The organism is Sandaracinobacteroides hominis, assembly GCF_016464365.1.
GTDB lineage: Bacteria > Pseudomonadota > Alphaproteobacteria > Sphingomonadales > Sphingomonadaceae > Sandaracinobacteroides > Sandaracinobacteroides hominis.
This window is the reverse complement of sequence record NZ_JADCUC010000002.1, coordinates 1-57671: the sequence shown is the minus strand read 5'-3', so window position 1 is coordinate 57671 and position 57671 is coordinate 1. Positions and strand designations below refer to the sequence as shown.

General features: G+C 66.2%; 48 protein-coding genes and 1 pseudogene (1 of these 49 running past the window's edge). 16 read left to right on the top strand and 33 right to left on the bottom strand.

What is annotated here, in order from left to right; all coding sequences use genetic code 11:
* Nucleotides 1-680, bottom strand: the start of a protein-coding gene (locus tag IM784_RS04975; RefSeq protein ID WP_235976579.1) for a TonB-dependent receptor. 1762 nt of this gene lie to the left of the window's left edge; 680 of the gene's 2442 nt are visible here — the first part of the coding sequence; the start codon lies at nt 678-680; its stop codon lies beyond the left edge, outside the window.
* A gap of 110 nt (nt 681-790) precedes the next feature.
* Nucleotides 791-2392 (bottom strand): GMC family oxidoreductase, encoded by a 1602-nt coding sequence (locus tag IM784_RS04970; protein ID WP_199554214.1) that lies wholly within the window; start codon nt 2390-2392, stop codon nt 791-793.
* Between the two features lie 206 nt (nt 2393-2598).
* Between IM784_RS04970 and IM784_RS04965 the strand changes: the two genes are divergently transcribed.
* The 4 genes from IM784_RS04965 to IM784_RS04950 are packed head-to-tail and all read left to right on the top strand — an operon-like array spanning nt 2599 to nt 6871.
* Entirely contained in the window at nt 2599-4098 is a 1500-nt protein-coding gene (locus IM784_RS04965) for a class I adenylate-forming enzyme family protein (protein ID WP_235976578.1), read from the top strand.
* A 12-nt stretch (nt 4099-4110) separates the two neighbouring features.
* Complete coding sequence (locus IM784_RS04960; protein ID WP_199554213.1) at nt 4111-5310, top strand: cytochrome P450; 1200 nt, start codon at nt 4111-4113, stop codon at nt 5308-5310.
* On the top strand, nt 5307-5705 hold the full coding sequence (locus IM784_RS04955) for a Zn-ribbon domain-containing OB-fold protein (RefSeq protein WP_199554212.1): 399 nt from the start codon (nt 5307-5309) through the stop codon (nt 5703-5705). The genes IM784_RS04960 and IM784_RS04955 overlap by 4 nt, the downstream gene beginning before the upstream one ends.
* Complete coding sequence (locus IM784_RS04950; protein WP_199554211.1) at nt 5702-6871, top strand: thiolase C-terminal domain-containing protein; 1170 nt, start codon at nt 5702-5704, stop codon at nt 6869-6871. Before IM784_RS04955 ends, IM784_RS04950 begins: the two co-directional genes overlap by 4 nt.
* On the opposite strand, the gene IM784_RS04945 is transcribed toward IM784_RS04950, so the two are convergent.
* From IM784_RS04945 to IM784_RS04915, 7 genes are all read right to left on the bottom strand, one after another.
* On the bottom strand, nt 6868-7938 hold the full coding sequence (locus IM784_RS04945; protein WP_199554210.1) for an NADH:flavin oxidoreductase: 1071 nt from the start codon (nt 7936-7938) through the stop codon (nt 6868-6870). The genes IM784_RS04950 and IM784_RS04945 overlap by 4 nt on opposite strands.
* 162 nt (nt 7939-8100) lie before the next feature.
* On the bottom strand, nt 8101-9582 hold the full coding sequence (locus tag IM784_RS04940; RefSeq protein WP_199554209.1) for a PepSY-associated TM helix domain-containing protein: 1482 nt from the start codon (nt 9580-9582) through the stop codon (nt 8101-8103).
* A complete protein-coding gene (locus IM784_RS04935; protein WP_199554208.1) occupies nt 9579-10157 on the bottom strand; it encodes a hypothetical protein in 579 nt (192 codons plus the stop codon). The genes IM784_RS04940 and IM784_RS04935 overlap by 4 nt, the downstream gene beginning before the upstream one ends.
* Nucleotides 10154-12421 (bottom strand): TonB-dependent receptor, encoded by a 2268-nt coding sequence (locus IM784_RS04930; RefSeq protein WP_199554207.1) that lies wholly within the window; start codon nt 12419-12421, stop codon nt 10154-10156. Before IM784_RS04930 ends, IM784_RS04935 begins: the two co-directional genes overlap by 4 nt.
* 211 nt (nt 12422-12632) lie before the next feature.
* Nucleotides 12633-15131, bottom strand: coding sequence for an ABC transporter permease (locus tag IM784_RS04925; RefSeq protein ID WP_199554206.1), 2499 nt, complete (start codon nt 15129-15131; stop codon nt 12633-12635).
* Nucleotides 15132-15148: 17 nt separating this feature from the next.
* Nucleotides 15149-15835 (bottom strand): ABC transporter ATP-binding protein, encoded by a 687-nt coding sequence (locus IM784_RS04920; RefSeq protein ID WP_408015279.1) that lies wholly within the window; start codon nt 15833-15835, stop codon nt 15149-15151.
* Nucleotides 15835-17163 (bottom strand): efflux RND transporter periplasmic adaptor subunit, encoded by a 1329-nt coding sequence (locus IM784_RS04915; RefSeq protein WP_235976577.1) that lies wholly within the window; start codon nt 17161-17163, stop codon nt 15835-15837. The genes IM784_RS04920 and IM784_RS04915 overlap by 1 nt, the downstream gene beginning before the upstream one ends.
* A 184-nt stretch (nt 17164-17347) precedes the next feature.
* Here IM784_RS04915 and IM784_RS04910 point away from each other — a divergent pair, with 184 nt between their 5' ends.
* Both IM784_RS04910 and IM784_RS04905 read left to right on the top strand, forming a co-directional pair.
* Entirely contained in the window at nt 17348-18730 is a 1383-nt protein-coding gene (locus tag IM784_RS04910) for a sigma-54-dependent transcriptional regulator (protein ID WP_199554205.1), read from the top strand.
* Nucleotides 18720-20066 (top strand): sensor histidine kinase, encoded by a 1347-nt coding sequence (locus IM784_RS04905; RefSeq protein ID WP_199554204.1) that lies wholly within the window; start codon nt 18720-18722, stop codon nt 20064-20066. The genes IM784_RS04910 and IM784_RS04905 overlap by 11 nt, the downstream gene beginning before the upstream one ends.
* A gap of 104 nt (nt 20067-20170) precedes the next feature.
* Here IM784_RS04905 and IM784_RS04900 read toward each other — a convergent pair whose 3' ends face one another.
* Nucleotides 20171-22462: a TonB-dependent hemoglobin/transferrin/lactoferrin family receptor gene (locus tag IM784_RS04900; RefSeq protein ID WP_199554203.1), complete on the bottom strand. Its 2292-nt coding sequence runs from the start codon at nt 22460-22462 to the stop codon at nt 20171-20173.
* A gap of 94 nt (nt 22463-22556) precedes the next feature.
* Between IM784_RS04900 and IM784_RS04895 the strand changes: the two genes are divergently transcribed.
* The 5 genes from IM784_RS04895 to IM784_RS04875 are packed head-to-tail and all read left to right on the top strand — an operon-like array spanning nt 22557 to nt 27125.
* Nucleotides 22557-23603, top strand: coding sequence for a hemin-degrading factor (locus IM784_RS04895; RefSeq protein WP_199554202.1), 1047 nt, complete (start codon nt 22557-22559; stop codon nt 23601-23603).
* On the top strand, nt 23600-24418 hold the full coding sequence (locus IM784_RS04890; protein WP_199554201.1) for a heme/hemin ABC transporter substrate-binding protein: 819 nt from the start codon (nt 23600-23602) through the stop codon (nt 24416-24418). Before IM784_RS04895 ends, IM784_RS04890 begins: the two co-directional genes overlap by 4 nt.
* A gap of 2 nt (nt 24419-24420) precedes the next feature.
* Nucleotides 24421-25485, top strand: coding sequence for a FecCD family ABC transporter permease (locus IM784_RS04885; protein ID WP_199554200.1), 1065 nt, complete (start codon nt 24421-24423; stop codon nt 25483-25485).
* Nucleotides 25482-26267 carry a heme ABC transporter ATP-binding protein gene (locus IM784_RS04880; protein ID WP_199554199.1) on the top strand — a complete coding sequence of 262 codons (786 nt, stop codon included), beginning with the start codon at nt 25482-25484 and terminating at the stop codon, nt 26265-26267. The genes IM784_RS04885 and IM784_RS04880 overlap by 4 nt, the downstream gene beginning before the upstream one ends.
* Before the next feature lie 9 nt (nt 26268-26276).
* Nucleotides 26277-27125 carry a ChaN family lipoprotein gene (locus tag IM784_RS04875; protein WP_199554198.1) on the top strand — a complete coding sequence of 283 codons (849 nt, stop codon included), beginning with the start codon at nt 26277-26279 and terminating at the stop codon, nt 27123-27125.
* A gap of 29 nt (nt 27126-27154) precedes the next feature.
* On the opposite strand, the gene IM784_RS04870 is transcribed toward IM784_RS04875, so the two are convergent.
* The 5 genes from IM784_RS04870 to IM784_RS04850 are packed head-to-tail and all read right to left on the bottom strand — an operon-like array spanning nt 27155 to nt 31260.
* Complete coding sequence (locus IM784_RS04870; RefSeq protein WP_199554197.1) at nt 27155-27319, bottom strand: hypothetical protein; 165 nt, start codon at nt 27317-27319, stop codon at nt 27155-27157.
* Between the two features lie 60 nt (nt 27320-27379).
* Entirely contained in the window at nt 27380-28195 is an 816-nt protein-coding gene (locus IM784_RS04865; protein ID WP_199554196.1) for an alcohol dehydrogenase catalytic domain-containing protein, read from the bottom strand.
* Nucleotides 28196-28216: 21 nt separating this feature from the next.
* Nucleotides 28217-29443, bottom strand: coding sequence for an acyl-CoA dehydrogenase family protein (locus IM784_RS04860; protein WP_199554195.1), 1227 nt, complete (start codon nt 29441-29443; stop codon nt 28217-28219).
* Between the two features lie 15 nt (nt 29444-29458).
* Complete coding sequence (locus tag IM784_RS04855; RefSeq protein WP_199554194.1) at nt 29459-30196, bottom strand: SDR family NAD(P)-dependent oxidoreductase; 738 nt, start codon at nt 30194-30196, stop codon at nt 29459-29461.
* An 11-nt stretch (nt 30197-30207) separates the two neighbouring features.
* Complete coding sequence (locus IM784_RS04850) at nt 30208-31260, bottom strand: phosphotransferase family protein (protein WP_235976576.1); 1053 nt, start codon at nt 31258-31260, stop codon at nt 30208-30210.
* Between the two features lie 50 nt (nt 31261-31310).
* On the opposite strand from IM784_RS04850, the gene IM784_RS04845 reads away from it, so the two are divergent.
* The 3 genes from IM784_RS04845 to IM784_RS04835 all read left to right on the top strand — a co-directional run bounded on the left by IM784_RS04845 (nt 31311) and on the right by IM784_RS04835 (nt 35152).
* Nucleotides 31311-31946: a TetR/AcrR family transcriptional regulator gene (locus IM784_RS04845; RefSeq protein WP_199554193.1), complete on the top strand. Its 636-nt coding sequence runs from the start codon at nt 31311-31313 to the stop codon at nt 31944-31946.
* A gap of 135 nt (nt 31947-32081) precedes the next feature.
* Entirely contained in the window at nt 32082-34154 is a 2073-nt protein-coding gene (locus tag IM784_RS04840) for a catalase (protein WP_199554192.1), read from the top strand.
* Nucleotides 34151-35152, top strand: coding sequence for a YihY/virulence factor BrkB family protein (locus IM784_RS04835; RefSeq protein ID WP_328799450.1), 1002 nt, complete (start codon nt 34151-34153; stop codon nt 35150-35152). Before IM784_RS04840 ends, IM784_RS04835 begins: the two co-directional genes overlap by 4 nt.
* A gap of 11 nt (nt 35153-35163) precedes the next feature.
* Here the strand turns inward: IM784_RS04835 and IM784_RS04830 are convergent, their stop codons facing one another.
* The 3 genes from IM784_RS04830 to IM784_RS17395 form a co-directional block, all read right to left on the bottom strand.
* Nucleotides 35164-36405, bottom strand: coding sequence for a multidrug effflux MFS transporter (locus IM784_RS04830; protein ID WP_199554191.1), 1242 nt, complete (start codon nt 36403-36405; stop codon nt 35164-35166).
* A 34-nt stretch (nt 36406-36439) separates the two neighbouring features.
* Nucleotides 36440-36940 carry a winged helix-turn-helix transcriptional regulator gene (locus IM784_RS04825; protein WP_199554190.1) on the bottom strand — a complete coding sequence of 167 codons (501 nt, stop codon included), beginning with the start codon at nt 36938-36940 and terminating at the stop codon, nt 36440-36442.
* 263 nt (nt 36941-37203) lie between these two features.
* On the bottom strand, nt 37204-43209 hold the full coding sequence (locus IM784_RS17395; RefSeq protein ID WP_199554189.1) for an autotransporter outer membrane beta-barrel domain-containing protein: 6006 nt from the start codon (nt 43207-43209) through the stop codon (nt 37204-37206).
* Nucleotides 43210-43448: 239 nt separating this feature from the next.
* On the opposite strand from IM784_RS17395, the gene IM784_RS04815 reads away from it, so the two are divergent.
* On the top strand, nt 43449-44969 hold the full coding sequence (locus IM784_RS04815) for an AraC family transcriptional regulator (protein WP_199554188.1): 1521 nt from the start codon (nt 43449-43451) through the stop codon (nt 44967-44969).
* On the opposite strand, the gene IM784_RS04810 is transcribed toward IM784_RS04815, so the two are convergent.
* The 10 genes from IM784_RS04810 to IM784_RS04765 all read right to left on the bottom strand — a co-directional run bounded on the left by IM784_RS04810 (nt 44966) and on the right by IM784_RS04765 (nt 53669).
* Complete coding sequence (locus tag IM784_RS04810) at nt 44966-45274, bottom strand: hypothetical protein (RefSeq protein WP_199554187.1); 309 nt, start codon at nt 45272-45274, stop codon at nt 44966-44968. The two genes, IM784_RS04815 and IM784_RS04810, sit on opposite strands and share 4 nt — an antisense overlap.
* Before the next feature lie 135 nt (nt 45275-45409).
* Nucleotides 45410-46762, bottom strand: a complete 1353-nt coding sequence (locus IM784_RS04805) for a PepSY-associated TM helix domain-containing protein (protein WP_235976574.1) — start codon at nt 46760-46762, stop codon at nt 45410-45412.
* Between the two features lie 35 nt (nt 46763-46797).
* Nucleotides 46798-46959, bottom strand: a complete 162-nt coding sequence (locus IM784_RS04800) for a hypothetical protein (protein ID WP_199554186.1) — start codon at nt 46957-46959, stop codon at nt 46798-46800.
* A 97-nt stretch (nt 46960-47056) separates the two neighbouring features.
* On the bottom strand, nt 47057-47902 hold the full coding sequence (locus IM784_RS04795; RefSeq protein ID WP_199554185.1) for a DJ-1/PfpI family protein: 846 nt from the start codon (nt 47900-47902) through the stop codon (nt 47057-47059).
* 1 nt (nt 47903) lies between these two features.
* A complete protein-coding gene (locus IM784_RS04790) occupies nt 47904-49979 on the bottom strand; it encodes a TonB-dependent siderophore receptor (protein WP_199554184.1) in 2076 nt (691 codons plus the stop codon).
* A 47-nt stretch (nt 49980-50026) separates the two neighbouring features.
* A complete protein-coding gene (locus IM784_RS04785; protein ID WP_199554183.1) occupies nt 50027-50656 on the bottom strand; it encodes an SCO family protein in 630 nt (209 codons plus the stop codon).
* Nucleotides 50643-51155, bottom strand: coding sequence for a copper chaperone PCu(A)C (locus IM784_RS04780; RefSeq protein WP_199554182.1), 513 nt, complete (start codon nt 51153-51155; stop codon nt 50643-50645). The genes IM784_RS04785 and IM784_RS04780 overlap by 14 nt, the downstream gene beginning before the upstream one ends.
* 77 nt (nt 51156-51232) lie before the next feature.
* Nucleotides 51233-51679, bottom strand: a complete 447-nt coding sequence (locus IM784_RS04775; RefSeq protein WP_199554181.1) for a DUF2244 domain-containing protein — start codon at nt 51677-51679, stop codon at nt 51233-51235.
* Between the two features lie 188 nt (nt 51680-51867).
* A complete protein-coding gene (locus IM784_RS04770; protein WP_199554180.1) occupies nt 51868-52272 on the bottom strand; it encodes a hypothetical protein in 405 nt (134 codons plus the stop codon).
* 101 nt (nt 52273-52373) lie between these two features.
* Entirely contained in the window at nt 52374-53669 is a 1296-nt protein-coding gene (locus IM784_RS04765) for an O-acetylhomoserine aminocarboxypropyltransferase/cysteine synthase family protein (RefSeq protein WP_199554179.1), read from the bottom strand.
* 256 nt (nt 53670-53925) lie between these two features.
* Here IM784_RS04765 and otsB point away from each other — a divergent pair.
* Nucleotides 53926-54748 (top strand): annotated as a pseudogene (otsB, locus tag IM784_RS17685) (trehalose-phosphatase).
* Between the two features lie 234 nt (nt 54749-54982).
* On the opposite strand, the gene IM784_RS04755 reads toward otsB, so the two are convergent.
* The 5 genes from IM784_RS04755 to IM784_RS04735 form a co-directional block, all read right to left on the bottom strand.
* Complete coding sequence (locus IM784_RS04755; RefSeq protein WP_268920813.1) at nt 54983-55555, bottom strand: PIN domain-containing protein; 573 nt, start codon at nt 55553-55555, stop codon at nt 54983-54985.
* Entirely contained in the window at nt 55555-56040 is a 486-nt protein-coding gene (locus IM784_RS17550; protein WP_199554177.1) for an excisionase family DNA-binding protein, read from the bottom strand. The genes IM784_RS04755 and IM784_RS17550 overlap by 1 nt, the downstream gene beginning before the upstream one ends.
* A 118-nt stretch (nt 56041-56158) precedes the next feature.
* Entirely contained in the window at nt 56159-56959 is an 801-nt protein-coding gene (locus IM784_RS04745) for a WYL domain-containing protein (protein ID WP_199554176.1), read from the bottom strand.
* Nucleotides 56960-57149: 190 nt separating this feature from the next.
* The gene (locus tag IM784_RS04740; protein ID WP_199554175.1) at nt 57150-57515 is read right to left on the bottom strand and encodes a hypothetical protein; all 366 of its coding nucleotides are present in this window, start codon (nt 57513-57515) and stop codon (nt 57150-57152) included.
* A gap of 16 nt (nt 57516-57531) precedes the next feature.
* On the bottom strand, nt 57532-57671 hold a 140-nt coding region (locus tag IM784_RS04735; RefSeq protein WP_199554174.1), incomplete at its 5' end, for a transposase.

The window sequence follows — 57671 nt, the reverse complement described above, 5'->3', positions numbered from 1 at the left end:
GTTTCCGCCGCCGTGTTGGTGAAGGCGCCCTCGCTGTCCGAGAAGCGGCCGGCCAGACGGGCGCTCAGCGTGTCGGTGATCGGGCCGGAGAGATAGGCCTCGACATATTTCTCCTCGGCCTTGAAGCCGTAGCCGGCCTTGATCCCCGCCTCGAAATGGTCGGTCGGGTTGTTGCTGGTGACGCTGATCAGGCCGCCGGTCGTGTTCTTGCCGAAGAACAGCGCCTGCGGGCCCTTGAGCACTTCGACATGCTGGATATCGAACTGCGGCAGGGCGATCTCGCGGCCGCGGCTCATCGGCAGGCCGTCGATCACGAACGAGACCGACTGGTCGAAGCCGGCGGAAAGCGCTGTGGAGCCGACGCCGCGCAGGAAGATGCTCGCGGATGAACCCGATGCGGCTTTCCCGGCGATCAGCGAGGGCACCATCGTCGCGATATCGGTGACGCGGGTCGCCTGATAGCGGGCGAGCGTGTCGCCGCCGACTGCGGTGATGGCGACCGGCGCGTCGACAAGGCGCTCGTCGCGGCGGCGGGCAGTGACGATGATGTCTTCGGAGCCGGCAAAGCTCGGTTCGGCCGCCGGTGCGGCCGTGGCCGTTTCCGCCTGCGCAAAGGCCACGCCGGGCATGGCGATCGCGCTGCACATCAGCATCGCCGCAAGCTGCTTCGTCGTCTTCATGTCGCTATCCCTCCCAGGAGGGTCGCCGGCATTTTTGCCGTGCGCCCGGATGTCTCTGAACCGTGCCGATATTGTCGCAGCGCTTAATCTAATGTCAATAGATAAACCGCTCAGCCTATCCTGTCCGAGAGGATCAGGTCGGCCGCGCGCCAGGCCATCGCCATCGTCGGGCCTTGTGTATTGCCGGCCGGAATCGCCGGCATGATCGAGGTGTCCATCACCCGAAGCCCTTCAACTCCCCGGACTTTCAGACGGGGATCGACCACCGATTCCATGTCCTTCCCCATCCGGCACGAGCCGACCGCGTGGTAGCCGCAGGTGCCGAGCCGATCATAGGCGTCCAGGATCTGGGCGTCGGTCTCGACGGCCTCGCCGGGCATGGTTTCCTCGCCCACCAGATCGGCCAGCGGCGGCTGGCGGACGTAGCGGCGGACCTCGCGCACGGCGCCGATCATTGCGGCGTTGTCGGCCGGATTGGAGCGGTAGTTGGGGCTGAAGCTGGCGGCTACATCGGGGTCGCGGCTTTCGATATGGATGCTGCCGCGCGAGCTTGGGCGCAGCGCATAGACGACGACATGCATGCCGGGGAAACGCTCCACATCCTGCCGGTTCTTCGCGAAGTCGAACGAGAAGGGCGCCACCAGCACCTGCGCATCCGGGCGGTTGAGGCCGGGGCGGGTGCGGAACCAGCCGCCGATTTCATAGGCCGCCGCTGCCATCGGGCCGGAACGGCTGATATAATAGCGCGCCGCCGACACCAGCAGCCGCCAACCGCTGAACATCTTGTTCTGCGAGAGGTCGCGTTTCAGTTTCCACTGCAGGATCAGCCCGCGATGCTCGATCAGCCCCTCGCCGACCTCGGGGCTGGCGTGGACCAGCGGAATGTCGAGCGCGGCGAGGCGGGCTGGGTCGCCGATGCCGGAGCGTTCGAGGATGCCGGGGCTGGCCATGGCGCCGCCGCAGACGATGACCTCTTGCGCGTCGATCTGTTCGCGCGCGCCGTTGCGGAGCACTTCCACGCCGGTCGCGCGCTTGCCTTCGAAGGTGACGCGATCGACGGTGCAATCGGTCAGCACGGTCAGGTTCGCCCTGCCCTCTGCCGGGCGGAGGAAGGCGACTGCCGCGCTCTGCCGCTTGCCGCCGGCGATGGTGCGCGGGGTGTAGCCGATGCCGTCGCTGTCGTCGGGCGCGTTCACATCCTGCTTCAGCGGCCAGCCCATCGCCTGCCCGGCCTTCAGCTGCGCATCGGACAGGTCGTCCTTCAGCGTCGGCATTGTCACCTTCAGCGGGCCGGTGGCGCCACGCGTGGGCGCTGCACCCAGTTCATGGCTCTCCAGCTCGGCATAGGCGGCGCCGATATGCACCCAGTTCCAGTCGTCGCTGGTCAGCTCGGCGATGGCATCGAAATCGGCCGGCTGGCCGCGCACATACATCATGCCGTTGACCGAACTGGAGCCGCCGAGCACGCGGCCGCGCACCCAGGCTTCGGACTGGCCCGCCGTGCTGGCTTCGGGCTTGCTCATATGCGCCCACAGATGCTTCGGATCGGCCATCACCTTGGCGAGACCCTTGGGCATGGCGATGAAGGGATGGGTGTCGCGCGGGCCGGCCTCGATCAGGCAGACGCGGATGGCCGGGTTCGCCGACAGCCGATAGGCCAGCACGCAGCCCGCTGCACCGGCGCCCGCGATCACATAGTCGAAGCCCTTCACGCGCTTCCTTCTCCCCGCATATGGCAGCTTCGGCTCTTGCGGCCGCTTAATCTATGATTAGTAGATAAGCGCATCGCGAAGGCCCCGACAAGGGGGGTTGGGCGAGTCCGTGAAAATAATCTATTGTCATTAGATAATGCCGCCGATAGCATCATGGGCAAGAAGGCGGTTCGCGGGCAATGTCTCCGCGAAAGGGAGAGGAACCAATGGCCCAGACTTTGCCGGGCGCAATCGCGTGGTGGGCACGCATGCGGGGGGAACAGCCCGCCGTCATCCTTGGCGGCGATGCGCTGACCTATGCCGGCTGGAAAGGCTGGTCAGACAGGATCGCGGCGATGCTGGTGGAAAGCGGCGTGCAGCCCGGCGACCGGGTGGCCATCTGCTCCACCAACAGCCTGGCCTATGTGGCGCTGATCCTGGGCATCATCCGCGCCGGCGGGATTGTCGCGCCGATCAACTTCCGCTGCACCGCGCGCGAGATCGCCGAGCTGTGCGAGACGACCGAACCGGTGCTCGCCTTTGCCGCGCCGGAGCAGGCGCCGCAGGTGTCCGCCGCCGGGCTGAACCCGCGCCCGATGGCCGAGATCGAGGCGCTGCGTTCGGGGGCGCCGGCGACGGTCGCCCACGATCCGGAACCGGACGCGCCGGTCGTCATCATCGCCACCTCCGGCTCCACCGCCAAGCCCAAGGGCGTCGTCTTCAGCAATCGCTCGATGACGGCCTATGCGGCGATCTGGGCGGTGGAGAGCATCTCCTCCTCGCCCGGCGCGCGCGTCATCACGCTGGCGCCGCTCAACACCTCGGCCGGCTTCGTGCAGCTGCTGCACTACGCCACGCAGGGCTGCACGCTCTACATGGAGCCGCAGTTCGATCCGCTGCGGGCGCTGCGGCTGATCGAAAAGGAGCGCATCAGCTGCTTCGGCGCGGTGCCGGCGTTTTTCGAGTTCATCGCCGCGCTGCCGGAATTTGCCGCCGCCGATCTGTCGTCGCTGAAGCTGGCGACGGCCGGCGGCTCGCGCGTTTCGAAGAAGCTGCTGGAAACCTATGCGGCCAAGGGCATCACCATCCGCCAGATCTATGGGCAGACCGAAATCGGCGGCAATGTGACGATGATGCCAGAGCATCTGGCACTGGAAAGCCCGGAAAAATGCGGCTGGGGCACGGTGTTCTCCGATATCCGCGTCGTCCGCCCCGACGGGACGGACTGCGACGCCAACGAGCCGGGCGAGATCGTCATGCGATCGCCCGGGATGATGCTGGGCTATTGGCGCAACCCCGAGGAAACCGCGAAGGTCATCCGCGATGGCTGGCTGCATTCCGGCGACATCGGCATGCTGGACGAGCAGGGCCTGCTGACGTTCGTCGACCGGATGAAGGACATCCTCATTTCCGGCGGCCTCAACATCTCTGCCGCCGAGGTGGAGCGAGTTGTCAGCGAGTTTCCCGGCATCGTCGAGGCGCTGGTGATTTCCGCGCCCGACGCGCGCTTCGGGGAGACGCCGCTGCTGGTCTATCATGGGCCGGCCGAAGTCGATGTCGCCGAGCTGATTCGCCACTGCGACCTCAACCTCTCCAACTACAAGGTGCCGCGCTACGTCGCCTTTTCCGCCGAGCCGCTGCCGCGCCTCGCCACCGGCAAGCTGTCCAAGCCTGCCGTCCGCGAAATCTATGCCGGCGCGCACGAGCGCCTGCCCAAGGTCCGATAGAAAGCCGTTTCCATGACCGTGCCAGCGCATGTGCCCGACCATCTGGTCTTCGATTTCGATATCTATGCCGATCCGCGCATCGAGAGCGACGTGCACACCAGCTATGTCGCGGCGCTGGCGCAGGCGCCCGACATCTTCTGGACGCCGGCCAACGGCGGCCACTGGATGGTGAAGCGGATGGATGCAATTGCCGAGGTCGTCAGCGACCCCGAGCATTTTTCGGTGCGGGAAATGCAGATCCCGCGCGTGCCGAACCCGCCCTTCTTCATTCCCTTGAGCCTCGATCCGCCGGAAAACCTGCCCTATCGAAAGGCGATGGCGCCGATGTTCGGGCCTGTCGCAGTGAAGGCGTTGAACCCGCATATCCAGCGTTGGGCGGAAACGATCGTCGACGGCATTCTGGCAAACGGCGAGGGCGATTTCATGGCCGAAGTGGCCAAGCTTTTCCCGGTTTCCGTATTCATGGAGCTGATGGGGATGGACCTCGCCCGGCTGCCGGAATTCCGCCATCTCGCAGAAAGCTTCTTCGACAACCAGAACGATGCCGAGGCGCTGGGGGCACTCTCCGCACAGATTCTCGGCATCCTGAAGGGGCTGGTCGACGAAAAGCGCGCCAACCCCGACGACAAACTGATGAGCCATTTCGTGCACGCCGACATGGGCGACGGGCGGCGGATGAACGACGACGAGATCCTCGCCATGAGCTTCGTGCTGTTTCTGGGCGGGATGGACACCGTCACCAACGTCACCGGCTTTGCCTTCCAGCAGCTGGCGCAGATGCCGGAGCTCCAGGCGCGGCTGGCGGCCGATCCGGAAGGGCTGGCGCAGGCCTTTGCCGACGAAGCCGTGCGGGCGTTCGGGGTGGTGAACACGCCGCGCCTTGTCGTGAAGGACAAGGATCTGCTGGGCGTGCCCTTCCGCGAAGGCGACATGGTGCTGAACCTGCTGCCGGTGGGCAGCCGCGACGATCGCCGTTTCGAGCAGCCGAACCTGCTGGATATCGACCGCAAGCGGGCGCAGCACATCACCTTCTCCACCGGGCCGCATCTGTGCGTCGGCCATGTACTGGGCCGCGCCGAAATCCGCATCCTCACCGAAGTCTGGTTCAGCCGGATTTCCAGCTTCGAGCTGTTGCCCGGCGCCGAGCGGCATTTCCGCACCGGCACGGTGATGGCACTGGAAACCCTGCCGATCCGCTGGACAGCCAAATGAGCCACTATCGCGGCGAGGATGCACCCTATTGGCAGGGGCTGGCCGAGGGGCGCCTGCTGCTGCCGCGCTGCGCCAGCTGCGGGCGCTGGACCTGGCCTGCCGCGCATCGCTGCGGGCAGTGCGGTGCCACCGACATGCGCTGGGAAGAGCTGCCGATGCGCGCCAGCGTCTTCGCCTGGACCCGGACCTGGCACCGCTTCGGGCTGACCGAGGGGCTGGAGCTGCCCTTCACCAGCATCGTCGCCGAAATCGACGGGTGCGGCATCCGCCTCTATGGGCGGCTGACGGACCCCGACCGCATCGACCCGAAGATCGGCGAGCCGCTGACCGGGGCCATCGGCGCAACCCGCGTGGGCGACGAAACCATCCCCACCATCCTCTGGAGCCGCCTGTGACGCACCCGCTCTATGGCAGCACCGCCATCGCCGGCGTGGGCCTGCGCCAATACAAGCGCGGCGCCTCTCCGCTCCCGGAGCGCAGCGTGCTGGTGGACGCGATCCTTGCCGCCTGCGCAGAAGCCGGATTCGACCCCGCCGATATCGACGGCTTCGTCTCCTATGGCGACGACAAGAACGAACCCGTCCGGCTGATGCCGGAGCTGGGCATCCGCGAGCTCAACTGGTCGGCCGCCGTCTGGGGCGGCGGCGGCGGCGGCATTGCAGGCGCCTTCGGCATAGCGGCGTCGGCCATTCTTTCCGGGCAGGCAAAGGCTGTCGTCGTCTTCCGCGCCCTGGTCGAAGGCTCCAGCGGCCGGCTGTCGGCGGCCGTGATGGCGCATCACCTCAACGATCATATGCTGGCGGCCGGGGTGGTCAGCCCGGCGCAGGTCTGCGCCATTCGCGCCAACCGGCTGTTCGAACATCATGGCGTGCCGCGCGACATCGTAGAGGATCTGGTCCGCGCCTCCTATCACCACGGAAGCCGCAATCCGGAGGCGGTGGCCTATGGCCAGACGTTCGACATCGAGGCGCTGCGCAGCTCGCGGCTGATCGCCGAGCCGTTCCGCCTGTTCGATTGCAGCCGCGAGAATGACGGCGCCGGTGCGCTGCTGCTGGTTTCCGCCGAACATGCGCGCAGCCTTGCAAAGCCGCCCGTCTATCTGCTCGGCTGCGCGCAGGGGACGGAGGCTGGCTGGGGCGACCTGCTCGATAACGACCGCGAGGATCTCTACGCGACCGCGGGTTTCCGTTCGGTAGCGCGGAATCTCTATGCGCAGACCGGCCTGTCGCCTGCCGATATCGACGTCGTGCAGCTCTATGAGAATTTCGATGCACAGGGCGTGATGTCGCTGATCGACCACGGCTTCTGCAGCTACGAAAGCGCCGCCGAGGTGATCCGCTTCGATAACCTGATCGCCGACGGCGGCAAGCTGCCGGTGAACACCGCGGGCGGAAATCTGGCGCAGGGCTTCATCCACGGCATCGGGCTGGCGGTGGAGGCAGTTCGGCAGCTGCGCGGCGAAAGCAGCAATCCGGTGGCCGGCGCCCGCACCTGCCTGCTTGCGGGTGGGCCGGGCTCGCCGACGGTCAGCTCGGCGATCTTCGGGAACATCGTGCCTTAAGCGACGAAGCCCTTCCAGTTCTTCATATAGTCGACGAAACCGCTGCTCAGCCCCTCGTCCATCAGGTGCCGGGCAGTCACCGGCAGCGTCGGCGAGTTGTAGGCGTTGTCGTGGCGGACACGCTCGGGGAAATCGTGGCGCAGGATGGCGCCGCGCCCGACGACGACGAAATCGCAACCGGCGTCCAGCAACGACTTCGCCGATTCCGCGCCCATCACCTTGCCCGCCGCGCCCAGCCTCACGTCCCCGCGCGGCAGCTCGGTGAACAGGCTCATCAATGTGCGGCCCTTGAACGCGTCGTCCATCGGCTCCTTGCCGATGTCCCACAGCGACATGTCCAGATAGTCGATCTGCCCGGCGCGCAGGATCTCGGCGGCGACCTCGCGGATTTCCGGCAGGACCAGCCCGAAACGCTCGGGCGACAGGCGCAGGCCGAGCTGGAAATCCGGGCGGCAGGCGGCGCGGATTCCGGCGAGGACTTCGAGGATCAGCCGGGCGCGGTTCTCCAGACTGCCGCCATAGCGGTCATCGCGCCGATTGACCTCGGGCGAAAGAAACTGCGCGAGGATATAGCCATGCGCGCCATGCACCTCGACACCGTCGAAGCCGGCCTTTTCCGCGCGTTTTGCAGCGGCGATGAAATCATCCCGCACCGCCTCCACCTCGGCCAGCGTCAGTGCCCGCGCCCCGGTTTCCGCATCATCCGACGGGCACACCGGCGTTCCCACCAGCTCCTTCGGCGCACGATTCCCGGCATGGTGCAGCTGCACCGACGAAACCGCCCCACCAGCCCGGATCCCGGCCGCAAGCCGTGTCAGCCCCTCCAGATGTTCATCGCCAAAACAGCCGATCTGGCCGGGGAAACCCTGCCCCGCCGCCTGCACATGCGACGCTGCCGTCATCACCAGCCCGAAGCCGCCGGTGGCGCGCATGGTCAGCCAGCGATATTCCGCATCGGAGAGCCGCCCGTCGGGATGGCTTTGCTGGTTGGTGAGCGGCGCCAGCATGAAGCGGTTCTTCCACGCCGGGCCGCGCAGCAGCGTCATCGGTTCGAACAGCCTGTCCATGTGCGTCTCCGAAGAATTCCCTGCCCGGATAGGCGGGAAGCGGAGCTTGCGCGACCCGTCTTAACTTGGGGGGCCGGCCGCAAGGCGATCTTGTGTCTGCCAAGGCGCCACTTTATGGCGGGCAGGTCTATGTGAGGGATAAGATGCAACCCGGCCTGAACCTCAGGCCGGCTGCCGCATGCCCTTCCAGACAGGGGCGACAAGGCCGAGGCCGGTGGCGAGCAGCACGGCGTTGACAACCAGCGCCATGGGATCGCCGCTGCCATGGAGCGCGATGTGGAGGATCGCCGTCAGCACCAGCAGCCCGCCGGTAAGGCCGCGGCCCAGGCGGGAGAGGGTCAGCCGATCAAAGGCGCGTGCCCCTGCAACGGTGGCGATGGTGAGCCCGCCCCAGATGCCGATCAGCACGGAAACGGTGACGGCAGGGGCGACGACGGCGGCAAGGGCGGCCGCCGCCAGCGCCAGCGGCTGGCCCCAGGTTACCGCCGTCCAGACCTTCTCCCAACCAGGCGCCGGGCGACCCTTGTCGCGCCGGCGGGCGAGCCAGATCAGAACGCCGCCGACCGCCAGATAGGAAAGGCCAAGGCCGAGGATGCCATAGACGATCTTCAGAAGGCCGCCGCCGAAGGTGCCGAAATGCAGCGGGCCCAGCGCGCCGAGGATGCGCTCGCCGAGGTTGGTGTCGTCCACGGTCTTCGCATAATAGAGCTTGCCCGTGCGATCGAAGGTGTAGGCATCCACGGCTGACAGCCGATCGGGCCGGGCGTCGACGTTGAACAGCGCCGCGCCGCCCATCTCCGTTGGATGCTCGATGAAGACATAGGAGACGCGGCCGTCGGGAACCTTGCTGCGGATCTGGGCGAACATCGGCCCGAGATCGAGTGCAGGCGCCGGGCGGGCGTCGTCTACCGGATGCGGCGGCAAAAACAGGTCATAGACCTTGTCGGTGTCGCCCTTGAACAGGGCGAGACCGAGGACGCCGACGATCAGCAGTTGCAGGCCGAGCAGCGCGCCGGTGAGCGAGACGATGACATGGAAGGGCAGCGCCCAGACGCCGATCCGGTTGTGCAGGTCCGCCTCCTGCAGCCGGCGCGATCCGCCGAGCCGCAGGTGGAAGGCGTCCCGGAAGATGCGCGGATGGGCGAGGATGCCGGAGATCAGCGAGGAGAGCAGCGCCACCCCGGTCAGCCCGACGATGAACAGGCCGATGGTGCGCGGCAGGTGCAGGTTGACGTGCAGACGGGTGAGGAACTCGGTCCAGCTGTCTGCGGCCGGACCTGCCAGCTCGCCATTCTCCGTCGCGAGGAAGGCGCTGAGCTCGCCGCCCTTGTCGGCGGTGACCATCAGCCAGGGAAGCTGCGGGCTGGGAATGGTGATATAGACATGCTCCACCCCGTCGCCCGCCTGCCGCATCGCCGCCTGATAGGCGGTCTGTACGGCGGCATCGGAAACCGACGCCATGCGCGGCGCGCCAGGGTTTTCCCAGCGGTGGAATTCATTGGCAAACACCGCCAGCGTGCCCGTGAGGCAGACGAGATAGATGGCCGCGGCAAAGGCAAGGCCCAGCCCGCTGTGCCCCTTCAGCACGGCGCGGACGAAATCGGGCGACGGCGTCCAGCTGCGGCTGGAAGTGGGCGCGTTCATGCAAAGCCCTTCAGGATGGAGAGGCCGAAACCGACAAGGGCGGTGCCGAGCAGCACCGCGGTGGCGCGGACGATGCGGCTGTCTGCCAGGGTCCAGGCCATGCACGCCCCCCACACCACCGGCACGATCAGCCCGCCGATCAGCAGGCGCGTCTGCGCCTCGCCGGGCACCCAGACGGCATAGCAGATGCCGACACCCATGGCAGCCACCATGCCGATCGGCCCTGCCAGCAGCCAGCGCAGGGTCGTGCGCCAGCGCGTCGTCGGCCGGTCTGCAGGCTCCGGCGCAAGACTTTCGCGCGCCGCTTTCGGGGATTTCGCTGCACGCAGCTCATGGCTGGCCGCGACCAGCGCAAGCGCCGCCACCGGGATCAGGGCCAGCGCCAGGAACGGACCCTTCGCCGGACCCAGGATGAAGGCCGGCCAGACGAGGGTTGCAGTCAGCAATGCCCAGCCGCCAAGGCGCCAGCCGGTGCTGCCCTGCCGCAGGTTCCACGAGCGGCGCAGCATCCACGCCCCCGTCAGCCCGCCCGCCAGGATCAGCAGCAGCCAGCCAGGGAAGGCTGTGTCGCTCAAAACCCGGCTTCCAGAACGACACCGATGGTGCGGGAGGCGCCGAGCGCCGCCGAACCGCCGTAATAGCCGGTGTAATATTGCATATACTGCTCGTCGAAGAGGTTGTTCACGAACAGCGAGGCCGACCAGTGTTTCGCCTGATAGCCGACCCGCGTGTTGACGACGGTGCGGGCGCCGACCCTGGTATCGGACTGTGGCACCGAAACGTCGGTATAGACCGAGCTGCGGTAGTTGGCGTTGAGGTTGGCACTGAAGCCATCGAGGAAGCGGGCGTTGGCGCCGGCCGACAGCGTCCAGTGCGGCGCATAGGGGAATTCCATGCCGGAAAGGTCGGTCACGGTGCCGACATCGGTCTGGAAATCGTCGAACCTGGTCCGGTTGTGGCCGAGACCAAGATACCAGTCGAACGCCTCGGAGACGCGATGCGCCGCCTCGATCTCGAAGCCATAGAGGTGCGAGGTGCCGGCGTTGACGGTGTGATAGTCGTAAAGGTTGAGGCCGAAGTTGACCGTCGTCTGCTGGTCCTTCCAATCGACATAATAGGCGTTGGCGTTGACCGTCAGCGCCCCATCCAGCCACTGCGAGCGCAACGACAGTTCGTAGTTCCAGGTATATTCCGGATCATAGGCAAAGGACTGCGAGCGCGCGGTGTTCATGCTGCTGCCGCCCGATCGATAGCCGCGCTGGATGACGAAGGCAGTCGAGAGATCGTCCGTCCAGTCCATGTTGAGGCCGATCTTCGGCAGGAAGGCGTTGAAGGTGCGGTTGGTGGGCGCGGTGCTGCCCGATGCCTGCGCCACGAAGCCCGCAACCCCGGAGTTGATCGCGGCGATCGCCGGGCCGAAGGGGCCGAAATCGGCCGGGTTCGGATAGGTGCCGACAAAGGTCGCCACCTGGTCGACGCCGAAGCGGTTCGTTTCCCGGTCATAGCGGAAGCCGGCCAGCAGCGAGAGCCGGTCGTTGAAATGGTAACGGCCGTCGGCGAAGATGGCGAAGGTCTCGACCTTGCTGGAGGCATCCGAGCTGTAGTCCACCGGGATCACCGGGAGTGCTGCGACATACATCGACGAGATATAGGTGGCAGTCGCCAGATCGAGGCCGCTGGAGAGCAGCAGGCCGGTGATGGTGCTGCCCGGCGTCGGCACCAGCGACTGGCTGGCCGAGCCGGACTTCTGGTCGCGGTTGTAGTAATAGAGGCCGACGAGCCCGCTCAGCTTCTCGCTCTCGTAATTGAGGCGGAGTTCCTGGGTGAAGGTCTTGCTGTCGGAGAAATTGTAGCCGAACGCCAGCGGCTGCGGGGTCTGGTCGCCGTCGTAGGCGCGCAGCGTTTCGGCCGTGGTATAGGTTGTAAGCGAGGTCAGGCTGAAGCCGCTCCCCAGATCCTGCCGCAGATCGAGCACGCCCTGATCGGTGTTGGTGTGCGAGGTGTTCGGCGAATCCGACGGGTTCTGGCGGTTGTTGAAAAAGTCGTCGACCGTGGTGTCGACATAGGTCCAGCTATAGCCGGTATCGCCCTCGAAATGGGACCAGCCGGCACGCGCCTCGAAGCCGGGCAGTGCGGACGGCGTCCACAGCAGCTTGCCGCGCAGCTGGATGGTGTCGACCGGAGCATCGTTGACCTCGCGTGTCGGGTTCCATACCTCGCCGTCGGAATCGCGCTTTTCCGCCGAGACGCGGAAAGCGAGTTCGTCGGCGACGATCGGGCCGCCGCCGGCGATGGCGAAGTTGCGGGTGTTGAAGCTGGAGACGATGGCGCGGGCCTTGCCGCTCCAGTCCATCGTCGGGTCCTGGGTGCGGATGTGGATGGCGCCGGCCAGCGCGTTCAGGCCCTGGATGGTGGATTGCGGCCCGCGGAAGATTTCCACCTGCGTCACGTCCCACATGTCGGTGGGGCCGTTGCCGATCACCTCCTGCACCAGCGGCGCGCCATCGACGAAGATGGTAGCGGTGGGCGCGTCGCCGCCGCCCGAAACCCCGCGGTTGGCGATGCCGCGGATCGTGAAGCCCGAGCTGCCATAGGTTTCGGACACATTGACCGTGCGCTGGAACACGTCGGAAAGCGATTCGATCACTTCCTCTTCAAGACGCTTTGACGTGACGACGCCGACCGAAGCCGTCGTTTCCTGCAGGCCGCGCGCGACCTTTTCGCCCGTGACCACGATATCTTCGGCGGCAGACTCCGCAGGGGCGACCTCATCGGCCTGCGCGGCAACGGAAATCAGGCTGAAGGCAATGATCGAGGCAGATTGAAACAGGACGCGCATGTCGACTCCTTTTGATGGAGTCGGCCTTATTGGCACCTATAATGCAAGTCAAACGCATTAGCGTTAGCTGAACGGAAAACACCCGCGGCCGCTGGCTACGCGAGGCTTCACGTTGCGTCTACGCCGAACCTGCTGTCGGCAGGCGCCGGCTTTCGCCGGCACCTGCCGCAGGGCCGCGTCCGGGGGGCGGACGCGGCCTGTTCACATCCGGTTATTCGTATCTCAGCGCGTGGATCGGGTTGGCGCGCGCCACCCGGAAGGCATGGCCGGCGACGGTGGCGGCCGCGATCCCCAACGCCGCGAAGCCAGCGATCAGGAACGGCCCGAAGCCAAGGTCGATCCGCGCGTCGAAGCCGTTCAGCCAATCGCGCATCAGCCACCAGGCGACCGGCCAGGCGATCAGATTGGCGATCACCACCGGCTTCGAGAACTGCCAGATCAAGAGCTGCACGATGTCGCGGGTTCGCGCGCCCAGCACCTTGCGGATGCCGATCTCCTTGGTGCGCCGCTCTGCCGTGAACGAGGCGAGGCCGAACAGCCCGAGGCAGCCGACGATCACCGACAGCAGCGCGAACGCCGCGAAGGTTTTCGCACGCGCGTCCTCGGCCTTGTACAGCTCCTGGATGATGTCCTCGCTGAACTCGGCCCTGAACGGCACGTCGCGGACGATCGATTTCCACGCCTGCTCCACCCGGCCTCGGACGGCTGTAGGGTCGCCCTTGTAGCGGACGATCAGCTGCCCCTGCCCTTCCTCGGTCATGCGGAACGACATCGGCTGCAGCGGCGTCCGCACCGATCGGAAGCGCGCATCCTGCACGACGCCGATGATGGTCGCCGGAACGCTGCCGTTTTCGTTGGAAACATAGCCGGCGCGGAAGGTCTTGCCGATGGCGTCGCCGGGATTGGCAAAGCCCAGCCGTCGGGCCGCCAGTTCGTTGATGACGATGTTGGTGCCGCGCGCCGCCAGCGCCCGCTCGGCCTCGTCGCTGTTGGGGAACGGCAGCGAGGAATCGTCCATCAGCCGGCCATCCTCGAACCAGCGGCCGGCGAGCAGCTTCAGCCCCATGGCGTCCTTGAAGCCGGCGTCGACGCTGTACTGGCCGATGCTCACCGGCTCCGCCTTGCCGGGCACCAGGAAGCCGGTGTTGCTGTTGTTGTCGGTTGCGACGCCGATGCCGGTGCGGCCGACAGCCTCCACCCCTTCGATGCGGCGCATGGTGTCGGCGATCAGCCGGCCCTTGTCGTGCAGCTGGTAGCGGCCAAGATCATCGACCTGCAGGATATTGCCGCGCTGGTAGCCGGGGTCGACGCTGCGGGCATAGACGGTCTGCATGTAGATGATGGCGGTGCAGATGATGAGGCCGATGGAGACGGCGAACTGGCCGATCACCAGCGCGCTGCGCAGATGCCCCGAACCGGGCGTTTCCGCCGCCGACTTATTGGCCTTCAGCACATGCGCCGGCTGGAAGCGCGACAGGAAGAAGGCCGGGTAAAGGCCGCCCAGCAGGCCCACCAGCGGCACCAGCAACAGGATCGCCGGCGCGATGCCGCCTTCGCCGAAATATGTCACCTTCAGGTCGGCATCGAGGAACGCCGCAAACGGCGGCATCAGCAGCTCGACCAGCGCCAGCGCCAGCAGCATCGAAATGGCCGTCACCAGCAGCGATTCGCCGAGAAACTGCAGGATCAGCTGGCGGCGGTTGGCGCCCAGCACCTTGCGCAGCGCCACTTCGCGGGCGCGCTGGCTGGCGCGCGAGGTGGAGAGGTTGGTGAAGTTGACGATTGCCATCCCCAGGATCAGCAAAGCCACCACGGCAAAGGTGGCGATCGTCTTGCGGTCGTTGCTCGGTGTGATCGAGGCGGATTGTGCTTCGCCGGTGTGGACGTCGCGCAGGTTGGCGAAGATCCAGTTCTGGTCGTCGCCCTGGTTGAAGCGGGTGCCACCGAAATCCTCGTCGGGGATGTTGCGCTTTTCCCACGCCGGCATGGCAAGGCGCATCGCGCCGACGTCCGATCCGGGCTTCAGTTTCAGGAACGAGAATCCGAACTGGCAGCCCCAGCATTCCAGCGCTTCCTGCTCCAGCGCCATCCAGCGGCGGATGTCGATGGTCATGATGGCGTTCGCCCTCAGGCTGCTGTTCTTGGGCAGGTCCTTCATCACGCCCACCACATGGAAATCCCAGGTGATGCCCTTGGCGATCAGGCTGATCGTCTTGCCGACGACATCGGTGGTGCCAAAGCGGCGCATCGCCTCCGTTTCGGAAAGGACGACATTCCCCGGCTGGTCCAGGCCGGCGACATTGCCCTTCAACATGGGCAGCGGCATCAGCCGCAGCAGGTTGGCGTCAGCGTAGAGATAGTCCTTGGTGGACAGCGCCTCGCCGTCCTTCAGGAACACCGGTTCGCCCTGCATCACGAACGCTTCGCGTTCCACCTGCGGGAAATCCTTGGCGACGCGCTTGCCGGAGATGAACGGCGTCATCTGCAGCTTGTCTTCCTCGCCCGTCTCGCTCGATTTGTACCAGCTCTGCAGCTGATAGATGCGGTCGCTGTCCGGCAGCCAGCGGTCATAGCTCAGCTCATAGCGCACGAAGAGCAGGATCATCAGGCAGGCGGCAAGGCCGATGGCGAGGCCAAGGATATTGATGAAGCTGTAGAGACGGTTCTTCGCCAGCGAGCGGAGGCCGACGGTGAGATAGTTGCGCCACATGGGAAGTGTTCCTTCGATCAGGCTGCGCGGCGACGCTCGACCACGATGCGGCCGTCGAGCATGTTGATGACGCGGCCGGCATAATCGGCGTGCGAGGGCGAGTGGGTGACCATGACGATGGTCGAGCCCTCCACGTTCAGCTGGCGGAGCATCCGCATCACTTCCTCGCCGTGGGCGGTATCGAGGTTGCCGGTGGGTTCGTCGGCCAGGATCAGCTTCGGCTCGGCCACCAGCGCCCGCGCCACGGCCACCCGCTGCTGCTGGCCGCCGGAAAGCTGCGCCGGACGGTGGCCGGCGCGATGGGCGATACCGACCTTGTCCAGCACCTTCTCCACCCGCGCCTTGCGCTCGGCGGCGGGGATATTGTGATAGAGGAGCGCCAGTTCGACATTCTCGCGCACGGTCAGCTCGTCGACCAGGTTGAAGCTCTGGAAGATGAAGCCGATGTACTTCTTGCGGGTTTCGGCCAGCTGCGATTCACGCAGGCCCGCCACTTCCTGCCCGGCAAAGCGGTAGGAACCACCGGTCGGGCCGTCGAGCATCCCCATCACGTTCAGCAGGGTGGATTTGCCGCAGCCGGACGGCCCCATGATGGCGACAAACTCGCCCTCGCCGATCTCCAGGCTCACACCGTCCAGCGCGGCGGTTTCCAGCGTCTCGGTGCGATAGCTTTTCGACAAGTCGTTCATGGTAAGCAGCGACATCAGTTGGTCCCTTCCGAAGCGGCTTCCAGTTGAAGCCGGGTCTTGTCTGCGAAGCCCGTGTAGGGCGAGGTGATGACGCGCTCGCCCGGATCCAGCCCGTCGAGCACTTCGATGAAATCGGCGTTGCGGCGGCCAAGGCGCACGTCGCGGCGTTCGGCGGTGCGGCCATCGGGTGACACCACGAACACCCAGTTGCCGCCCGTCTCCGTATAGAAACTGCCGTTGGGGATGAGGCGCGCCGGCGCCGGATCGCCCAGCACCAGCTTGGCTTGCAGCGTCTGGCCGCGCTGCAGGCCTTCCGGTTCCGCGCCCTCGAACACCAGGTCGATCTGGAACTGGCCGTTGGTCACCTGCGGCATGATGCGCGAGACCTTCAGCGGGTGGATCCTGCCCGCCACCTCCAGCGTCGCCTTCTGCCCCGGCTCGATGCGGCCGAGATAATATTCGTCGATCCCGGCGACCAGCTTGTTGCGGCCCGGGCTGTCGATCTGCCCCAGCCGGGCGCCCTTCTGCATGGATTGGCCGATCTCGATGGAGAAGGCGGACAGCCGGCCCGAAACGGGCGCGCGCAGGTTGAGGGAATCGAGGCTGCCGCGCGCAATGGCGAGGCTGGACTGCAGCGAGGCGGCGGCCGCGCGGAGCTGCGCCAGCTGGCTGGATTGCAGCTTTTCCTCGGTCTTCGCGCCCTGTTCCAGAACCTGCAGGCGGGATTTCTGGGCGGCGAAATTATCCTCGGTATCGCGGAACGCCTTGCCGGCGACGAAGCCGCGCTCAGCCAGCGGCGCCTGCACATCATACTGGCGTTTTGCCTTTGCCACATCCAGCTGCGCCTCGATGATGGAGCGGCGGTTGGCCAGGCGGCTCTGCTCCAGCGCGAATTCCTGGCTGCGCATGTTGTTCAGCTGCTGCTCGACTTCGGTCTGCCGGGCCAGCGTGGAAAGCTGCAGCTCGGCATTGGAAAGCCTGGCGAGCAGCTGCCCCTTCTCGACGGTGGCGCCATCCTCCACCAGCAACTCGTCGACGCGGCCGCCCTCGACGGCATCCAGATAGACAGTGACCAGCGGCTTCACCTGTGCGCGAAGCGGCAGGAAATCCTCGAACACGCCCGTCTTCACGGTGGAAATGGTGGTGCGTTCGGCGGTGATGGTCTGCGATCCGGCGCGCGGCGCGAACTGCCACCAGATGAGGACCAGCATCAGCACGGCCAGCGCCGCGCCTGCGGCCAGCACACGCCTGTCGATCCGCTTGCGCACGATCACGCGGTCCATCGCTGCGCCGGCGACCGGCGCATCCTTCTGTTCCGGGGTCTGCAGGTTGAGGACAGTCATTGCGTCACTGTCCGAAAACGGACAGTGACTGTCCGATAGCGGACAGGCATCGGGCCGGCTGCAAGGGGATTGCTGGTCATACCGGTGTTCACAGCAGGAAGCGTGCCAGGTTCCGGGCCGGCACGAACTTTGCAGGATTGCGCCCGATGCGGCGAGCCGCCAGAAACAGCGCGGAAGGATGGCAATGCCGCAGGAGAAGATGTTCGGGCAGGCGGTCATCGTCGACGACGACGCGGACATTGCGCTGGCGGCAAGGTTCGCCATCCGCCAGGCCTTCCGCGAGGTGGTGACGCTGAGCCACCCGGAAGCGCTGATGCAACTGCTGGCGACCTCCTCGCCCGACCTCATCCTGCTGGACCTGAATTTCGCCCGCGGCGCCACCGACGGGCGCGAGGGGTTCAGCTGGCTGGCGCGGATCCTGGCGCACGATCCGGAGGCCGCCGTCGTCATCATTACCGCCCACGCCGGGATCGGAATCGCGGTCGACGCGATCAAGGGCGGCGCCACCGATTTCGTTGCCAAGCCCTGGACCAACGAGCGCCTGTTCGCGACCGCTTCCTCGGCCGCCGCACTCCGCCAATCGCGGCGCAGCGCCCGGCAGGAACGCGAGCGGGCGGTGGAGCTGACAACGCCCGCGGGCGAAGCGCCGATGCTGGGCAATTCGCGGGCGATGGATCATGTGCGATCGCTGATCGAGCGCGCTGCGCCCACCGACGCCAATGTGCTGATCCTGGGCGAGAACGGCACCGGCAAGGAGTTGGTGGCGCGCGAACTGCATCGCCGCTCGCGCCGGGCCGGGCAGGTGATGGTGTCGGTCGATCTCGGTTCGGTCAGCGAGACGCTGTTTGAATCGGAGCTGTTCGGCCATGTGAAGGGCGCCTTCACGGATGCGCGATCCGACCGCACCGGGCGGCTGGCGGCCGGCAAGGGCGGCACCGTGTTTCTCGACGAGATCGGCAACCTGCCGCTGACGCTGCAGCCGAAGCTGCTGACCGCGCTGGAGCGGCGCGAGGTGACGCCGCTCGGTTCGAACACGCCCGCCCCGCTGGACATCCGCGTGATCGCCGCCACCAACCTGCCGCACGAGAGCCTGAACGATCCGGCGCGCTTCCGGCAGGATCTGCTGTTCCGGCTGAACACCGTGGAGATCGAGCTGCCGCCGCTGCGCGACCGGCGCGAGGACATCCCGCTGCTGCTGACGCATTTCCTGCATCTCTACGAACGCCGCTATGGCGCCCCCCGGCGGGCGCTTTCGGCGCCGCTGGCAAAGGCGCTGGGCGACTATGACTGGCCCGGCAATATCCGGGCGCTCCGCCACGCCTGCGAGCGGGCGGTGATCCTGGCGCAGGGCGATGCCTATCAGCTGGAGGATTTCCCGATGCCCCGCAGCGAGCGGCTGCAGATGCAGATGCCGGCGGGCAGCGAGGACCTGAATCTGGAGCGCGCCGAGCGGCAGATGGTGGAGCGGGCGCTGCGCAAGCACGGCTACAATATCACCCTTGCCGCCAACGAGCTGGGGCTGACCCGCGCGGCTGTCTATCGCCGGATGGAGAAGCATGGGCTTTAGCCTCCCCAGCCTTGCCCGCCGCGCGGAATGGGGGCTGGCGCTGCGGCTGGCGCTGGCGATTGTGCTGCCGTTGCTGTTCCTGCTGTCGTTCCGCCAGCCGGGGATGCCTGCGGTGCGGATCGTGCTGGGGATCGGCGCTGCTTTCGCGATCTGGGCGCTCTGGTATCAGCTGGGCCGCACCAACCGCGCTGTTGCGCGCTTCATAGACGCCGTCCGCTACGACGATTTCGCCCAGCGCTTCGGGCTGGGAAAGGGGGTCGGCTTCGACCGGCTGGGGGAGGCGCTGGACGGCGCCATAATCGACCTCGGCAAACGGCGGATGGAGGCAGCGGACGAGGCGCGATTCCTGGGCGCCATCGTCGACGATGCGCCGATCGCGCTTCTCACCATCCACGACGGCGACCGGGTGCGGCTGCTGAACAAGGCCGCGCGGCGACAGTTCGGCGCCATCGGCGGCAATCGACTACAGGATTTCGCCGTCTTTGGCAGCGAGTTCGTGTCGGCGCTGGCGCAGCCGGCCGCCGGGCGCCGGCTGACCCGCATGGCGATGGACGGCACCGGCCAGCGCACGATCCTGGAATCCGCCCGCGTCGAGCGGATGGGCGAGGATGTGCGGATCGTCTCGCTGCTGCCGGTGCAGAACATGCTGGGCAGCGCCGAAATGGCGGCACAGGGCGATCTGGTGCGGGTGCTGACGCACGAGATCATGAACTCGCTGACGCCGGTCACCTCGCTTGCCCGTACGGCGGCGGACCTGCTCGCCGCCTCGCCACTGGGCGGCGATCCGGAACTGGCCGAGGCACGCACCGCGATCGACACCGTCGCCCGCCGGGCCGAGGGCATGCACCGCTTCGTGGAAAGCTACCGCAGCTTTGCCTCTGCGCCCGTCGTCCACCGCCGCAGCTTCGAGGCGGCGCCCTGGGCGGACGAGATCCTGCGCATCTTTGTCGCCGATCCGACAAGCGCCGGGGTTCGGCTGGTGCGCGAGATCGCCGACGGCCTGCAGATAGACGGCGACCCGCAACTGCTGGCGCAGCTCTCGCTCAATATCCTGCGCAATGCCGCCGCGGCGGCAGGCGCCGGGCCGGAACCGCTGGTGCGGTTCCATGCCGCCCGCTCTGCCACCGGGGCGGTGCTGCTGGAAGTCGCCGACAACGGCCCCGGCATCCCGCCGGAACGCCGCGAGGATATTTTCCTCCCCTTCTACACCACCCGCGCCGAGGGGCACGGCGTCGGGCTCAGCTTCGTGCGGCAGGTGACGACGGCGCACGGCGGCAGCATCGCCGTCGAGAAGGCGCCCGAGGGGGGTGCGCTGTTTCGCATCATCCTGCCCTGAACGCCTGACCTGGTTAGGATGCTGCCGGCAATGGCCGCTCCGACCGGCTGGCGGCGCCTGTCGCGCCATGCCGGGCGCTCGGCGGAGCGCCCGGCCAGGACGCTTCAGAAACGCGCGCTCAGCGAGACGCTGAAGTTGCGGCCCGGCTGCGTCCATGCATCGGCCACGGCGCGGTTCGCCGCCGTGTCGGCGATGCCCCGGATGTCGGCCCATTCGGTGTAGGTCGCGTCGAGGATGTTGAAGAGCCCGGCGCGCAGCGTGAACATCTCGCCCAGCTTCAAGAAGGCCGTTGCATCCAGCACCGTATAGCCACCCGGCCGCAGGCAGGACGGGGTGCATAGCCCCGTCGTCTGGCTGGATTCCTTGCGGCTTCCCACCGTCGCCATCAGCTGCCCGCCAAATCGGTTGCCCGGATCGCGATAGCCAAGACCGGCAACGAACTTCAGCGGATCGATGGTGAGGAGCGGCGTCTTCACACCGTCCCGATCAGAGGTGCCCTCGGCCCAGGCCACCGAACCGTCGATGGTAAAGCCTTCGATCGGCATCACCTGGAAACGAGCCTCGGCGCCATGGATGTTGACGCGTGCGAGGTTGATATACTGGAAGACGATCGGGTTCGCGACGGTGCCGGTGCCGCCGACCTGCTCCTGGCTGATGAAGTTGCGATAGCGGCCGGTAAAGGCGGTGACCGAGCCGGATACCGGGCCGCTGTCGACGCGGAAGCCGCCCTCGAAGCTCTGGCTGGTTTCCGGTTTCAGGTCGGGGTTCTGGATCGTCCTGTAGGCGAAGAAGGGCGAGGTGAGATTTTCGAAGAACTGGTTCACCTGGGATGGCGCCGGCGCCTTGAAGCCGCTGGTATAGTTGCCGACGAGGCTGAAGCCGTCGGACAGCCTGTAGGTAGCCCCCAGTCGCGGCGACAGGCGCGAGCCGGAAGAGTCAGCACCACTGAAGCTGGGGATCAGCGGGTCTTCCTCGGGGTTCAGCGCATAATGATCAAAGCGCAGCCCGGGGAACAGGATCAGCCGGTCGTCGGCAAGGCGGATCTCGTCGCCCACGAACAGCCCGACAAGGGTGAAGTCGGTCTTCGGAAAGGCGGCCGTCGGAAAGGTTTCCGGCGGCGTCGGCACGGTGCCGTCGCGGACGCCCGATTGCACCGTCTTCGAGAAATCGCCGCCGGCCACCAGCCGGTGGCCGAGGCTGCCGGTGGTGAAGCCCAGCGCCACATCGCCGGCGAGGCCCCAGACCTCGTTGTCGAAGCTGTTGATGCGGCTGCGATCGGCGGCGCTTTTCCGATCCTCAAAGGCCGATTGGTAGTTTTTGCCCTGCTGCCAGTATCCGGTCAGCATCGCGCTCTCAACGAGGCCGTCGCCCGGGGCCCGGTAGCGCCAGTCGAGGCTGACGCGGTCGCGGCTGATCCTGTCGTGCGCGGTGAGGCCGATGACGCTGGTGGGCAGAGACGCCACCGGGGCGATGCCGCTGAGCACATTGGTGTCGGTCTTGTCCTCCAGATGTTCGCCGGTGAGGCGGATCTGGTGGCCGCTGCCAAAGTCATAGGCGATCTTGCCGAGATAGGAATTGCTGCTGGTATCCTGCGGGTTCGGCGCCGTGCGGGTGGAGTTTGGCGCGTCGTTGGTGCCCTGATTGTCCAGCTCGTGGCCACGGCGGATGGTGGCGGCGGCAAGCGCCGAGAAGCCGCCGACCTTGCCGGCAACGGCCGCCGTGCCGCTCCACTGGTCGTCGGCGCTGTCATAGCCGACGCGACCCAGCAGGCCGATGTTGCGGCCTTCGCTGAGGAGGTCTTCGGGGTTGGCGGTGAGGAAGCTGACGACACCCGCCAGACCGTCGCTGCCATAGAGCGAGGAGCCGGGGCCGCGCAGGATTTCCACCGATTTCACCAGGCCCAGATCGACATAGTCGCCCCGACCGGCTGCCTGCGCGCCGAACTCGAAGCCGTCGGGCACGCGGACGCCATCCACCTGGATCAGCACGCGGTTGCCCTCCAGCCCGCGGATGTTGAAGCCGGCGTTGCCGTCGCGGCCGCTGGAGCCCTGCGCCATGCCGAAGCGGCTGGGGGCGCGGCGGACGCTGACACCGGGCTCGAAACGGACGAGATCGCGGATATCGGAGACCATCTGGTCGGCGATGGCGTCCGCGTCGAAGACGGTGACGGTGGCGGGCGCCTCCAGCAGCGTCAGCGGCGTGCGGGTGGCGGTGACGGTGATGGCCTTCATGTCGGCTTCGACGGCGGCTGCGTCGGCCCCGGCATCGGCCCCGGCATCAGCATTGCCGGCGAGCGCCGGGTGGGCGACGGCGAGCGCCGCCAGCAGGCCCATCCGCATACGGGCAATACGGGCAACCGACACACCGAAAACTGCTCGACCCCTGGACTCACGCATGCAACTTCTTCCTTTATCGCAAATGACTCGCATCAGCATTGCCGCGTGTAGATTGATATTGCAAGTGACTCTCAATTGGACCTAAAGAGAGAGCATGGAAACCAGTTCAGTCGAGAAGACCCGCCCCGCTGCCCCCGCGCGCGCCGTAGATCAGGCCGCAGCGCTGGGCATTTCCGAAGCCGAATGGCTGCTGCACCAGGATGCCGCGAAGGTAACGCGGCTGAAGCTGCCTGCCGCAGACATCCTGAAGCGCGTGCCCGAGCTGGGCGTGGTGATGGCGCTCACCCGCAACCCCAGCTGCGTCCACGAAAAGGACGGCGCCTACGATCATCTGGATATCGGACCGGCGATGGGGCTGGTGCTGAACCACGACATCGACCTCAGGCTGTTCATGACGCACTGGGCCTTTGCCTTCGCGGTGGAAACGCCACTGGAAAAGGGCGGCGTCCGCCACAGCATCCAGTTCTTCGACAAGGCCGGGATCGCCATCCACAAGATCTTCGCCCGCCCCGTCACCAACATGGACGCCTGGGGCAAGCTGGTGGCCGATTTCACCGACGCCGACGCCTCCGGGCCGCTGCATATCGTCGCCTATCCGCCCAAGTCCGCCGACAGGGCCGACGCCGAGATCGACGTGGAGGCGCTGCGCGCCGGCTGGTGGAAGCTTGCCGATGTGCATGATTTCTTCGCGCTGCTGAAAAAGCAGGGCGTCGGCCGGCAGCAGGCGATGCGGCTGGTGGGCGACCCGTTCGCCCGGCGGATCGACCCCGCCGTGGTGAAGCAGCTGCTGGAGGAAGCGGCGTCCACCGAGGTGCCGATCATGTGCTTCGTCGGCAACCGCGGCTGCATCCAGATCCACAGCGGGCAGATCCACCGGGTGGTGGAAATGGGGCCCTGGCTGAACGTGCTGGACCCGGGCTTCAACCTGCACCTGCGGGCCGACCAGATCGCCGCGGCCTATGCCGTCTGGAAGCCGCAGACCGACAGCGCCGTGCACTCAATCGAGCTGTTCGACGATACCGGCGAGCTGATCTGCCAGTTCTTCGGCGAACGAAAGCCCGGCAAGCCCGAGCTGGAAAGCTGGAAGGCGCTGGTCGCGGCGATACCGGCCCAGATTTCGGCCCAGATTCCGTCGCTGTGAAGCTCTTCTCACGGCTCTGGCTGCTGCTTCTGGCCGTCACCGCAACGGCGGTGCACGCGCAAGACAGGATCGTCACGCTCGGCAGCGATGTGACCGAGATCGTATTCGCCCTGGGGCAGGGCGACAGGATCATCGCTGTCGACGACACCTCCATGTATCCCGCGCAAACGGCGAAGCTGCCGAAGCTCGGCTATCTGCGGCAACTGGCGCCCGAGCCGATCCTGGCGACCCGGCCGACGCTGATCCTCGCCTCCAGGGGCGCCGGCCCCGAGGCTGTGCTGCGGCAGGTGGAGCGTGCGGGGGTAAAGCTGGTGGCGGTACCCGATGAACCGAGCGCGGCCGGCATCGCCGCCAAGATCCGCACCGTGGCCGCGGCTCTGGGGCTGCCAAAGGAAGGCGAAAAGCTCGCAGCCGCCACAATCTCCCGCCTGCCAAAGACCCAGCCGGAAGCCGGGCCGCGCATGATCCTCGTCCTCGCCAATGCCCCCGGCCGCATACTGGCTGCGGGAACCGGCACGGCGGGAGACGCGCTGATCCGCCTGTCCGGCGGGCGCAACGCCTTCGTGGCAGACGGCTACAAGCCGCTCTCCCCGGAAGCGGCGCTGGCCGCGAACCCGGACGTCATCCTTGTGCCCAGCCATGTCGTCGGCATGCTGGGCGGGCTGGACGCCATCCGGAACGACCCGGCGCTCGTCCGCACCTCCGCCGTGCAGAAGAACCGCGTCTTCGTGGTCGACAGCCTCGCCGGCCTCAACTTCGGCCCGCGCCTGCCCGACGCCATCGCCAGGCTGAACAGCCAGATCGCGGCGCGCTGACGATGGCGAGCATGGCGGCAACGCCGGCAGCTGCAAGCCGCCATAGCCGCGGGGCGTTGGCGATCGTCGGGCTCAGCGTGGCGCTGGTGCTCAGCATCGCGGCGAACCTGCGCTTCGGGGCTGTCCCGGTCAGCGGCACCGACCTTCTTGCAGCTTTCGGGCTGGCGGACGGCGACGGCGGATCGGTGATGGTGCTGCGCGAGATCCGCGCGCCCCGCATCCTCGCGTCGCTGGCAGTTGGCGCTGCACTGGCGCTCTCCGGCTGCGCGCTGCAGGCGCTGTTCCGCAATCCGCTGGCCGAACCCGGCCTGCTCGGCGTTTCCACCGGCGCGGCGCTGGGCGCCGCGGTGTGGTTCGTCTTCGGCGCGGCATGGCTGGCGCCGCTCGCCAGCATCGACATGCTCCGCCCCTTCCTGCTGCCGCTGCTCAGCTTCCTCGGCGCGCTTGCCGCGATCGGCATCGTCCTGTCGCTCGGCAAACGCGGCGGCCCGCAGGCAACCGTGCTGATGCTGCTCGTCGGAATAGGCGTCAACGCCATCGGCGCAGCGCTGATCGGCCTTGCCACCTATATCTCCACCGATACGCAGATGCGCGCGCTCGCCATCTGGATGCTCGGCTCGTTCGCGCAGACGGAATGGGCGGTGCTGGCCCCGGCGCTGCTGCTGATCGCGCTCGCCTCGCTCGGACTCGCCGGCACCCACCGCGCGCTCGACCTGCTGGCGCTGGGCGAAGCCCCCGCCCGCCACCTCGGCATAGACACCGACCGGCTGCGCCTGAAGCTCGGCCTGCTTACCGCCATCGCCGTCGGCGCTTCGGTCTCGCTATCCGGCATCATCGGCTTCGTCGGCCTCATCATCCCGCACATGATGCGCATGGCCGTCGGCCCCGGCCACCGGCTGCTGATGCCCGTCTCGGCGCTGGCCGGCGCCACGGCGCTGTCCGCCGCCGATCTCGTCGCCCGCACCGTGGCGCTCCCGGCCGAAGTCCCCGTCGGCGTGGTGATGGCGCTGGTGGGCGCGCCGGTCTTCATCTGGATGCTGCTCGCCAACTGGAGGAAGCTCGCATGAAGCTCGAAACCTCCGCCCTCACCCTTGCACGCGGGCCGCGCACCATCCTTTCCGGCCTCTCGCTCCGCTTCCAGCCGGGCACCGTCACCGTGCTCGCCGGGCCGAACGGGGCCGGCAAATCGACGCTGATCGATTGCCTGGCCGGCGATCTCGCGCCGACTTCCGGCCAGGTGCAGCTGAACGGTCAGCCGCTGGAAAGCCTGCCGCTGCAGGCCCGCGCCCGGCAGCGCGCGGTACTGCCGCAGCGGGCGATGATCGCCTTCGATTTTCCGGTCGCCGAGGTGGTGGCGATGGGCCTCCACCCGCACGGCATCGGCGCCAGATCCGCCGAAGGCCGGGCGCTGGTCTCCCGCGCGATGGCCGACATGGACCTCGCGGAATTTGCCGACCGCCCGGCCACCCGATTGTCCGGCGGCGAACAGCAGCGTGTGCATATCGCCCGCTGCCTCACGCAGGCGCGCGCTGCCGGCGGACCGGCGCTGCTGCTGCTCGATGAACCGACCGGCGGGCTGGATTATCGCCACCAGTTCGCGCTGGCGCAGCTGCTCCGCGCGGCTGCCGCAGAGGGCGCGACCATCCTCGTCTCGCTGCACGATCTGCCGCTGGCGTCGCGCCTTGCCGACAGGTTGCTGCTGCTGGGCGATGGCAGGCTCGTCGCCGAAGGACCGCCCGCCATCCTGACGCCGGCGCTGGTCGCCCGGCTGTACGGCATCGACGAGGCGGCGGCCGCCGAACTCCTTCCCTCTCCGCCGTCATTGCCGCTGCGGCTTGCCGCAGAATAAGGTCCTTCCATGCTGAGACCCACCTTTCTGCTCGCAGCCCTCGCGCTCGCCGCCGCCCCCGCCAACGCTGCGCACTGCGTCGCTGCCGGGCAATGGCTCGACACACGGGCGATGCCGCTCAGAAGCGCCGACGCCCTGCTCGCCGCCGGCAAGGCCGACGTGGTGCTGCTGGGTGAACGCCACGCCGTTCCCGCGGTGCAGCTGTGGCAGCGCGACACCATCGCAGCGCTCGCCGCCGGCGGCCGCCCGCTGGTGATCGGCATCGAATATCTGCCGCGCTCGATGCAGCCGGTGCTCGACGATTTCAACGCCGGGAAGATCGACATCGACAGCTTCCGCCGGCAGAGCAAGTGGGACGAGCTGTGGCGGCATGACTTCGAATCCTATCGGCCGATCCTCGAACTCGCGCGGGCGAAGTCCATCCCGCTGAAGGCGCTCAACATCGATCGCGCCTTCGTGCGGCAGGTGAGCAGGGAAGGCTATGCGGCGGCGGCCGCCGCCGGCGCGGCTCCTGTCGGCCAACCGGCGCCGCCGCCTGCCGCCTATGCGAAAAGCCTGGAGCAAGTCTTCCGCCAGCACGCCCGCGAAGCCACGCCACAGGCCGTCGCCAACTTCATCGCGGCGCAGACCGTCTGGGATCGCGCCTTCGCCGAGGGGCTGGCGGCAATCCTGGCGGAACGGCCGGGCACGCTCGCAATCGGGCTGATGGGCAGCGGCCATGTAGAGGGCGGCAATGGCGCCGAGCACCAGCTGGCCGCCATCCGCAAGGCCGATGTCTGGTCGGCGATCGCCGTTCCCACCGCGGCGCCCTGCGACCCGCCGGCAGCAGCAGCCGACGCGCTGTTCGGCGCGGACTGACCGGGTCGACGGCTTAAGTCCGCCCTCCCTCAATCAGGCGTCAGCACCATCTTCAGGGCGCCGGCGTCGCGCGCGTCGAACAGGGCATAGGCTTCCGTGCCCTGGCTCAGCGGCAGGCGGTGGCTGATATATTTCTCCGGCTTCAGCCGCCCCGACTGCACCAGCGGGAACAGGGTCGGCAGTTCCTCCGGCACCGAGCAGGTGCCGGCGCGGAAGGTGAGGCCGGCGGCGAAAAACCGCTCCAGCGGAAAGGCTTAGCGCCGCGACTGCTGCACGCCGATCACCGACACGGTGCCACGCGCGCGGACGAGGCGGAGCGCAAGGTCCACGGCCTCGTCGCGCCCCACCACCTCTATCGCGCAGTCCAGTTTTCGCCCCTTGGTGGCTTCGCGGATCGTCTCGACGGCTTCGCCCGGATGCAGGGCGATGGCGCCCGCCTGCTCGGCCAGCGCGCGCCGCTCGGCAATCGGATCGATCGCATAGACAATATGCGCGCCCATCACGAAGGCGCTCTCGACCGCCATCAGCCCGATCGGGCCAAGCCCGATCACCGCGACGCTGCTGCCCGGCACGATATCGGCACTGCGCGCACCGAACCAGGCGGTCGCCAGCGCGTCGGTCATCAGCAGCGCCTGTTCGGCCGTCACGCCTTCGGGAATGCGCACGGCGTTGACGTCGGCGGCGGGCACCCGCACCGCCTCCGCCTGCGAGCCCTGCAGCTTCGCGGACAGGCCGTAGCACGAGCCCATGCCGTTCTCGCAGAGGTTGACGACGCCCGCCAGACAGGGGCGGCACGCGCCGCAGCCGACGGCGGCCGGAATCATCACCTTGTCGCCGGCCTTCAGGCGCGACACGCCGCGACCTATCTCGACGACTTCGCCCACCGCTTCATGGCCGACGCAGAAGCCGACATCCTCGGAAAAGCCGTGCCCGTGATAGATGTGCAGGTCGCTGCCGCATATGGCGCAGGCATCCACCTTGACGACGGCGTCCCGATCCGACTGCGGCGTCGGGTCGTCCATGCTTTCATAGCGGATGTCGTGCGCGCCATAATAGCGAAGGGCTTTCATGCGTCGGCCTCCCCTTTCCGTTCAGCGCCGGTTCGCGGCGACATATTCGGCGATCTTCTGCTTGCCGAGCTGCGACATGTGCACTTCCTCCGGCCCGTCGGTGAGGCGGACATAGCGGTTGAGCGTGAAGAAATAGGCGATCGGCGTATCCTCGCTGACACCCATGCCGCCATGCGCCTGGATCGCGCGATCCGAGACGGTCTGCGCCATCGTCGGGGCGACGACCTTGATCGCGGCGATCAGGTCCTTCGCCTGCTTGTTGCCATAACGGTCCATCGCGTCGGCCGCCTTCAGCGTCAGCAGCCGCGCCATTTCGATTTCGCAGAAGCTTTTCGCGACATCCTGCCGGATGCTGCTCTGGTCGGCCAGCTTCCGGCCAAAGGCCACCCGGCTGTCGACACGGAGCGCCATATACTCGAGCGCGCGCTGCGCCTGCCCGATGGAGCGCATGCAGTGGTGGATTCGGCCCGGCCCCAGCCGCCCCTGCGCGATCTCGAAGCCACGACCCTCGCCCAGGATCAGATTCTCCTTCGGCACGCGGACATTGTCGAAGCGCAGCTCGGACTCGCCGCCGGGCGAATTGTAGGAGCCGAACACCGTCTGGTGGCGCACCACCGTGACGCCGGGCGTGTCGCGGGGGACGAGGATCTGCGAATGCTGCGCATGACGCGGCGCGTCGAAATCGGTCTTGCCCATAACGATGAAGATCTCGCAGCGCGGGTGCATCGCGTTCGAGATCCACCATTTGCGGCCGTTGATCACATAATCGTCGCCGTCCGGCTGGATCGACAGCTCGAGGTTGGTCGCGTCCGACGAGGCGACCTGCGGCTCGGTCATGACATATGCCGAGCGGATGCTGCCGTTCAGCAGCGGCTTCAGCCATTTCTCCTGCTGTGCGGGCGAGCCGAATTTCGCCAGCACCTCCATGTTGCCCGTGTCCGGGGCCGAGCAGTTGAACACCTGGCTCGACCAGGGCACCCGCCCGAACAGCTCGGCGAGCGGCGCATATTCGAGGTTGGAAAGGCCGGGGGAGAGTTCGCCATATTCGTGCGGCAGGAACAGGTTCCACAGCCCCTCGGCGCGCGCCTTTTCCTTCAGCGCCTCCATTCCCGGCCATTCCTGCCAGCGATTGGCCTGGTCGTGGACGAAATCATAATAGGCCTGCTCGTTCGGATAGATATGCGCGTCCATGAAGGCCTCGACCTGGGCGAGCAGCGCGGCGACCTTGTCGCTATGTTCGAAATTCATCTGTCGGTTTTCCTTTCAGAGAGAGAGCCCGCCATCGACGATGACCGTGTGGCCGGTGACATAGGAAGCGAGCGGTGAGGCGAGGAAGATGGCGGTGCCTGCCATGTCCTCGGGCGTGCCCATCCGCCGCTGCGGGATCTGGGCGAGCGCCCCTTCCAGCCGCCCGGGATGCTGGGTGGTCACCTTGGTCAGCTTGGTATCGACGAGGCCGGGGGCGAGGCCGTTGACGCGGATGCCGTCGGCGGCAAACGCCTGCCCCAGCGTCTTCGTCAGGCTGATGGCGCCGGCCTTGGAGGCGGCATAGGCGGGGTTGCCGATATTGGCCTTCAGCCCCGAGATCGAGCTGACGATGACGATGGAGCCGCGCGTGGCGGACAACTGCGCGCGGAACTTGCGCGCGATATGCATCAGGCTGTCGAGGTTGACCGCCATCACCCGGTCCCAGCCTTCGCGTTCGAACTCGCCGCGGCGATAGACGACCGTTCCCTGGCACAGGATCAGCACATCGAGCGTGTCAAACGGCAGCGCTGCTGCCTCGATGGCGTCGGGATCGCCGACATCGACGGCGCTGTAGCCCAGCCCGCTCAGGTCCGATCCTTCGGCCGGATCATAGTCGGCGGCCGATGGACGCGTGCCCCACACATGCACCTCAGCGCCGCGCAGGCGAAAGCCGTGGGCGATGCCGTTGCCGATGCCGCTGGAGCCGCCGACGACCAGCACCCGCCGGCCGGAGAAATCGGTATCGTCTTTCAAGGCAAATTCCTTCAGCTGATGCGGCGGAGCGCGCGGTCGAACAGATCCAGGGTGTGGGCGTGCAGGCGGTCGCCGGTTTCTGTGGGGGCCTTGCCGGCGCAGGCGCGCGCGTGCGTCCCCTCCAGAATGATGCCCAGCTTGTAGCAGGCAAGCACCACATACCAGTCGAGCGCCGACAGATCCTGGCCGCTGACTTCGGCATAGTGGGCGACGAGTTCATCGGGGGTGGCAAAACCGTCCCAAGGTGTAACCGCGACGTCGGTGGCGAGCGGCGTGTCACTCTCGGGCCAGGTCGCCAGCAGCCAGCCCAGATCGAGCAGCGGATCGCCGATGGTGCTCAGTTCCCAGTCGACCACCGCGGCCAGATCGCCGCTGTCGGGGCGCACCATGACATTGCCGAGGTGGAAATCGCCGTGGATGATGCCGGGCCGGAACTTGGAGGGGCGATGCGCCTCGAGCCAGTCGGCCACGCGTTCGACGCCGGGGATCGCGGCGGGGCCGGGCCATTCGGCGAAGTCGGCATAGCTCGCCAGCTGCGACTTCCAGCGGCCGACCTGCCGCTCGAGATAATTGTCGGGCTTGCCGAAACCGTCGAGCCCGACGGCGCGATAGTCGATGGCGCCCAGCGCGGCGATTGCCTCGACCATCGACAGGCCGATGCGGTGGCGCATCGCGGCATCGCCGGCGTGCGGTGCGGGCAACCCCTGTGTCGGGTTGAAGCCGTCGACCGGCTGCATCAGGTAGAAGGCGACGCCCAGCACATCCTCTGCGCTGCACGCCGCGACGAGGCGCGGATGCGGGACGGCGGTGTCCTCCAGCGCGGCGAGCACGCGCGCTTCGCGACGCATCGTCTCGTTGGAATTGGCGCGCGGCACCGGCGGCGGGCGGCGGAGCACATAGCCGGCATCGCCACGAGAGAAGCGCATCAGGATATTCTGGGTGCCGCCAGACAACAGCCGGGCGTCGGCAATCCGGCCGTTGCCGACACCTTCGCCGTCCATCCAGCGTTCCAGTGCCGAGAGATCTACGCCCTCCATGTTCCTCCCGCCTGCTGTCTTATCCATTTGGATAAATATGTTTGACGCCTTGCACCGTCAAATGGCAAAAGCAGGAGGTGGCCCGCGATCCTTCGACAGCGCCTTCCGAAGCGCCGGCGCAGCTGAAGGCGGTGGCGCTGAAGCTGTTCGCCGAGCGCGGGGTCGACGGCGTCAGCGTTCGCCAGATCGCCGAGGCGGCCGGGCAGAAGAACCACGCCGCCCTCACCTATTATTTCGGCTCGAAGGACAGGCTGGTGCGCGAGCTGATCGTCGACGGGGCCCGCGCCATCGACGATCGCCGCAACGCCGCGCTCGATCGGGCGATCGCGGCCGGGGGGCTGCGCAGCGTTGCCGAGGTGATGGAGATACTGGTCGAAACCTCGATCGATCCCGATCCGCCGGCCTGGGGGGAATGCTACAACCGCTTCGTTGTCGGGCTGCAATTGTCCAATCGGCGGCTGTTCATGGACGCGCTCGCCGGGCGCTGGAACCGGGGCTATCAACGCTGCCTGGACGAGGTCCGGCGGCTGAAACCCGACATGCCCGCAGACCTGCTGAACCAGAGGCTGGTTTTCATGGGCGGCGCGATCGGCGGCATACTCGCCGGCCGCGAGACCGAGCTCGCCGACCGCACGCGCCACCACCCCATGTGGTCCGATGCCCACACGCTGCAACGCGTCGCCCGGGCGCTGACCGCGATCATCGAAGGCTGAATCCGGCGGCGCTGCCCCAGGGCAAAGCGTCGTGCAAAGGTTCTGGGCCAGGCTCCGGACACAATTCGCCGGTTCGCCAGTTGGTATCGGTATGGAGCGCGCAGGCGCTCACCCCGAACAGCGAGGCGAACAACCATGGCGAAGCAGCAAAACCGGAACACGCCCGCAGGAGGCGAAACCCATCAGACAGCGGCCGCAGGCGAAGCGCCGCTGACCACCAATCAGGGCATCGCCATATCCGACAACCAGAACAGCCTGCGGTCGGGAGATCGCGGGCCGACGTTGCTGGAGGATTTCGTCCTGCGGGAGAAGATCTTCCACTTCGACCATGAGCGCATCCCCGAACGCATCGTCCATGCGCGCGGCACCGGAGCGCATGGGTATTTCGAGGCCACCGACGACCTGTCCGACCTGACCAGGGCGGCGCTTTTCACCAAAGGCGAAAAGACGCCGGTGTTCGTGCGCTTCTCGACCGTCGCCGGCGGTGCGGGATCGGTCGACACGCCGCGCGACGTCCGGGGCTTCGCCGTCAAATTCTATACCCGCGAGGGGAATTGGGATCTGGTCGGCAACAACATCCCGGTCTTCTTCATCCAGGACGCGATGAAGTTCCCCGATCTCGTCCATGCAGTGAAGATGGAGGCCGACCGCGGCTATCCACAGGCGGGCAGCGCCCACGACACCTTCTGGGACTGGGCGTCGCTGATGCCGGAAACCACGCACATGCTGATGTGGGCGATGTCCGACCGGACACTGCCGCGCAGCCTTCGCATGATGGAGGGGTTCGGCGTCCACACCTTCGTGCTGGTGAATGCGGCAGGCGAGACCAGCTTCGTGAAGTTCCACTGGAGGCCAAAGCTGGGGCTCCAGTCGACCATCTGGGATGAGGCGTTGAAGCTGCAGGCCGCCGACAACGACTTTCACCGCCGCGACCTGTTCGAGGCGATCGACGCCGGGGATTTTCCCGAATGGGAGCTGGGAATCCAGGTCTTCGACAAGGCGTTTGCAGAAGCGCAGCCCTATGACGTGCTGGATGCAACGAAGATCATCCCCGAGGAAGATGTGCCGCTGCGCATCGTCGGCCGGTTGCTGCTGGACCGCAATGTCGACAATTTCTTCGCCGAGACCGAACAGGTCGCCTTCTGTCCGGCGAACATCGTTCCCGGCATCGATTTCTCCAACGATCCGCTGCTGCAGGGGCGGCTGTTCTCCTACCTCGACACGCAGAAGTCGCGACTGGGAACTGCGAACTTCCACCAGCTCCCGGTGAATGCGCCGAAATGCCCGTTCCAGAATTTCCAGCGCGACGGGCAGATGCAGATGCAGGTGCCCAGGGGCCGCGCCAACTACGAGCCGAACAGCCTTGCCGCGCACGGGGAAGAGGGCGGCCCGCGCGAATCTCCCGCGCTGGGCTTTGCCAGCGCCACGGCGCCGAGCGGCGCCAAAGAGGCCGGCGACAAGCTGCGCGTGCGATCGGAAACCTTCGCCGATCACTATAGCCAGGCCCGGCTGTTCTGGCGCTCGCAGACCGAAAGCGAGCAGGCGCACATCGCCTCCTCCTTCGTATTCGAGCTGTCGAAGGTGGGGCTGCAGCAGGTGCCGCCGCGGATGCTCGCCAATCTGCGCAATGTGGCGGAGGAGCTGGCAAAGCGGGTGGCGGCCGGGCTCGGCATCGATCTGCCGGCCAAGGCAGCGGCCGCGAAGGAGCCGATCGACATGTCGCCCTCCGATGCGCTTTCGATCCACCGCAAGATGAAGCCGACGCTGGAAGGGCGAAAGGTGGGCGTGCTCATCGCCGACGGCAGCGATGCCGACGCGCTGGATGCGCTGCTGAAACGGATCGGGAAGGCCGGTGGCAAGGCCTTCATCGTGGCGCCGAAGGTCGGTGGCGCGACCCTTTCCGACGGAAAGCTCCGCAAGGCCGACGGCCAGCTTGCCGGTTCTCCGAGCCAGTTGTTCGATGCGGTGGCGCTGCTGCTGTCGGCAGAGGGCTGCCAGGCCCTGCTGAAGGAAGGCGCGGCCGTGCAGTTCGGGATGGACGCCTTCGGCCATCTGAAGGCGATCGGCGCAAGTGCCGAGGCAAAGCCGCTGCTGGACAAGGCCGGCGTAGAGCCGGACGAGGGAGTCACCGGGCTGGATGCAGCCTTCGTAGAGGCCGCCGCCCAGCGCTTCTACGCCCGCGAGCCGAAGGTACGGACGCTGGCGTGAAGCTGGTCGGCGAACGGGCGGCGGCGAAATTCCGGGCCTTGATGGCGCCGGCGCCGCCCGTGGGCACGGACGCCGATGCGCCATGGGAAATCCCGCCACGCGGCTGGTGGCAGGCCCTGAAACGCTGCCGCCACGAGGCGATGACCGACAATCTCGCGCTGATCGCGGCAGGTGTCGCCTTCTATGGCTTTCTGGCGCTGGTGCCGCTGCTGGGGGCGCTGGTGCTGACCTATGGCATTCTCGTCGATCCGGTGGATGCCGCTCGCCACATCCGCGAGCTCACCAGGCTGGTGCCCGCCGATGCGGCCCGGCTGATTGCCGACCAGCTGGAAAACATCGTTCGCACCTCTGCCGGCAAGAAGGGGCTGGGCCTGCTGCTGGCACTGGGCCTGTCGCTCTATGGCGCGATGAAAGGTGCGGAAGCGATGATCACCGCGCTCAACATCGTCTATGAGGAACGGGAAAAGCGCGGGCTGGTGCAGCTGGTGGTGCTGCAGGCTCAAATGACCGTCGCCGCCGTTGGCGTTGCGATCCTGATGCTGTCGGCCGCCACGCTCAGCGCCGCGCTGGAGGCCTGGGCCGGGGGCTTCGCCGCCGTCGCCGTCACCGGCGCCAAGCTGTTCGGCTGGCTGCTGGCCGCTTCGATTTCCAGCGCCGCCATCGCCGCTCTCTATCGGGTTGCGCCCTCGCGCCATGTCGCGCGCTGGCAATGGGTGGCGCCGGGCGCCGTTCTCGCCACCTTCGCAATGGTTGCGACCTCAGGCGGCTTTGGCTGGTATGCGGCAAACCTCGGCAGCTACAACACCACCTATGGCTCGCTGGGTGCGGTCGTGGTGCTGATGCTCTGGCTGTGGCTGTCGGCCTATGGCCTGCTGCTGGGCGGCGAACTCAACGCCGAACTGGAGCGCCAGACCGAGCGCGATACCACGACCGGGCCGGAACTGCCGATGGGGCAGCGCGGCGCGCGCATGGCAGACCTCGCCGCACCTGCCGGCTGATCACGACGAGACTATGGTCGGGCCAGCCTCTTCGCGCTCAGCTCGGATCGAATGGCGATGGCGAACATCAGGCTGGCGAGGGTTGCAGCACAGGCGACGATCCAGGCGAAGCTGGTTGCCGGCGCCAACCGGATCGAGGCCACCAGCACGGTTCCCAATGCCGCGCAGCCCATCTGCAGGAAGCCCAGCAAGGCCGAGGCGGCCCCGGCGCGGTCCCCGAAGGGCTCCAGTGCGATCGCCGTTCCAATCGGATTGACCAGTCCCATGCCGGCCAGAAACAGGGTGATCGCGGCCATGAAGGGGACAGGCGAAGGCGCCCCGCCCTGCGCAAGCAACCACAGCCCGCTTGCAAGCGTCAGCAGAACACCCGCCATTCCCGTGCGGGCAGCGGAAAAGCGCCGGGCAAGCGGAGATGCCAGCAGCCCGCTGCCGAACACCACGAACACCGTCATCGCAAAGAACAGGCTGAGGCCCGTCGCGCTGATCTGCATGCTGTTGAGGAAGATGGCAGGGGCCGCCCCGAAGAAGCTATAGAGGCATCCGATCACAAAGCTGACGGCCAACGCCGGCGCGATGAACCGGGCATCTCTCGCCAGGCCAAAGTAGGTGCGGATGGTCGACCCCGGATGTGCGGATCGCCGGGACGCCGGCGCCAGCGTCTCGCCTACGCCCCCCCGGTAGCAGAGCGCCACGATCCCAGCCACGACGGCCACCAGCACAAAGACGCTTCGCCAGCCCAGCGTGGCGGTCATCAGGGTTCCAAGGGCGGGCGAGAAACCGGGCGCTGCCGCCATCGCGATCATCACCAGCGCAAGCGCGCGGGTAAGCTCGGCGCCGTGGTAGAGGTCGCGGGCGATGGCGCGCGCCAGCACCGACGCGGCACAGGCCCCGGCCGCCTGCAGCGCCCGCCCGGCGATCAGCACCGGCAGGGATTCGGCAAATGCGCAGACGAGGCTTCCCAACCCGAACACCGCCAGCCCGCCAAGCACGAACGGCTTGCGGCCGATCGCGTCTGACAGTGGCCCGACAAACAGCTGGCCGATGGCGAAAACGGCAAAGAAGACGGTCAGCGAAAGCGCCAGTTCCTGCACGTTCACGCCCAGATCCTGCGCAATCTGCGGAAACGCCGGCAGCAGGATATTCGTTGCAAGCGCGCCCAGCGCCGCAAGGCTTGCCAGCAACGCCAATCGCCCACCGGTCAGACGTGCGGCGCCGGCATTCCGGAGCCCGGAGGCGGCTGGCGACTCAGGCATCTTCAGCGCGCGCCGGAAAACTCAACATCCTGGGTCATCGACTGGCTCCTTCGGAAGGCATGAGAAGTCTGCGAATGCTGTCGTCGGCGCCTGGGCCGGGCTTCAGCATGACCCGGTCGGCCGGCACCGCCTGGCCTGTTTCGGCGTCGACAAGTGCAAGCACCAGCGGCCGGCCGGTTTCGCGGTCGACAGTCTCGACCGTCGGGGTGCCGAAACCGCTGGCATCCCAGCGATCGCCCCACTCGCGCAGCGCCACGCTGACCTTCCACAGATCCCTGCCCATCCGCGTCAGCCGGTATGCGTCACGCGGCGGCCGCTCCTGATAGCGAACCCGTTCGACGATGCCGGACGCCCCCAGATGCCTGAGCCGTGAGGCAAGCGTAGCCGCCGGGATGCCGGTGCTCGCGCGCAGGTCGTCATAGCGGCTGAGCCCCAGCCAGAGGTCCCGGATCACCAGCAGCGCCCAGCGGTCGCCGATCAACTCCAGCGCTCCGGCAATGGAGCACCGCATCCCTGAAAAGGATTTCGCTTTCACCCCTGGTCTCCCGGTACGACCCTGCCCCCGTATCGTCGAATACCATTCACTTCAATGATTGAAGTTATCTCCGTTCCTGCTGCGGAGCGCAAGGCGGTCTGACTGGACGGGTCGGAACCGGATCGCTCTCGCCTGTGTTGGCGCTGCCGCGCCCCTGTCGCTGAACGCGCTCTCATAGTCTTTCCCGTCCTGCTGATCGAAGAGGATGCCTTGCTGGCACGGCGGCTTGTTGTTCCGGCGGCGGCCAGCAAGGCATTTTCAGGTTAGAACGCGATGGTCAGCCGCGCGGTTCCGGAGTGTGAGGTGAACCCGCTTCCCAGTTCGGGGGCGTATTGGACAGAGAAGGCCACATTCTTGGCACCCAGCAGGTCTGCGCCGATGGAGAAGCGCCCGAGCGTGCCGGGGCCGGCTGTCGTCAGGTCGAAGCTGTCGCCGTTGGGCTGGTCTGCGAACCGGGCCGTCGTCGTCCAGTCGCGCGGAGAGCCATATTCGATGGCAGCACTTGCAAACGGGCGCAGGGTTACCTTGGTGGAAAGCGGCAGTTTCGTGCCAAGCTCCACCCCCGCCACCCCGATCAGCGCGGTATCTGACTGCGCCTCTACCGCGAGGCGGAATGGGGAGTTGCCGGTTTCGGTAAAGGCCTTGTTGGAAACATGGATGGCATGGCCTTCCACGAACGGGCGGACGAAGCTTGCGCCATTGTCGAGCAGGTTGATTGCCGCCCGCACATGCCCGCCCACTTGCGACTGTTCCGGCTTCGCGGCTGCCTGTTCGCTCAGCCCCAGCATGATCTGCCAGCTGGACTTGTACCAGCCATAGGCCGCGTCGATCCCGGCGGAGAGTTCCCACTGCGCCGGCGTGTAGAGGAGGCCAAGGCCACCCACCAGGGAGTCCCCGCTGATGCGGGCACTGCCATTGCCGTCGCGGAACTTCGTGCTTTCGTAGGCAATGGAGCCGATGATCGCGAGATCGTCGTTGAGCGGCAGTTGCACGCCCTTCTGCGAGGCCCAGGCGTCTGCGGTGTAGCCAAGCTTGTCTGTGCCGGCCTTTTGCGTGGTGTCGTTCACCAGCAGGCGGGCCCAGCCGCAGCGCTCCGCCGTGCGGCTTTCCAGCTGCAGCTCCGGGCAACCGCCATAGAGGTTGGCAGCAAAGGTGCGGCTGCTGTTGAAGCGGAAGGCACCGAACGCGCCCAGGCCCTGCCCCGCCAGAGAGCCGAGGCCGGCCGCATAGCCCGCATCATCGGCCACCCCCAGCAGGCGGGTGAAGGCCGCATCGGCAGATGCACCGCCATCGAACAGCGATTGCAGGTTTGCCGCCACCGCCTTTTCGTTGGCACCAAGCGTTGTTGCCCGTTCCGCGAAGTGCGCGCGCGGGGTTACCTGCAAAACCTTGCTGTCCGTTGTGATCGCATAGTCGAACAGATGCGTCCCGCTCGACTGCAGGGACGCGCCCAGCTTGAGCGTGCCCGTGGACGTGATCAGGGTGAGCGCCCTGTTGCGGATGGACGTAGCGCGCACGTCCACCATGCCCTCTATCACCGCGTCGCCGTCGATCGTCAGCTGCGTGCCCTTGCCGCCGGCAAAGTCTGCGGCCAGCACCAGGCTGCTTCCGGGCTTGCCGACATAGTCGCCGGTGATCCGGGCCGTGCCGCTTGCGCTGCGCATGTCCAGCGTTCCGGCATTGCTGACCCCGCACGTCGTGGCAGCGCAGTTGTTGCCGACATTGATCAAAGTGGAGTGCACGAAGCCGGAGGCGATGATGTCGAGATAGCCGCTGCCGCCGCCATCCGTCAGGTCGATCTTGCCCCAGATCGTCCCCGAGTTGGTGATGTAGACATAGCCGGCGTTGCCATAGACGGCATAGCCGTCGGCGGAGCCTGAATTGATCGTGCCCCAATTGTTCAGCACGTTGTTGTTGGAATCCTGGGTTCCGCCATGATCGAAATAGATGGCCCAGTTGCTGGCGCTTCCGTTCACAGTGCCGTGGTTGTTGATTGCTATCTGGCCGTGCTGGCTGCCGTCACCGTCGCTCTGGGCAAAGATGCCGATGGCATAGGCGCCGGTGACCGTGATCGTGCCGTCGTTGGTCACCGTCACGTCGTTGCCATAACCGCGGCCGCCGGCGGTGCCGGTGAACAGGCCCGAGGTGTTGGCTATGTAACCTCCGCCGCCGCCAATGGATTGGGCGATGATGGCGGTGGTGTTGTCACCGATTGCCTTGATGTCGACGCCCGAATTGATCGTCACCTCGACCACGCCGCCGTTGCCGGTGCGGTTGGTGCCGCCGCCGCCAAAGCCGAAGTGCTGCTGGGTCCAGCCGGTGTCGCCGGCCAGCCCGCCGCCGCCACCGATCGATTGTGCGATCACCGCGCTGGCGCCTTTTCCGGTGACGGTGCCGTTCTTCTGCGCGAAGCCCGTCGAGATGTTGGCGCCCACATTCACGAACAGGCCGCTGTTGGCATTCGGGTCGGTGGAATCATTCTTTCCGTCGTCGATGACGCTACCGCTCGTGGTGCCGGTGCCGAAGAAGTCGCTGGCGCTCGTCCCGGCGGGCTTGCCGCCCAGCACAAGGCCGCCGCCGCCCGCAATCGGCTGGGCGAGGATGCCATAGGCATTGTCGCCCTTCGTCGTGATCGTGCCGCCGGCAGTGGTGGCCACATGTACCAGTCCACTGCCGCCGTTGCTGTTCGCACCGCCGGAGCCGCCGAACTTCAGGTTGATGCCATAGTCGCCGCCGGTGGCGTTTGCTGCGCCGCCATTGTTGTCGCTGGCATCGGTCGACAATGTCTTGACGATGCCGCCACCCCCCGCGATCGACTGCGCAATGATGCCTATTGCATCATGGCTCTGGGTGATGATCGCCCCGCTGATGGAGACGACCGCCTGGCCCGCAGTGCCGGCGCCGCCGCCATTGCCGCCAATCGAGATCGGCACGCTCAGCACCGAGCTTTTGCTGCTGCCATCCGGCTTGACCTTGGCGCCGGAGGCGCCGCCGATGCCGCCGCCGCCAGCGATGCTCTGTGCAACGATACCGGCGGCGAGTGCACCCGTGGTAATCACGCTGCCGCTGTTGGCTATTTCGACGAACGCGCCGTCTCCACCTGCCCCGCCCTGGCCGCCGACACTGATCGCCCCCTGCACATCCGTCTTGGTCGTGGACGAGATGGACGCGCCGCCCTTGCCGCCACCGCCGCCGATCGCCTGGGCCAGAATCCCGTCCGACATTTTCCCGATCGTGCCGATGGAGCCGGTGTTGGTGACCGAGATTGCGCCGGCATCGCCACCACCGCCGGCATTTCCACCCTGACCGATGTTGATGCTGGCGGTAATCGAATCTGATTCACTGTCGTCACCGGAGTCGCCCGCCGTTGCACCGGTGGAATTCAGTGCGTCGGCATCCGCGGCAGGATCGCCCACACCGGTCGCCACCCCGCTGCCTGGATTGCAGGCGCTCGCATTGCCCAGCAGGCAGTTCGCCAGCGAGTTCAGGCCGGCCAGCGAGTTGTATTTCTTGAGCGCTTCAAGGCCACCCGCGGCAAACGCGTTCGTGAGCGCGCTGATCGTTGGCGTCGTAGACCCTGCCGCGCCGTTGCCGCCGTCTCCGGTCGACTTGTTGCTGCCAAGGCTGGTTGCCGCCTTGCCGCCGTTGCCGCCGCCGCCGCCGATCGACTGCGCGATGATGCCAACGGAATCGGACCCGAACGTCGCGATGCTTCCCTCGTTCAGGACGACGACGGAATTGATGGCCTTGCCGTTGCTGTCGACACCTTGCGAGGCCGAGCCGCCGCTGCCGCCATTGCCGCCGACGTTGATGGAAGCCGAAAAGTCACCGTTGGAGGTTCCCGCCCCGCCGCCGCCGCGCCCGCCGCCGCCGCCGATGCTCTGCGCAGCCATCCCCGCACCCCCATCGCCAAGGGTGATCAGCGCGCCGCTGTTCGAGATGGTGACGATCCCGCTTCCGCCTCCGCTGGCAGCCTGGCCGCCCAGGCTCATGGTCGTGGCGATGCTGGTGCCATCGCCGCTCGACGTGGCCTTGCCGTCCGCGCTGCCGCCGTTGCCGCCACCGCCGCCAATCGACTGGGCGATCATCGCATCGCCCGCCTGACCTGTTGTCACAATGATGCCGATATTGCCCAGCGTAACGCTGCCGCCGACGCCTGAGCCGCCGCCGTTCCCGCCGATGCTGAGCGTTCCGCTGAACGAGAAGGAGTCCTCGTCGGAACCCTTGGCCGTAGCCACAGCGGCGGAATCGCCGCCCGAACCACCACCGCCGCCGATGCTCTGGCCGACGATGCCCAGCCCGCCCGCTCCGGTAGTGGCGATGACGCCGGCGTTGGCCAGCGCGACGTCGCCGCCCGAACCCCCCGCTCCGCCCGTGCCGCCCAGCGCCAATGCAACGGAGAGCGTCGGCAGCGGTGGGTCGCTCGACACCGAATAGACTTTCGCCTCGGCTGCCGAGTTGCCGCCAACGCCGCCTCCGCCACCGATGCTCTGGCCGATGATGCCGAAGGAATCGCTGCCTGAAGTCGTGATCGTCCCCCTGTTGGTGGGGACCGCGTTTCCGTTTGCATCGGTGAGCAGCCCCACCCTGTTCCCGTCGCCACCGCTACCGCCGCTGCCGCCGAGCGAAACTGCCGACCCGGCGAAGCCCGAGACAGTCTTGCCGATGGCCGAACCACCGTTGCCGCCGCCGCCGCCGATGGACTGAAGAAAAATGCCGCTGGAATGCGCGCCGGAGGTGGTGATGCTGCTGGAACTGGCGATGTCGATCGTGCCGCCATTGCCGCCCAGGCCGCCGGAACCGCCGATCAGATAGTCCGCGATCAGCCCTGTGCCACCGACCGAGCCGCCGGTGCCGCCACCCCCGCCGATGGACTGCGCCGCGAACGCCGAGGAACGCAGGCCCACCGTGCTGATCTCGATGCCGATATCGGCCTGTACCGACCCCCCGTTTGCCCCGTTTCCACCGGCGCCGCCGACGGCGAACTGACCGTTCGTCACCGAGCCGCCGACACCGCCGCCGCCGCCGATCGATTGCGCGAGAATCCCCCCCGATTCACTTGCGCCCGCCGTGGTTACCACGCCGCCGCCGGTCAGGCTGATGGCGCCGCCGTCCTTCGCGTAACCGCCACCGCCGCCACCGCCGATCGGCGCTTCCGAGTTGCCGCCATTGCCGCCAGCTCCGCCATAGGATTGGGCCAGCACACCGATGCCGGTGGAAAGACCGTTCAACTGGCCATAGAAGTCCTGCGTTCCGGTTACGTTTACCCACCCGTCGATCCGCGCCGTGATCGCCCCGGCATTGCCGCCATCCTTGCCGGTCCCGCCGCTGCCGCCGACAGCGGTGCCGCCGCGGTAGGCGATGCCACCATCGCCGCCATTGCCCCCTATCGACTCCAGGCGCACGCCCCAGCCCCCGCTGGCGGAGATGCTGCCATCTGCGGTCAGGGTGTAGTTCACCGGGCCGGCGTTGCCCCCGGACCCGCCGTCGCCGCCAAGCAGTTGCACGATGCCGGAGCTGTCGTCTCCACCCTTCTGGCCATTTCCACCGTTCGAGCTGAGGGTCATGCCCGGGCCCCACTGGTTGGTAATCGTGCCGCCCTGCACCACCGAGACGAGCTGGCTGTCGCCGCCGCTGCCGCCATTGGCGGCATATTCGCCGGATCCGCCATCCGTTGCCGCACCGCCATCGCCGCCGATCGAGGCGCCATAGACCGGGAAGCCCAGCCGGGAGATGGTGACGGTGCCGTTGAGCGCCATGGTTACCGTGCCGGCCTGACCGCCATTGCCGCCCGTCGGCATGCTGTCATATCCATAGAAGGCCGATCCGCCGAACCCGCCTTGATTGGCAATTGTGATGCGCCCGTCGACGGTCACCCCGGAATCGATGGTCAGCGTCAGCGACTGCGAGCCATCGCCGCCATTTCCGCCGCTCTGGCCATTGTCCGTCGCGCTGCCGCCCTGTTGTCCACCCAGAAACCAGTTGATCACGCCCAGGGTTGTCGGCGGCGAAAATGTCTGGTCGACGGTCGCCGGTGCAGAATCGCCATTGCCGGTGCCGCTCGCCGGAGGCTCGTCGAACGTGATGATGCTGTCGATCTGGGCCAGCGGCGTCGGATCTTGCGCCTGTGCGATCTGAGGCGTCAGAACGGCCACCACGCCGGCAAGCGCAAGCAGGGAATTTCCCGTCATCAAGACGGTCGAGTTCAGCAGACTGTGGCGCCTGGTCACGGCCGCGAGAAGCGACCCCTTGTGCAGCGAATGGCCCATTATAACCCCCTGTTCTCAAAGACATGCATTCGTTCCGGGCAAAGGCGGGGAGGCGACGAAACCATGGTTTCGCCACAAGCCGCTTCCGTCTCGCCGATGATGCGACGTCTAGGGCATTTGCCGCCGGTCGCTCTTCCCGGTTTTCCGGCTTTCTTTTCTCATTTTCCGAAACCGACTTTCCCCGGTGAAAACTGGCGCTTCTGTTGAGCGCGTGTCAGGCATCGGATAATCTGCGGCGGATGGGCAGCGATGTTGAAGATTTCCAGAGCTATCCCAGCGTCAGGCAGCTGCAGGATATCCGCCGCACGGGGCCGGGCGTGGGTTGGGAAGTGGAGCACCACCACGAGGAGCTGGAATTCAATCTGATCATTTCCGGCCGCGGCGCCTATTTCCTGGAGGACAATCACTTTGAACTGAAGCCGGGCACTCTGGTCTGGATACTTCCAGATCAGCGCCACCGCCTGATGCGAGGCCCGGACCTCGACATGTGGGTAGGGTCCCTCTCCTCCGCCTATGTTTCGCCGGAGATACTGCAGCTTGCCGCGCGCAACCCCTTGAAATCGCTGTCTGCCGAAGATGCCATCGCGCTGGACCGGCTGTATTCGCACCTCAGCCAGGACGCCGACCAGCCGGATGTCTACAGGCTGGGCCTGCAATATGCGCTGAGAAGCACGATGCATATCGCCTGCACCAGCGCCGGCCCGCCTCCGGCGATCCGGCACCCCGCCGTCACGCAGGCACTCGGCCTGCTGCGGCGCTCGGACGACGAAATCGTGAACATGCCTGCACTCGCCGCAAAATGCGGTGTTTCCGCCAAATATCTCGGCGACCTGCTGATGGCGCAGACAGGTCGCGGTTTCGTGGAATGGCGCAATATTGCCCGGCTGGAGCGCTTCCAGGATGCCTATCCCGAGTCAGGCGACCTGCTGACCGGCGCGCTGGCAGCCGGCTTCGGCAGCTACACCCAGTTTCACCGGGTTTTTCAGCTGTATGTCGGAACTACGCCGGGCGACTGGGCACGGAAACGCGACGACAAGGCGCGGCTTGCCTTTCCGCAGATGAGCCATTCGGCCGATCAGATGACTTCAGGGAGCCAGCGGCTGATCTGGTACAAGCTGTTGGATGCGAGCTTCGTCGAGTCCGACCGCTGGTTGGCCGACATTGTCGGCAATGGCCTGATTGCACCCTCCGGATCTCAGGCAGCGGATGAGCCCATCCCGACAGGCCTCGAAAGCTATGAAAGCCTGCGCGACTTGCAGCCCGCCCTGACCGCCGAACTATGCCGGAACATACCTGAATCGGCCGAACGCATTCGGGAGACATTCGCGAGATATGATCTCTTTGACTTGTACGAGGAGCGTTTTACCCATTTTGGTGCTGATATTCGGGATCTTTCTTCACTTGCCACCATCCTGCTGATCGTCCTGTCCATGGAGGCGAACCATCTGGCCATGCCATCGCCCGCAGACGCGGCGCGATTGAGAACCGCGGTCCGCCGCACAGGCGCCGCCGCCCACAAGATCAGCGCGGAAGGCCGGCGCAGGATTGCGGCCGGGATCCTTGTTCAGACACTGGTGCTGGTAATGGGGTCCTTGGGTGCGCGGGGATCGGGCATGGCGGCCAAGGCCGTCCGGATCGCCGACGCGGCACAGGGCTATGGCCTGCAGAAGCTGGGCATTGATCTGCGGCAGACGCCCTTGTTCGGTCCCCGCAGTCCGCTGGCCACCATGCCCGCCTCGGGGAACTGGGGAGCCACCTAACAGCTACCCGCCGGATGATCCGGAAGCGAAACGTCGGCCAGCAGCTGTGCCACAAGCTTTCGAAGCAAATCGCAGTCCTCTGGTGCCAGTCTCACCAGCGCAGCCCTGAGATAGGCGCGGTCTACACCACCGGCGATGGCAAGGGAGTCCATTCCACGTATGCGAAGGACCATCTCCAACGTACGGGCAATCGCGGCAGGTTGCCGGCTGTCGAGCGCATCCCCAAGCGCGAGCAGTTGGCTGCTCGCATCCTCCAGCAACTCCTCCACGCGATCGCTGCTGGAGTTCGAGTGGGGGCTGGTCATTTCCGAGGGATAGCCGTTCCGCCGTCAACCCGTCTTGTCATCCTCTCCCGTAATTCTTTGCAGATTGTCGGATGACCCGATCCGCGCAGGCGCAAACCGCGCGGGCGCCGTTTGCACGTTGTTCTGCGCTGTCGATCATGGGCGCACGCCGAGCCATTCCGCAGCTTTGGGTATCCGGGGCAGAAGGAGCTTGTCTGCAAACCAGATCAGCAGGACTGAGGCGGCGACGAGCGGGAGCAGCAGCGCACAGAAGATCAGCAGGACCATGATCAGCGGAGAGCCGGTTTGCGCCGCCGGGGGAGCCCCCAGCCGGCCAGCGGGTTTGCGGCGGCGCCACATCACGAAACCGCTGACCGCCATCGTGACAAGGCCCAATGCGGTCAGCACGCCGATCAGCTGGTTCAGCGGGCCGAACAACTGGCCCTGATGCCAGGCGATGCCATAGCCGACGACCCTGTCCACGACATGCTCGTCGGCAAATCGCTCCCGCGAAAGCTCCTGCGTTGCAGGGGAATCGAAGCGGATCGTCTGTTGCAGCGGCACGTTCAGGGCATCCGACCGTATCGTCCAGACCGGCTCGCCCGGCTGTCCAAACCGTCCCGGCGCGCCCGGTGGGGTCACGATCGCCGGAAAGGCCAATCCTTCGGCGCGGGCGCGGGCAACCATCGCATCGAAGGCCTGAGGCGCAAAGTTCGCCGGACCCATATTCTTCTCGTCCACCATTCCATGCCCTGCATGGGGGTCGGCCGACGCGTCCGGCGCGGCATGGGTGATCTGCCATGTCGAGGCGCCCTTCACCCAGCCGAACTCCTGCCGTGCCGCCTTGAAGGCACCGCCCCAGACTTCGGTCCAGGGCAGCCCGGTCAGCAGCAGGATCAGGGCAAGACCGGATATCCAGAAGCCGGTCACCGCATGAAGGTCGCGCCAGAACACACGGCTTCCGCGCCCCAGCCTTGGCCAGACCACACCCGCCGCCCCACCGCCGCGCGGCCACCAGAGATAGAGCCCCGACAGGATCATCAGGATCACCCAGCTTGCCGCCAGTTCCACCAGCCGATTGCCGGGCGTGCCTGCCAGCAATTCGCTGTGAACCCGCAGCACCAGCGCCATGATGCGGTCTTCCGGCATCAGGCTGCCGGCGACCTTCCCCTCAGGACCGACGAACACCTCCACCGGCCCGGCGCCAGCCGGCTGTGAAAGCTGGATGAGCGCGGAATCACCGGGGCGTTCGGGCAGCCGGTAGCCGAGAAACTGCGCCCCGGGATAGGCCGCCATCGCGGCCTCCAGCTGCTGATGCGGCAGGACGGTCGCCACCCCTGCGGGGGAACGGAAATCGCGTTCCTCCCAGCGCTCTATCTGCGGCTTGAACAGATAGAGCGTGCCCGAGAGCGCAAGGATGACGATGAACGGCATGACGAACAAGCCGGCATAGAAGTGCCAGCGCCAGATCGTCCGGTAGATGTTCGTCGCTGTCGATGCGGAGGCCAAACTATGCTCCCTGAGAGATGTGCGGGCTGCGCCGATCAAAGCCGGAAGCGAATGCCGGCGAAGACGGCGCGGCCAGTGCCGGGGTTGAACAGCTGCGAGGCTTCGGTCGCCACGCCGGCGATCGCCACGGTAGAGATGTAGCGCTTGTCGGTCAGGTTTCGCCCCTCGACATACGGGCCTCCTCCGCCTCTGCACATGCGGGGGCGGCAGCCAGGCCGACTGCGGCCGCGAGCAAAAGGGACTTCAACATGCTCTCCTGAACAGTCAAACAGCTTTGGCGAACGCAGCCGCCAGTCATCCCTTCCCGGATGCGGCGATCATCTTCAGCGTTTCGCGGACCATCCCCGGGAAAGGCTTGAACATTCCGCCGATCATGGCGGCGACCTCTGGCGGCGCGGTCTTGATCGAGCCCGAATTGAACGGCGGATCCGGATCATATTCGCACATCAGCTGGATGCCCTTGGCATAGAATTCGTCGCGCAGCTCGGCCACCATGGTCAGGCCGAAATCGAGGCCCGAGGTGACGCCGGCACCGGTGATACGGTTCCGATCCCGCACCACCCGTTCAGCGACCTTGATGGCGCCGACATCCGGCAGATTTTCCAGCGATGCCCAATGGCTGGTCGCCCGATAGCCCTTGAGAAGCCCGGCAGCCCCCAGCACCAGCGACCCGGTGCAGACCGAGGTGACATATTTCGCGCGGGAGCCGCGATCGGCGACGAAATCGCGGGTCGCCTTGTCGGCCATGGCGGCCAGCGTTCCTTCGGCGCCGCCGGGTATGAACAGCACCGTCAGATCCTTCGGGCATTCGTCGAACGTGATGGTGGGCAATATCGTCACGCCGGTATCGCTGGTGATCGGATCCCGCGTCTTGCCGACCAGATGCACCGTTGCCCCCATCAGGCCGGCAAACATGTACTGCGGCCCGATAAGATCGAGGATCGTCATCTTGGGATAACACAGCATGGCGATCACGTCGGGCCGGGTCCAGTCGGCCGGCATGGTCGACATATCGTGGTTGGAAAGTTGATCGGCGCCTGCAGGAAGGGGCACGCCCTGGGCGGCCGCGCGCTGCGCCGCCAGAGGGGCAAGGATTGCGGCCAGAAGCGCCGTGCGGCGGTCGAGGATCGGGCTGTCCATCTCAGAAATCTCCACGAAGGGTCAGGAAGGCCGAACGCGGCTGCGTCGGGCTGACATAGGCGCCGCCGAAATACTGGTAGGGGTCGAAGGCCTTCGACCCGAGCAGGTTGACGACGGAAAGGGCGATGGTGGCTGGCCCCACCTTGTAGGACGCCTGCGCATCGACCAGCGCGACCCCCTTCACCGACAGGGTGTTGGGCAAGGTCAGCTCACGAGACGACATCGCCGTGACGCCGGCACCGAAGCCAAGGCCGGACAGGGCGCCATCCGTCACCCGATAGCGGGCCGCCAATCGCCCGCTGTGTTCGGGAACGGCGCGAAGCCTGTCGCCCACGGGCAGATTGTTGTCCTTGCGGACTTTGGCGTCGGTGTAGGCATAGTTGAACAGCAGGGAGAGGTTGGCGTTGGGTTCATACACAAGGTCCAGCTCGGCCCCCTGCGCGCGCTGCTCGCCGGTCTGCACATAGAGGAACGGATTGGCCGGGTCCGGGGTGAGCACATTCTGCCGCGTCAGCTGATAGAGGGCGGCCGTGCCGGTCAGCCCCTTCACCACGCCGGCGAACTTCAGCCCGCCTTCCCAATGCTGCGATGTCTCGGGCTTGGGCGTGATGCCATACATGGCAGCGCCCACCACGCCCTGGAAACCTTCCGAATAGCCGCCGAACAGCGACAGGCCGTCGACGAGCCTGAAGGTGGCGCCGACGCGTGGGGTGAACTTGCTGTCGCTGGTGTCGCTCTCCAGGCCCATCATCGCGCTGCGGATCTTCAGCTTCGTCCAGCGCAGGCCCAGCGTCACATCCAGCCGGTCGCCGATGGAAATCTGATCCTGCGCGAACAGGGCAATGCTCTCCAGCCGGTCCTTCTGGTCGAAATAGATCGGCGGCGGGCCGCCGAACGGCTGCGCCGGCAACGGGTTGGCATAGTCCACCACACCCCAGACGGGGTTGAAGTACATCGCGCCATAATAGTCGGTGTGGTCATAGTCGGCGCCCACCAGCCATTGCTGCCGGAACGTTCCCTCGCCAAAGCGGGCCGTCACCGACCCGGAGGCGAACGTCTTCTTGCTCTCGGTCGGCAGCCAGGCGCTGCCGAAATTATAGACCGTGCCGAAGATCTTGCCGTAGGGGAACGTGCCCCATTCGTCGAACTTGCTGTTCGTGCGGTTGAAGGTGGCGCTGGCCTCCACCTTGTCGGAGAAGCTGTGGTGGAGGGTGGCGGTGATGGCCTTGTTCTCGACCGAGGTGCGCGGCATGTCGCGCGCGCCGGCATAGACGTTGCGATCGATCAGCGCCTCGGGCTCCAGCAGTTCGTAGGGCACCCCGGCATATTCCGTCTGCCGCAGCTTGGTGTAGCGCCCGCGCACGATCAGCCGGCTATCCTCGCCAAGGTTCAGCAGCAGGGTCGGAAAGACAGCGAAGCGATCGCGGCTGACGAAATCGATGTAGCTGTCGCTGCTTTCGATGGAGGTAGCCACCCGGAAGGCCGCAATATCCCCAAGCGGCACGTTCAGATCGGCCTCGGCACCGACGGTGCCGAAGCTTCCCGCACGGCCTGCAAGGCTTGCACTCCACTCGCCGGTGGGATCCTTGGAAACGAGGTTGATGATGCCAGACAGCGGCGCACCGGCGCCGCCGCCGTAAAGCGTTGCCGTCGGCCCCTTGGCCACTTCGATCCGCTCCACATTCACCAGCGTCCCGGGATCGGCAGCGCTGGGCGGCAGCTGGTAGCTGGGGGTTCCGTCGAAGAAATAGTTGACGCTGAAGCCACGGACGAGCGTGGGCTGCAGCACGGTCTGGGCCGTGCTGGTCGGCACCACGCCCGACACGTTCACCAGCGCATCCGTCAGCGTCTGCAGCTGCTGCTCGTCGATCAGCGAGCGGGTGAGCACCTGGATGGACTGCGGCACCTGTTCGATGGGCGTGGCCGTGCGGGTCGCGGTTGCGGCCTGCGGTTCGGCATAGCTTTCGCGGACCCCCGTCACGATGATCGTATCCGCGGTCCATCCTCCGACTTGCTGGGCAGATGCCGCGGATGCCCCGGCCAGTACCGAAACGCCGAGCAGATAAGCGTAGTTCATTGATTTCCCCTTTATATAATTACTTGATTTTGTTTGAATATGGCGCTTCAGCTCGAAGCGAGCCGCTGCAGTTTCTCGACTGCCGTTCGTTGGTCTTCGCCATAGGCAATGGTGCCGATGAACCGGCCTTTGGAGTCCATCAGGTAGATCGAAGCGGTATGGTCGATGGTATAGTCACCGCCCGCTTGCGGAACCTTCGCGTAGAAGACCTTATAGGCCTTCACGATGCCGGCCAGCTGCTCCGGGGTGCCCCGCAAGCCGGTCACCGGCGTATCGAACAGCGTCAGATAGCTTGCCAGCCCCTGCTGGCTGTCATGCTCCGGATCGACCGACACGAACACGACATCGAACTTGTCGCCATCCCTTCCAAGTTGCTTGCGCCAGGCGGCCATATGGCTGAGCGTGGTCGGGCAGACATCGGGGCAGCGGGTAAAGCCGAAGAAGATGGCATAGGGCCGGCCCTTCAGGCTCTCGTCCGTCACGGTGCGGCCATTCTGGTCGGTCATGGTGAAGGGGCCGCCGATCGCAGAACTATAGCCGGATGTCGGTCCGCCGCTGAACTGGCGCACGACCCCCACGCCCAGCGCCACGACCAGCAGCCCCATCGCCAGCAGCAACAGAACAGGCCCCCACCGCGAAAGGAGCGGGGGCCGTTTGCCGGGATCAGCTTCCGGCATGGCTGTTTCCCGTTCCATGGCTGACAGGCTGAATCTTCACCTGCACAGCCACCGTGCCGGCCTTTTCGAACTTCAGCGTCAGCGGCACCTTGTCGCCCGGCTTCAACTGGGATTTCAGCCCGATCAGCATGATGTGATAGCCGCCGGGCTTCAGCTCGAGCGTACCGCCGGCAGGCACAGGCAACCCTTCGGGCACAGCCCGCATCCGCATGACCCCGCCCTCCATCGACATGGTGTGGACTTCGACGACGCCGGCGACCGGCGAGGTGGCGGACAACAGGCGATCTGCTGTCTTGCCCGAGTTGGCGATCTTCATGAACGCGCCGCCATTGGCCTGGCCAACGGCGGTCTGACGCGCCCACGGTTGTTGGATGGAAAGCTTGCCCACCTGGAAGTCCTGCGCGATCGCAGGGGCAGGGATGGCAGTGGCGAGGGCAAGGGCGAGGCCAGGGGCAATGGCAAGGCCAGGGGCAATGGCTGCAAGGATTGGAAACTTCATGGAAATGGCTTTCGACAAGAGTGAAAAAGACCGCTCGGGCGCCGCTGCAACGCAGAGATCAGCCTTGGTCGGACAGGTCAGGTGAGTTGCCGGGATCCCGCCTTTGCCAGCAGCCGCTGGACATGCGGATGGATCTCCCTTCGCTCCTCGGCGGTCAGGCAAAGCCCGATTGGCCGGCGCCTCCCGGAGGCGACGAGCTCAAGCTGAAAGTCGGTCTCCGACCGCGAGCGGGCCTCGACGCGGGTCCAGACGGGCGGGAAGCTATCCACATGCGTTCGGCCCCGTCCGTCGACCCGGACCAGCTCGATTCCGGTGGAGCTGGCCCGAAGCCATTCCTGTTCCACCTGGCTTCGGGAAAACAGGTGCAGCGCCAGCGCCAGCGCGCCGATGTCCAGCAGCGCGAAAATCATCACCGGCCAGGCGCCGAGGAGCAGAAATCGCAGCGAAACCAATAGAGTAAGCGCGAGCGCGCCGATCACCATCCAGCGCCCGGCGGGGGGGATGGACGAGCGCGGCGCCGACATATGGATTTCCCCGAGGACCGGTGCGTCCGTCGGATAGCCATCAGGTCTGGAGTAATCTCTCCGCGGAATTGCATGCATGGCAGTAACCCCGATGCAGGGCGCGCCCTGTGCGGGTGCGCGCGCAGCGCCCGGCACAGGCCGGGCGCAATTCAGCAGCGAACGAGGTCAGGTGTCCGCCGCACGAGCCGTCAGGCGCGCGCGGGTGGAGCAAGCGAGGGCGGCGGAGGTGCGGCCAGTCGGTGGATGGTGAGGTCTGCGATCGCCCGGCCATTGGCGGCATCGGCACCGCCGGAATAGTCGGGTAGCAGCTTTGCAGGCCCGGTGTCCGGCAAATTCGCCTGGCTGAGCGCCGCCGCGAACAGGCAAGGCATCTCGGACTTCTGATGCGGATCGTCGGGCCCGTGCCGCGCCTTGCCGAAATCGACTGCAATCTCGCCGCCACCCGCAGTCGAGCAGAGAATGAGATTGACGCTGCCACCGGCAAATGCCGGCATATAGCCGGCCGGAACTGCGACGCGGATCGCGAGGGCGCACAGGATGAGCAAGGGCAAAAGCCCCCGCCCAGCGCGCCAATTCACGAAACGTCCCGTCATGGCCGCCGCCCTTATCGCACGATCTGCACGGTGTCATCTGGTAGAAATGTCTCAGCCCGGCTGGCCGCACCCCGCGCGACCTGCCGTACCGAAGCGCAATGTCAGGCAGCTGCCGAAAGCGCCCGATCCAGGTCGGCGATGATATCGTCGATGTGCTCAAGGCCGATCGACAGGCGGACATAGCCGGGCGAAACACCTGTTGCCGTTTGCGCCTCGGCATCGAGCTGCGAATGCGTGGTAGAGGCGGGATGGATCGCCAGGCTGCGGGCGTCGCCGATGTTGGCCACATGATAAAGCAGCTCGAGCCCGTCGATGAACTTGCGCCCGGCATCGACACCGCCGGCAAGTTCGAATCCTACCAGTCCGCCAAACCCGCCAGCCAGATAGCGGTCCGCGCGTGCGCGCACGTCGCCCTTCTGCTGGCTCGGGTGGATCACCCGCGTCACCTGGCCCTGCCGGGCCAGCCAGTCGGCGACCCTGGCCGCATTTTCGCAGTGGCGCGACATGCGCAGGGGCAGCGTTTCAATGCCCTGCAGGATCTGAAACGCGTTAAACGGCGAAATGGCCGCGCCGAGATCGCGCAGCAGCACGGTCCGGGCGCGCAGGATATAGGCAATCGGCCCGAGCGCCTGCACAGCCTGCGTCCAGATGGCGCCGTGATACGACGGGTCCGGACTGTTGAGGGCGGGTTGGCGGTCGGCGGCGGCGGCCCAGTCAAAGCTGCCGCCGTCGACGATCAACCCGCCGATGGATGTGCCATGACCGCCAAGATACTTCGTGGCCGAATACACCACGACTGCGGCACCGTGGTCGAGCGGCCGACACAGCAGCGGGGCCGCCGTATTGTCCATGACCAGCGGAATGCCGAGTGCGCGCCCGATCGCCGCCACTTCCGCAATCGGGAAGACCTCCAGCTTTGGATTGGGCAGGGTCTCGGCATAATAGGCCCGCGTCCTGGCATCCGTGGCACGCTCAAAGCTCCGGGGGTCGGCGGGATCGACAAAGCGAACTTCGATGCCCTGATCGCGGAGCGTGTTGGCGAACAGGTTCCATGTCCCGCCATAGAGGGCAGTGGAGCTAACGACATTGTCGCCGGCCTTGGCGATCGTCTGGAGCGCCATGGCGGACGCCGCCTGACCGGATGCCACTCCAAGCGCCGCCACGCCGCCGTCCAGCGCGGCGACACGCTTTTCCAGCACATCGGTCGTCGGATTCATGATCCGCGTGTAGATGTTGCCCAGCTCCTGCAAGGCAAAGAGGGCTGAGGCGTGTTCGGTGTCGCGGAACTGATACGACGTCGTCTGGTGGATGGGTACCGCCACCGAGCCCGTCGAGGGGTCGGCCCGCCATCCGGCATGCAACGCCAGCGTTTCGGGATGCAGCGGGCGATCGGTCATGGCTTCACCTGGTTTGTTGGGGTTGCCGCAGCGGTAACCCGTTGAGCCGTGGAGGGTCAATCTCCCGCCGATCGCGCACGCCATCGATCAGCGCTGTTTCGCCACGGGGCATTTGCGCCGCCGAATCCGACTGGAACCTTCCCTCCCGGCACGCTCTTCGCTATTCGGGAGACGAACCGGCCTGCCGGCGCCAATTGCCTGCACGACGGCCGGTTACTATCGGCAAACCCTTTGGGCGGTTTCGATAGGCGGGCCAATGATGGGCTCGTTTCGCCCCGCGAACCCGGATCGAACAGCCGGGATCGCCCGTTGCGGCAGCCGGAGAAAGACGATTTCACAACGACCGGACGCGTTACCGCTTCCCCCTGAAAATCTGCTCGAGGGCGCCAGTCTGTTCCTCGATCTGGACGGCACATTGCTGGATATCGTCGACCGGCCCGACGCCGTGGTGGCCGACGCGCCGCTGAAGGCGCTGCTGGCGCGGCTGTCCGGGAAGCTGGACGGCAGGCTCGCCATCGTAAGCGGGCGTTCGATCACCCAGATCGACGGAATCCTGGGTGAAATCGCAGAGAGCCTGGCAGTTTCGGGCAGCCACGGCTGCGAACATCGCTGGAGCGGCGGCTATGCGCGCCCGGAGCGGCCACCCAGCCTGGACGCGGCCGGCGGCGCGCTGCACGCCTTTGCCAACGGCAGGCCGGGCGTGCTGGTGGAGGAAAAAAGCTTTGGCGTTGCCGTACATTACCGGATGGCGCCGGATGCCGAGGCAGCCGCGCGCGCTTGCCGCGACGCTTGCCGAAACTCTGGGGCTGGAGCTGCAGCCGAGCAAGATGATGGCAGAGCTGCGCGTGGCCGGCGGAGACAAGGGTCGCGCGGTGAAAAGCCTGATGCGGCGGCCCCCTATGGCGGGCACCCGCCCCGTCTTCATCGGCGACGACACCACCGACGAACCGGCGTTCGTGGCCGCGCGCGAGTTGGGGGGAGAGAGAATCCTGGTGGGTGCGCCGCGGGAAAGCGAGGCGTATTTCGGCATCGAATCCCCTGCTGCACTCCGGGGTTGGCTGCAGGCGGTGGCGCAATGACGCCCACGCTCGATCTGTGGCCCATCGGCAATTGCCAGGTCAGCGCGCTGATCGACCGGCAGGGGCGCTTCGTATGGGGGTGCGTTCCGCGCGTTGACGGCGACCCGCTGTTTTCCGCGCTGCTGGGCGGCGAAGCGCCCGAGGCCGGCAAATGGCGGAGCGGGTGTCTGCACAACCCTTATAGGGCAATCATCTCCATCGTGGGCTTCTGTCCTACATTCTGCCCACCTCTCGCTAGAGCAGCCCCACCAGCGCTGCCAGTCGCTGCTTTGTCTGAACCAAGCCCCTGCGCTCAAATTCGACCAAATATTGCTCTGCTGTCATATCCGGATTCTGAAGAACTTCGCGGTGCCTGCGCAGGGCTGAAACGGCCCGTCGCTCATCAAGGTCAACTACGTTCACTAGAAAGGTGTCAGGGTGAATGACCTCTATTCCGTAGCTTTTACATATATCTGCAGGAAAGTGGCGCAAGTTGGTTGTGACAATGGCGTGGGCCCGAGCTACCAAAGCGGCGGCAACGACGTGCCGGTCATCTTGGTCGGGCAAGGTTATGCCCCCAATTAGCTCAGGAGGAACCTCAATCATCGCAGTGGGGAAGGCATCCCGAGCGAGATTTACGGGCCGAGCAGCCTTTTCGGGTTGCTCATTGAAGCGTGTTTCCAGGCTGCGCTGCCATTCGGTTAGGATAAGCTCCGACCAAACAGGGCGATACAACCCTTCATCGGCCAACCAAAGCAGAGCGCCCTTCAATAGCGCTGGGTGAAGCACGCATGCGTCTAGGACGCATGCGTATCGCCCAACCAGCATCAGTTGGCGCTCACCGTGGCATCATCCTCGTCCAGGCCTAACTCGCTGTCGAGGCGAGCCATCTCCGCGAGCGCCTCGCGACGGCGCATCGTTTCACGATCGCGGTACGCCAGAACATCCCGCCCCTTAACCTTGCGATGGGTGCCTACCATTCGAAACTCAATCTTTCCCGTCTCAAGGAGAGAGACGAAATGCGGGCGCGATACATTGAGCAGATCCGCTGCCTGCTGTGTGGTGAGTTCCGCCTCAACGGGAACAATGGCAATCGCATTGCCATTGGCCATCTCGGTTACGACCTTCATCAAGGCGCGCACAACCGACGCTGGCAGGCGCACTTGTGCTGCAGCGTCTTCCTGAGCGCTTACGACGATCGTCTTTTCAGTTGGATTGAGACTGGCCAAACCACGCGCAGCGACGGTCGCTGCCTCAATCTCAGCCTGCTCTAACGCACTCGAATCCTCGAGTGCGAGCGCGAGTGCGGTCACTTATCTTCTCCTGGCCCCAGTGCTCTTAAACGAAATAAGCGAAACGGCTCTTTGTTTCAACTCTTCATTGAATCAGCTCGATTCGTGAGCATAAATTTGAGGCGCCGCGGTGCCTCTATCAGGCGGCCGCTTCTGCCAAGAAAACATCGACCTTCGTACCCCAGAACATTTCCTCATCTGCCAGCATGCCGTCGGCCTCTACCACCGATCGCAGGAACGGCCGGATGATGCGCACCAACCGGGCATCTTCAGCAATGGATTGCAGGGCCACAAAGAACTCTTCCGGCATGGGCGCCATCCGTCGCGCCTTGGCCAGCATGTCATCGATCGGAGGTTCGCCGGGGCGCTCGGTTCTCATCCAATAGCTCGCGATGAAATGCTCGATCTCGTCCACTTCCAACGGGTGCCACTGATGGTCGCAGCGCCCCATGAAGACCAGCACCCGCAGCGCGTTCAGGAATCGCGCATAGGTGCGCACGTCCATGCCCCAGGAAATGCCGCCTTCGGCTCGCCGATCAATCCGGTAGTCGTTCAGGAACTCATCGCAGACCAGGCATTCGCCCGTGTCCAGCTGCACCACCTCCAGGATCCGATCGCATCGAAACCGCCTGAACGCCTCGCGTTCGTGGCAATAGGCGTCCAAATAGGTAAGCCCCTTGGCTTCGGTCAGAGTTCTGCAGGTAATCCGGCGGGCGGCTTCCCTGCCCTTGCTGTCGCAATAGACAATTTCTACGCACACCCCAGCAATTGCGTCCAGTTCGCCCCCTGGCGGGCCTTCGTCATTGACCAACGCGGGAGCTGGCGCCGCAAGTTCAGGCTCATCTCCAGCATCCCAAGCTGGCGCCGAGCCCCGCAGCTTCGGCACGGGCACTCGGTGCCCCCGAATTTCAAGCCAGAGCTCAACGATCAATTTGCGCATACATGCCCCCCTGCTGAGCATTCTGCATTCGGTGCGACGAAATTTCCAGACCCGCTCGAATGGGGGCGCCTAACTAGGTGTCCCAAGCGCAAATATGCATGATGGCTGACGCGCCCTCCGTCCAACATCGAAGGGAAAAACTAGGGCCAGAGATATGATGCCCCACGTTCTCTCACCCAATCGCCCGACCTCACTCCGCCAGAAACTCCGGCGCTCGTGCTTCATCCTGCCGCAGCTGATCATCCCAAGCCGGCTCCCACGTCACGTCAAACGCGCGCGCCTTCACTGCCCGCTTGAACTCGAGATCCTGTTCGCACCGTGCCGGGATTGGCATCAGCTGAGCGGCCAGTTCGTCTAGGTAGTGCCGAAGCGCCGCCTTCTCGTCCTGATCTACCGGATCCGGCGGAAGGTTGAGCAGGATAAGCTCGGCGTTGACGTACTCGGTCCAGCAAAGCGCCTGCAGCGCGTGGTGGACAGCGATGAACTGGCATCGCTTCGTGCTCACCGGCAAGGGTGTGGCACCAAGTTTTGGCGGAAATGCAAGAATGTTGCTCATTAGGCCGGATCGACATTCATCGTAACCAGATCATTGCTGCGGCGAGGTGAATGAAGCCGGTGAAGTGGATGGTTCGTCGATCGTAGCGGGTAGCGAAACGGCGGAAATGCTTGAGGCGGCCGAAGCATCGCTCGATCCGGTTGCGCTGCTTGTAGA

Bases quoted from the DNA above. Each gene is read 5' to 3' on its own strand.
- IM784_RS04965 (WP_235976578.1), top strand. From the start codon at position 2,599: ATGGCCCAGACTTTGCCGGGCGCAATCGCGTGGTGGGCACGCATGCGG.
- IM784_RS04960 (WP_199554213.1), top strand. From the start codon at position 4,111: ATGACCGTGCCAGCGCATGTGCCCGACCATCTGGTCTTCGATTTCGAT.
- IM784_RS04955 (WP_199554212.1), top strand. From the start codon at position 5,307: ATGAGCCACTATCGCGGCGAGGATGCACCCTATTGGCAGGGGCTGGCC.
- IM784_RS04945 (WP_199554210.1), bottom strand. From the start codon at position 7,938: ATGGACAGGCTGTTCGAACCGATGACGCTGCTGCGCGGCCCGGCGTGG.
- IM784_RS04940 (WP_199554209.1), bottom strand. From the start codon at position 9,582: ATGAACGCGCCCACTTCCAGCCGCAGCTGGACGCCGTCGCCCGATTTC.
- IM784_RS04930 (WP_199554207.1), bottom strand. From the start codon at position 12,421: ATGCGCGTCCTGTTTCAATCTGCCTCGATCATTGCCTTCAGCCTGATT.
- IM784_RS04925 (WP_199554206.1), bottom strand. From the start codon at position 15,131: ATGTGGCGCAACTATCTCACCGTCGGCCTCCGCTCGCTGGCGAAGAAC.
- IM784_RS04920 (WP_408015279.1), bottom strand. From the start codon at position 15,835: ATGTCGCTGCTTACCATGAACGACTTGTCGAAAAGCTATCGCACCGAG.
- IM784_RS04915 (WP_235976577.1), bottom strand. From the start codon at position 17,163: ATGACTGTCCTCAACCTGCAGACCCCGGAACAGAAGGATGCGCCGGTC.
- IM784_RS04910 (WP_199554205.1), top strand. From the start codon at position 17,348: ATGCCGCAGGAGAAGATGTTCGGGCAGGCGGTCATCGTCGACGACGAC.
- IM784_RS04905 (WP_199554204.1), top strand. From the start codon at position 18,720: ATGGGCTTTAGCCTCCCCAGCCTTGCCCGCCGCGCGGAATGGGGGCTG.
- IM784_RS04900 (WP_199554203.1), bottom strand. From the start codon at position 22,462: ATGCGTGAGTCCAGGGGTCGAGCAGTTTTCGGTGTGTCGGTTGCCCGT.
- IM784_RS04895 (WP_199554202.1), top strand. From the start codon at position 22,557: ATGGAAACCAGTTCAGTCGAGAAGACCCGCCCCGCTGCCCCCGCGCGC.
- IM784_RS04885 (WP_199554200.1), top strand. From the start codon at position 24,421: ATGGCGAGCATGGCGGCAACGCCGGCAGCTGCAAGCCGCCATAGCCGC.
- IM784_RS04880 (WP_199554199.1), top strand. From the start codon at position 25,482: ATGAAGCTCGAAACCTCCGCCCTCACCCTTGCACGCGGGCCGCGCACC.
- IM784_RS04875 (WP_199554198.1), top strand. From the start codon at position 26,277: ATGCTGAGACCCACCTTTCTGCTCGCAGCCCTCGCGCTCGCCGCCGCC.
- IM784_RS04865 (WP_199554196.1), bottom strand. From the start codon at position 28,195: ATGAAAGCCCTTCGCTATTATGGCGCGCACGACATCCGCTATGAAAGC.
- IM784_RS04860 (WP_199554195.1), bottom strand. From the start codon at position 29,443: ATGAATTTCGAACATAGCGACAAGGTCGCCGCGCTGCTCGCCCAGGTC.
- IM784_RS04850 (WP_235976576.1), bottom strand. From the start codon at position 31,260: ATGGATAAGACAGCAGGCGGGAGGAACATGGAGGGCGTAGATCTCTCG.
- IM784_RS04840 (WP_199554192.1), top strand. From the start codon at position 32,082: ATGGCGAAGCAGCAAAACCGGAACACGCCCGCAGGAGGCGAAACCCAT.
- IM784_RS04830 (WP_199554191.1), bottom strand. From the start codon at position 36,405: ATGCCTGAGTCGCCAGCCGCCTCCGGGCTCCGGAATGCCGGCGCCGCA.
- IM784_RS17395 (WP_199554189.1), bottom strand. From the start codon at position 43,209: ATGGGCCATTCGCTGCACAAGGGGTCGCTTCTCGCGGCCGTGACCAGG.
- IM784_RS04815 (WP_199554188.1), top strand. From the start codon at position 43,449: ATGGGCAGCGATGTTGAAGATTTCCAGAGCTATCCCAGCGTCAGGCAG.
- IM784_RS04810 (WP_199554187.1), bottom strand. From the start codon at position 45,274: ATGACCAGCCCCCACTCGAACTCCAGCAGCGATCGCGTGGAGGAGTTG.
- IM784_RS04800 (WP_199554186.1), bottom strand. From the start codon at position 46,959: ATGTGCAGAGGCGGAGGAGGCCCGTATGTCGAGGGGCGAAACCTGACC.
- IM784_RS04795 (WP_199554185.1), bottom strand. From the start codon at position 47,902: ATGGACAGCCCGATCCTCGACCGCCGCACGGCGCTTCTGGCCGCAATC.
- IM784_RS04790 (WP_199554184.1), bottom strand. From the start codon at position 49,979: ATGAACTACGCTTATCTGCTCGGCGTTTCGGTACTGGCCGGGGCATCC.
- IM784_RS04785 (WP_199554183.1), bottom strand. From the start codon at position 50,656: ATGCCGGAAGCTGATCCCGGCAAACGGCCCCCGCTCCTTTCGCGGTGG.
- IM784_RS04780 (WP_199554182.1), bottom strand. From the start codon at position 51,155: ATGAAGTTTCCAATCCTTGCAGCCATTGCCCCTGGCCTTGCCATTGCC.
- IM784_RS04775 (WP_199554181.1), bottom strand. From the start codon at position 51,679: ATGTCGGCGCCGCGCTCGTCCATCCCCCCCGCCGGGCGCTGGATGGTG.
- IM784_RS04770 (WP_199554180.1), bottom strand. From the start codon at position 52,272: ATGACGGGACGTTTCGTGAATTGGCGCGCTGGGCGGGGGCTTTTGCCC.
- IM784_RS04765 (WP_199554179.1), bottom strand. From the start codon at position 53,669: ATGACCGATCGCCCGCTGCATCCCGAAACGCTGGCGTTGCATGCCGGA.
- IM784_RS04755 (WP_268920813.1), bottom strand. From the start codon at position 55,555: ATGCTGGTTGGGCGATACGCATGCGTCCTAGACGCATGCGTGCTTCAC.
- IM784_RS04745 (WP_199554176.1), bottom strand. From the start codon at position 56,959: ATGCGCAAATTGATCGTTGAGCTCTGGCTTGAAATTCGGGGGCACCGA.
- IM784_RS04740 (WP_199554175.1), bottom strand. From the start codon at position 57,515: ATGAGCAACATTCTTGCATTTCCGCCAAAACTTGGTGCCACACCCTTG.